Origin of the sequence: Corynebacterium axilliensis, assembly GCF_046097495.1 — a bacterium.
In the GTDB taxonomy this organism is placed as follows: Bacteria; Actinomycetota; Actinomycetes; order Mycobacteriales; family Mycobacteriaceae; genus Corynebacterium.
Genome location: NZ_CP175768.1, coordinates 747,920 through 804,643, shown reverse-complemented (window position 1 = coordinate 804,643; position 56,724 = coordinate 747,920). Strand labels below are relative to the sequence as shown.

General features: G+C 64.0%; 50 protein-coding genes and 2 pseudogenes (2 of these 52 only partly in view). 24 read left to right on the top strand and 28 right to left on the bottom strand.

Features of this window, described 5'->3' with window-relative positions; all coding sequences use genetic code 11:
* From recX to ACKFR8_RS03900, 4 genes and pseudogenes are all read left to right on the top strand, one after another.
* On the top strand, window positions 1-180 hold the 3' portion of the coding sequence (gene recX / locus ACKFR8_RS03915) for a recombination regulator RecX (protein WP_408930620.1). It extends 414 nt beyond the left edge of the window; 180 of the gene's 594 nt are visible here — the last part of the coding sequence; the start codon falls outside the window, past its left edge; it ends in the stop codon at window positions 178-180.
* An 81-nt stretch (window positions 181-261) separates the two neighbouring features.
* Window positions 262-1,797: a tRNA (N6-isopentenyl adenosine(37)-C2)-methylthiotransferase MiaB gene (miaB, locus tag ACKFR8_RS03910; protein ID WP_408930619.1), complete on the top strand. Its 1,536-nt coding sequence runs from the start codon at window positions 262-264 to the stop codon at window positions 1,795-1,797.
* 19 nt (window positions 1,798-1,816) lie between these two features.
* The gene (locus ACKFR8_RS03905; protein WP_408930618.1) at window positions 1,817-2,467 is read left to right on the top strand and encodes an Rv2732c family membrane protein; all 651 of its coding nucleotides are present in this window, start codon (window positions 1,817-1,819) and stop codon (window positions 2,465-2,467) included.
* Window positions 2,468-2,495: 28 nt separating this feature from the next.
* A pseudogene (locus ACKFR8_RS03900) lies at window positions 2,496-3,585 on the top strand (alkene reductase).
* Here ACKFR8_RS03900 and ACKFR8_RS03895 read toward each other — a convergent pair.
* Both ACKFR8_RS03895 and ACKFR8_RS03890 read right to left on the bottom strand, forming a co-directional pair.
* Window positions 3,558-4,649, bottom strand: a complete 1,092-nt coding sequence (locus tag ACKFR8_RS03895) for a GNAT family N-acetyltransferase (RefSeq protein WP_408930617.1) — start codon at window positions 4,647-4,649, stop codon at window positions 3,558-3,560. The pseudogene ACKFR8_RS03900 and the gene ACKFR8_RS03895 overlap by 28 nt on opposite strands.
* On the bottom strand, window positions 4,650-5,966 hold the full coding sequence (locus ACKFR8_RS03890) for a DUF349 domain-containing protein (protein WP_408930616.1): 1,317 nt from the start codon (window positions 5,964-5,966) through the stop codon (window positions 4,650-4,652). It abuts the gene before it with no gap.
* A 130-nt stretch (window positions 5,967-6,096) separates the two neighbouring features.
* Here ACKFR8_RS03890 and ACKFR8_RS03885 point away from each other — a divergent pair, with 130 nt between their 5' ends.
* The 3 genes from ACKFR8_RS03885 to dapF are packed head-to-tail and all read left to right on the top strand — an operon-like array spanning window position 6,097 to window position 8,503.
* Window positions 6,097-6,726, top strand: a complete 630-nt coding sequence (locus ACKFR8_RS03885) for a hypothetical protein (RefSeq protein WP_408930615.1) — start codon at window positions 6,097-6,099, stop codon at window positions 6,724-6,726.
* Window positions 6,723-7,661: a tRNA (adenosine(37)-N6)-dimethylallyltransferase MiaA gene (gene miaA / locus ACKFR8_RS03880; protein ID WP_408930614.1), complete on the top strand. Its 939-nt coding sequence runs from the start codon at window positions 6,723-6,725 to the stop codon at window positions 7,659-7,661. The genes ACKFR8_RS03885 and miaA overlap by 4 nt, the downstream gene beginning before the upstream one ends.
* Window positions 7,662-7,666: 5 nt before the next feature.
* Window positions 7,667-8,503 (top strand): diaminopimelate epimerase, encoded by an 837-nt coding sequence (gene dapF / locus ACKFR8_RS03875; protein WP_408930613.1) that lies wholly within the window; start codon window positions 7,667-7,669, stop codon window positions 8,501-8,503.
* Here dapF and ACKFR8_RS03870 read toward each other — a convergent pair.
* Window positions 8,494-9,012: a hypothetical protein gene (locus ACKFR8_RS03870; RefSeq protein WP_296130896.1), complete on the bottom strand. Its 519-nt coding sequence runs from the start codon at window positions 9,010-9,012 to the stop codon at window positions 8,494-8,496. The genes dapF and ACKFR8_RS03870 overlap by 10 nt on opposite strands.
* A 21-nt stretch (window positions 9,013-9,033) precedes the next feature.
* A complete protein-coding gene (locus ACKFR8_RS03865; protein ID WP_408930612.1) occupies window positions 9,034-9,798 on the bottom strand; it encodes a hypothetical protein in 765 nt (254 codons plus the stop codon).
* A 111-nt stretch (window positions 9,799-9,909) separates the two neighbouring features.
* Here ACKFR8_RS03865 and hflX point away from each other — a divergent pair, with 111 nt between their 5' ends.
* Both hflX and ACKFR8_RS03855 read left to right on the top strand, forming a co-directional pair.
* Window positions 9,910-11,385: a GTPase HflX gene (gene hflX, locus ACKFR8_RS03860; RefSeq protein ID WP_408930611.1), complete on the top strand. Its 1,476-nt coding sequence runs from the start codon at window positions 9,910-9,912 to the stop codon at window positions 11,383-11,385.
* A gap of 34 nt (window positions 11,386-11,419) precedes the next feature.
* Window positions 11,420-12,700 carry a uracil-xanthine permease family protein gene (locus ACKFR8_RS03855; protein WP_408930610.1) on the top strand — a complete coding sequence of 427 codons (1,281 nt, stop codon included), beginning with the start codon at window positions 11,420-11,422 and terminating at the stop codon, window positions 12,698-12,700.
* 135 nt (window positions 12,701-12,835) lie between these two features.
* Here the strand turns inward: ACKFR8_RS03855 and ACKFR8_RS03850 are convergent, their stop codons facing one another.
* From ACKFR8_RS03850 to ACKFR8_RS03835, 4 genes are all read right to left on the bottom strand, one after another.
* Window positions 12,836-13,405, bottom strand: coding sequence for a hypothetical protein (locus tag ACKFR8_RS03850; RefSeq protein ID WP_408930609.1), 570 nt, complete (start codon window positions 13,403-13,405; stop codon window positions 12,836-12,838).
* A 94-nt stretch (window positions 13,406-13,499) separates the two neighbouring features.
* Window positions 13,500-13,769, bottom strand: a complete 270-nt coding sequence (locus ACKFR8_RS03845) for an HPr family phosphocarrier protein (RefSeq protein ID WP_408930608.1) — start codon at window positions 13,767-13,769, stop codon at window positions 13,500-13,502.
* Between the two features lie 59 nt (window positions 13,770-13,828).
* The gene (locus ACKFR8_RS03840) at window positions 13,829-15,910 is read right to left on the bottom strand and encodes a PTS fructose transporter subunit IIABC (protein WP_408930607.1); all 2,082 of its coding nucleotides are present in this window, start codon (window positions 15,908-15,910) and stop codon (window positions 13,829-13,831) included.
* 24 nt (window positions 15,911-15,934) lie between these two features.
* A complete protein-coding gene (locus ACKFR8_RS03835; RefSeq protein ID WP_408930606.1) occupies window positions 15,935-16,906 on the bottom strand; it encodes a 1-phosphofructokinase family hexose kinase in 972 nt (323 codons plus the stop codon).
* Window positions 16,907-17,132: 226 nt separating this feature from the next.
* Here ACKFR8_RS03835 and ptsP point away from each other — a divergent pair, with 226 nt between their 5' ends.
* Window positions 17,133-18,824, top strand: coding sequence for a phosphoenolpyruvate--protein phosphotransferase (ptsP, locus tag ACKFR8_RS03830; RefSeq protein ID WP_408930605.1), 1,692 nt, complete (start codon window positions 17,133-17,135; stop codon window positions 18,822-18,824).
* A 133-nt stretch (window positions 18,825-18,957) separates the two neighbouring features.
* Here ptsP and ACKFR8_RS03825 read toward each other — a convergent pair whose 3' ends face one another.
* A complete protein-coding gene (locus tag ACKFR8_RS03825; protein ID WP_408930604.1) occupies window positions 18,958-19,740 on the bottom strand; it encodes a DeoR/GlpR family DNA-binding transcription regulator in 783 nt (260 codons plus the stop codon).
* A 363-nt stretch (window positions 19,741-20,103) separates the two neighbouring features.
* Complete coding sequence (lexA, locus tag ACKFR8_RS03820; RefSeq protein ID WP_296130926.1) at window positions 20,104-20,823, bottom strand: transcriptional repressor LexA; 720 nt, start codon at window positions 20,821-20,823, stop codon at window positions 20,104-20,106.
* Between the two features lie 818 nt (window positions 20,824-21,641).
* Here lexA and nrdR point away from each other — a divergent pair.
* Window positions 21,642-22,100, top strand: coding sequence for a transcriptional regulator NrdR (gene nrdR, locus ACKFR8_RS03815; protein ID WP_296130930.1), 459 nt, complete (start codon window positions 21,642-21,644; stop codon window positions 22,098-22,100).
* 6 nt (window positions 22,101-22,106) lie between these two features.
* Here the strand turns inward: nrdR and hrpA are convergent, their stop codons facing one another.
* The gene (gene hrpA, locus ACKFR8_RS03810; protein WP_408930603.1) at window positions 22,107-25,982 is read right to left on the bottom strand and encodes an ATP-dependent RNA helicase HrpA; all 3,876 of its coding nucleotides are present in this window, start codon (window positions 25,980-25,982) and stop codon (window positions 22,107-22,109) included.
* A gap of 93 nt (window positions 25,983-26,075) precedes the next feature.
* Here hrpA and ACKFR8_RS03805 point away from each other — a divergent pair, with 93 nt between their 5' ends.
* Entirely contained in the window at window positions 26,076-27,116 is a 1,041-nt protein-coding gene (locus tag ACKFR8_RS03805; RefSeq protein WP_408930602.1) for a hypothetical protein, read from the top strand.
* 98 nt (window positions 27,117-27,214) lie between these two features.
* On the opposite strand, the gene ACKFR8_RS03800 is transcribed toward ACKFR8_RS03805, so the two are convergent.
* Complete coding sequence (locus ACKFR8_RS03800; protein ID WP_408930601.1) at window positions 27,215-28,171, bottom strand: hydrogen peroxide-inducible genes activator; 957 nt, start codon at window positions 28,169-28,171, stop codon at window positions 27,215-27,217.
* A 158-nt stretch (window positions 28,172-28,329) separates the two neighbouring features.
* Here ACKFR8_RS03800 and ACKFR8_RS03795 point away from each other — a divergent pair.
* Together ACKFR8_RS03795 and ACKFR8_RS03790 are read left to right on the top strand one after the other, a co-directional pair.
* Window positions 28,330-28,924, top strand: a pseudogene (locus ACKFR8_RS03795) (peroxiredoxin).
* A gap of 52 nt (window positions 28,925-28,976) precedes the next feature.
* The gene (locus ACKFR8_RS03790) at window positions 28,977-29,501 is read left to right on the top strand and encodes a carboxymuconolactone decarboxylase family protein (protein WP_296130945.1); all 525 of its coding nucleotides are present in this window, start codon (window positions 28,977-28,979) and stop codon (window positions 29,499-29,501) included.
* 11 nt (window positions 29,502-29,512) lie between these two features.
* Here ACKFR8_RS03790 and ACKFR8_RS03785 read toward each other — a convergent pair whose 3' ends face one another.
* The 5 genes from ACKFR8_RS03785 to ACKFR8_RS03765 form a co-directional block, all read right to left on the bottom strand.
* Window positions 29,513-30,232 (bottom strand): VIT1/CCC1 transporter family protein, encoded by a 720-nt coding sequence (locus tag ACKFR8_RS03785; RefSeq protein WP_306506829.1) that lies wholly within the window; start codon window positions 30,230-30,232, stop codon window positions 29,513-29,515.
* 140 nt (window positions 30,233-30,372) lie between these two features.
* Window positions 30,373-30,750 (bottom strand): hypothetical protein, encoded by a 378-nt coding sequence (locus ACKFR8_RS03780; protein ID WP_306506830.1) that lies wholly within the window; start codon window positions 30,748-30,750, stop codon window positions 30,373-30,375.
* Window positions 30,751-30,773: 23 nt separating this feature from the next.
* Window positions 30,774-31,865, bottom strand: coding sequence for a PTS transporter subunit IIC (locus ACKFR8_RS03775; RefSeq protein ID WP_408930600.1), 1,092 nt, complete (start codon window positions 31,863-31,865; stop codon window positions 30,774-30,776).
* A gap of 58 nt (window positions 31,866-31,923) precedes the next feature.
* Window positions 31,924-34,479, bottom strand: coding sequence for a DEAD/DEAH box helicase (locus ACKFR8_RS03770; RefSeq protein WP_408930599.1), 2,556 nt, complete (start codon window positions 34,477-34,479; stop codon window positions 31,924-31,926).
* A 30-nt stretch (window positions 34,480-34,509) separates the two neighbouring features.
* Window positions 34,510-35,544 (bottom strand): PAC2 family protein, encoded by a 1,035-nt coding sequence (locus ACKFR8_RS03765; RefSeq protein WP_408930598.1) that lies wholly within the window; start codon window positions 35,542-35,544, stop codon window positions 34,510-34,512.
* Window positions 35,545-35,840: 296 nt separating this feature from the next.
* On the opposite strand from ACKFR8_RS03765, the gene ACKFR8_RS03760 reads away from it, so the two are divergent.
* Window positions 35,841-36,968, top strand: coding sequence for a DUF4192 domain-containing protein (locus tag ACKFR8_RS03760; RefSeq protein ID WP_408930597.1), 1,128 nt, complete (start codon window positions 35,841-35,843; stop codon window positions 36,966-36,968).
* On the opposite strand, the gene galE is transcribed toward ACKFR8_RS03760, so the two are convergent.
* The 6 genes from galE to ACKFR8_RS03730 form a co-directional block, all read right to left on the bottom strand.
* Window positions 36,925-37,908, bottom strand: coding sequence for a UDP-glucose 4-epimerase GalE (galE, locus tag ACKFR8_RS03755; RefSeq protein ID WP_408930596.1), 984 nt, complete (start codon window positions 37,906-37,908; stop codon window positions 36,925-36,927). The two genes, ACKFR8_RS03760 and galE, sit on opposite strands and share 44 nt — an antisense overlap.
* A gap of 4 nt (window positions 37,909-37,912) precedes the next feature.
* Window positions 37,913-38,593 carry a metal-dependent transcriptional regulator gene (locus tag ACKFR8_RS03750; RefSeq protein ID WP_296130965.1) on the bottom strand — a complete coding sequence of 227 codons (681 nt, stop codon included), beginning with the start codon at window positions 38,591-38,593 and terminating at the stop codon, window positions 37,913-37,915.
* Between the two features lie 310 nt (window positions 38,594-38,903).
* Complete coding sequence (locus ACKFR8_RS03745; RefSeq protein WP_296130967.1) at window positions 38,904-39,908, bottom strand: sigma-70 family RNA polymerase sigma factor; 1,005 nt, start codon at window positions 39,906-39,908, stop codon at window positions 38,904-38,906.
* A 122-nt stretch (window positions 39,909-40,030) separates the two neighbouring features.
* Window positions 40,031-40,486 carry a D-aminoacyl-tRNA deacylase gene (gene dtd / locus ACKFR8_RS03740; RefSeq protein WP_408930595.1) on the bottom strand — a complete coding sequence of 152 codons (456 nt, stop codon included), beginning with the start codon at window positions 40,484-40,486 and terminating at the stop codon, window positions 40,031-40,033.
* Between the two features lie 53 nt (window positions 40,487-40,539).
* Window positions 40,540-42,081 (bottom strand): DUF7782 domain-containing protein, encoded by a 1,542-nt coding sequence (locus ACKFR8_RS03735; RefSeq protein WP_408930981.1) that lies wholly within the window; start codon window positions 42,079-42,081, stop codon window positions 40,540-40,542.
* A 54-nt stretch (window positions 42,082-42,135) separates the two neighbouring features.
* The gene (locus ACKFR8_RS03730; protein ID WP_408930594.1) at window positions 42,136-42,585 is read right to left on the bottom strand and encodes a DUF3099 domain-containing protein; all 450 of its coding nucleotides are present in this window, start codon (window positions 42,583-42,585) and stop codon (window positions 42,136-42,138) included.
* Window positions 42,586-42,633: 48 nt separating this feature from the next.
* On the opposite strand from ACKFR8_RS03730, the gene ACKFR8_RS03725 reads away from it, so the two are divergent.
* Together ACKFR8_RS03725 and ACKFR8_RS03720 are read left to right on the top strand one after the other, a co-directional pair.
* On the top strand, window positions 42,634-42,885 hold the full coding sequence (locus ACKFR8_RS03725) for a DUF3039 domain-containing protein (RefSeq protein WP_296130973.1): 252 nt from the start codon (window positions 42,634-42,636) through the stop codon (window positions 42,883-42,885).
* A 183-nt stretch (window positions 42,886-43,068) separates the two neighbouring features.
* Window positions 43,069-44,823: a DEAD/DEAH box helicase gene (locus ACKFR8_RS03720; protein WP_408930593.1), complete on the top strand. Its 1,755-nt coding sequence runs from the start codon at window positions 43,069-43,071 to the stop codon at window positions 44,821-44,823.
* A 124-nt stretch (window positions 44,824-44,947) separates the two neighbouring features.
* On the opposite strand, the gene ACKFR8_RS03715 is transcribed toward ACKFR8_RS03720, so the two are convergent.
* Together ACKFR8_RS03715 and ppgK are read right to left on the bottom strand one after the other, a co-directional pair.
* A complete protein-coding gene (locus tag ACKFR8_RS03715; RefSeq protein WP_408930592.1) occupies window positions 44,948-46,441 on the bottom strand; it encodes an RNA polymerase sigma factor in 1,494 nt (497 codons plus the stop codon).
* A gap of 203 nt (window positions 46,442-46,644) precedes the next feature.
* Window positions 46,645-47,418, bottom strand: a complete 774-nt coding sequence (gene ppgK / locus ACKFR8_RS03710; RefSeq protein ID WP_408930591.1) for a polyphosphate--glucose phosphotransferase — start codon at window positions 47,416-47,418, stop codon at window positions 46,645-46,647.
* A gap of 389 nt (window positions 47,419-47,807) precedes the next feature.
* On the opposite strand from ppgK, the gene ACKFR8_RS03705 reads away from it, so the two are divergent.
* On the top strand, window positions 47,808-48,098 hold the full coding sequence (locus tag ACKFR8_RS03705; protein WP_296134595.1) for a DUF4193 domain-containing protein: 291 nt from the start codon (window positions 47,808-47,810) through the stop codon (window positions 48,096-48,098).
* A gap of 26 nt (window positions 48,099-48,124) precedes the next feature.
* Here the strand turns inward: ACKFR8_RS03705 and ACKFR8_RS03700 are convergent, their stop codons facing one another.
* Window positions 48,125-48,646: a DUF3093 domain-containing protein gene (locus tag ACKFR8_RS03700; RefSeq protein ID WP_296134598.1), complete on the bottom strand. Its 522-nt coding sequence runs from the start codon at window positions 48,644-48,646 to the stop codon at window positions 48,125-48,127.
* A 119-nt stretch (window positions 48,647-48,765) separates the two neighbouring features.
* Here ACKFR8_RS03700 and dut point away from each other — a divergent pair, with 119 nt between their 5' ends.
* From dut to dxs, 5 genes are all read left to right on the top strand, one after another.
* Complete coding sequence (gene dut, locus ACKFR8_RS03695) at window positions 48,766-49,242, top strand: dUTP diphosphatase (protein WP_408930590.1); 477 nt, start codon at window positions 48,766-48,768, stop codon at window positions 49,240-49,242.
* 109 nt (window positions 49,243-49,351) lie between these two features.
* On the top strand, window positions 49,352-50,245 hold the full coding sequence (locus ACKFR8_RS03690; RefSeq protein ID WP_408930589.1) for a DUF3710 domain-containing protein: 894 nt from the start codon (window positions 49,352-49,354) through the stop codon (window positions 50,243-50,245).
* 84 nt (window positions 50,246-50,329) lie between these two features.
* Window positions 50,330-50,959 (top strand): DUF3159 domain-containing protein, encoded by a 630-nt coding sequence (locus ACKFR8_RS03685; protein WP_408930980.1) that lies wholly within the window; start codon window positions 50,330-50,332, stop codon window positions 50,957-50,959.
* Window positions 50,952-52,235, top strand: coding sequence for a class I SAM-dependent RNA methyltransferase (locus ACKFR8_RS03680; RefSeq protein ID WP_408930588.1), 1,284 nt, complete (start codon window positions 50,952-50,954; stop codon window positions 52,233-52,235). The genes ACKFR8_RS03685 and ACKFR8_RS03680 overlap by 8 nt, the downstream gene beginning before the upstream one ends.
* Window positions 52,236-52,347: 112 nt before the next feature.
* On the top strand, window positions 52,348-54,288 hold the full coding sequence (dxs, locus tag ACKFR8_RS03675) for a 1-deoxy-D-xylulose-5-phosphate synthase (RefSeq protein ID WP_408930587.1): 1,941 nt from the start codon (window positions 52,348-52,350) through the stop codon (window positions 54,286-54,288).
* Here the strand turns inward: dxs and ACKFR8_RS03670 are convergent.
* Together ACKFR8_RS03670 and ACKFR8_RS03665 are read right to left on the bottom strand one after the other, a co-directional pair.
* Window positions 54,285-55,529, bottom strand: coding sequence for an HRDC domain-containing protein (locus ACKFR8_RS03670; protein WP_408930586.1), 1,245 nt, complete (start codon window positions 55,527-55,529; stop codon window positions 54,285-54,287). The genes dxs and ACKFR8_RS03670 overlap by 4 nt on opposite strands.
* A 15-nt stretch (window positions 55,530-55,544) precedes the next feature.
* Window positions 55,545-56,162: a DUF3000 domain-containing protein gene (locus ACKFR8_RS03665; protein WP_408930979.1), complete on the bottom strand. Its 618-nt coding sequence runs from the start codon at window positions 56,160-56,162 to the stop codon at window positions 55,545-55,547.
* A 189-nt stretch (window positions 56,163-56,351) separates the two neighbouring features.
* On the opposite strand from ACKFR8_RS03665, the gene hemQ reads away from it, so the two are divergent.
* Window positions 56,352-56,724, top strand: the 5' portion of a protein-coding gene (hemQ, locus tag ACKFR8_RS03660; RefSeq protein WP_408930585.1) for a hydrogen peroxide-dependent heme synthase. 329 nt of this gene lie beyond the right edge of the window; the window shows 373 of its 702 coding nt (coding positions 1-373); its start codon is at window positions 56,352-56,354; its stop codon lies off the right edge, out of view.

Sequence of the window (56,724 nt, the reverse complement as noted above, 5' to 3'; positions counted from 1 at the left end):
GCTCGCCAGATTGCGGCGAAGAAGGCCCGCACGCTGAAGAAGGTCCCCGCGGACCGCCACGAGCGGGATAAGTTCCTGCGGCGCATCGTGGGCACCCTGGCGCGCCGCGGTTACAACCAGGGCCTGACCATGCGGGTATCCATCGAGGCGCTCGATGCGCGCATAGCGGAGCTGTCCTAGGCAATCCCTGGGTTAAGCGCGCCTATCCAGGGCTGCTGACGCATTATGAGTAGCGGGAGTGGGCCGTTAAAATGACCCGACGTGAGCACCCCTGTAACTGAAAACCAGCCCCGCACCTACGAGGTGCGTACCTTCGGCTGCCAGATGAACGTGCACGATTCCGAGCGTATCTCCGGATTGCTCGAAGAAGCCGGCTACACCGCCGCCCCCGCAGACGTGGAGCCGGACCTCGTCGTCTTCAACACCTGCGCGGTGCGCGAGAACGCTGATAAGCGCCTCTACGGCACACTCGGCGCGCTCAAGAAGACCAAGGAAAATCACCCGGGCATGCAGATCGCGGTGGGCGGATGCCTGGCGCAGAAGGACAAGGACACCGTCCTCGATCACGCGCCGTGGGTCGATGCCGTCTTCGGTACCCACAACATGGCCGCGCTGCCGACTTTGCTCGAGCGTGCCCGCCACAACGACGAGGCACAAGTGGAGATCGTGGATGCTCTTGAGGCCTTCCCCTCCGTGCTGCCCGCCAAGCGCGAGTCCGCCTACGCCGGCTGGGTGTCGGTGTCCGTGGGCTGCAACAACACCTGCACGTTCTGCATTGTCCCGTCCCTGCGCGGCAAGGAGGAGGACCGCCGCCCGGGGGACATCCTGGCGGAGGTCCAGGCACTGGTGGACCAAGGCGTGACCGAGGTGACCCTGCTGGGCCAGAACGTCAACGCCTACGGCGTCAACTTTGCCGACCCCGACCTGCCGCGAGACCGTTTCGCCTTCTCCAAGCTTTTGCGCGAAGTAGGCAAGATCGAGGGACTTGAGCGCCTGCGCTTTACCTCCCCGCACCCGGCTGAGTTCACCTCTGACGTCATCGATGCGATGGCGGAAACCCCGTCGGTATGCCCGCAGCTGCACATGCCGCTGCAGTCAGGCTCGGACAAGGTACTCAAGGACATGCGCCGCTCCTACCGCACGAAGAAGTTCTTCGGCATCCTCGATGAGGTGCGCGAAAAGATGCCGCATGCGGCGATCACCACTGACATCATTGTGGGCTTCCCGGGGGAGACGGAGGAGGACTTCGAAGCCACCCTGGATGTGGTGCGCCGCGCCCGCTTCGCCTCCGCATTTACGTTCCAGTACTCGCCGCGCCCAGGCACGCCGGCGGCAGAGATGGAAAACCAGATCCCCAAGGAGGTCGTGCAGGAACGCTTCGAGCGACTTGTCGCGCTGCAGGATTCCATCCAGGCCGAGGAAAACGCCAAGCTGGTCGGCGCCGATGTTGAGCTGCTGGTGCAGGCTGAGGGCGGCCGCAAGAACGACGAGACGCACCGCATGTCCGGCCGTGCTCGCGACGGCCGCTTGGTGCACTTCGCGCCAGTCGATGCTGACGGCAAGGACATCTCCGGTGACATCCGCCCCGGCGACGTCGTCCACACCACGGTGACGGATTCCGGTTCCTTCTTCCTCGTGGCTGATTCAGGCGTGACCGAGCACCGTCGCACCAAGGCCGGTGATATGTCCGCTGCTGGCCAGGTTCCTACCACCGCACCGATTGGTGTGGGCTTGGGCCTGCCGGGCGTCGGCAAGCCCAGCGCTCCTGCGGCGTCCGCTGATGCCTGCGGGTGCTAGGGGAGTAGGCTCCGAGGATATGAGTGAGGATTTCCACGCCGCCCGTGATGCCCGTGCCGCCCGTGATGCCGTAGCAGCAGAGCGCCGCGCGGCCAAGCGCCTAGAGCTGGGCAACTTCCGGTACCTTCTGATCGCTTCCGTCGCTGCGTACGTGGCCTACCTGCTGCTCCCGTACGCGGGCGCGGCGCACGGCTGGGAAGCCCTTGCACTGACGGAGACTTCCGAAGGCGTGCGAATCTCCATCATGGAGACCGTGAGTGCGTGGTTCGCGTTGCTCGGTGTGGGCGTGCTGACCACGGCGACTATTTTCGTGCGGCGGACGTCCCTGGCGCTGGTTGCCTGGATGCTGGTGACTATTTCCTTCTTCATCAACCTGTGGGGCTTCTGGTTCCGTGGGAGCGCGGCTGATGGCGCGTCCATCGGGATGTATGTCGGCGCGCTGTCCACGTTGCTGGCGTTTGTGGCGTACTGCAACGTGGCCCTGCGCCGCAGCCCAGAGCAGCTCGCGGCCGCGGAGCGCGTGCGAGAGACCTCCGGCAAGCTCGATCACGTGGGTCTGCTGCAAACGGAAGCTGCTACGGACCTGCCGGCGGAGCAGAACCCGCTGCTGGTCGACGACCGCCGCTCCCAAGCCGCCGCCCGCTACCGCCGGCAGCACGGCGCGGAATAAGCGTCCGCTACGCCGTGTTGTGGTGGGCATGGCATCACTATTTGACTCACTTGAACTGGGACGACTGACCCTGCCGAACCGCGTGACGATGGCACCGTTGACGCGCTCACGCGCCGGCCGCGACGGTGTCCCCACGGACTTGCACACGACGTATTACACGCAGCGCGCCTCCTTGGGACTCATCGTGACCGAGGGCGTCTTCCCAGCAGTGACGAGCCGAGCCTTCCCGGGCCAGACCGGCATCGAAACCGCGGAACAGGTCGCCGGCTGGCGCCGCGTGGCCGACTCCGTTCATGCGGCAGGCGGGCGCATCTTCATGCAGGTGATGAACGGCGGGCGCTTGTCCCACGCCAGCCTGCTTGAGGGGGAGCAGCCGGTGGCTCCGTCGGCGCTAGCCTCCGGCACGGCGGTGCGTGATTTCGAGTCCCGCAAGGAGTGCCCGGTTCCCCGTGCCCTCGAGGCTGAGGAGCTGCCGCGCATCGTTGATGAGTTCCGCCAGGCGGCCCGCAACGCCGTCGACGCTGGCATGGACGGCGTGGAGATTCACGGCGCTAACGGCTACCTGCTCCACCAGTTCCTGTCCCCGAGCTCTAATCACCGCGAGGATGCCTATGGCGGATCCCCGGAGAACCGCTACCGCCTCGTGGAGGAGGTCGTGCTCGCAGCAGCCGAGGAGATCGGAGCTGACCGCGTAGCGCTGCGCCTGTCCCCGCAGAACAATATCCAAGGCATTGCGGAGACCGACGCCGCGGACGTGCTCGCCACTTACGGCGGCCTGCTCCGCGCCACCGCCGACCTTGGCCTGGCCTATGTGTCCTTCCTCAACGCGGAGCCTACCGGCGAGCTGATTTCTGAGCTGAGTGCTCACGCCCGCGCGAATGGGCGCACCCGGGTCATCCTTAACTCCGGCTTTGGCCAGATCACCCAGCGCGAGGAGGCCGAGCAATTGGTGCAGCACGGCGACGCCGTGGCTGTGGGCCGGTTGGCCATCTCTAACCCGGATTCTGGTCCGCCGCTGGCAGGAGGAGCTGCCGGTCACGGCCCCGGACGAGTCCACCTTCTACACGGGCGGGGAGCGCGGCTACACCGACTACCCGTCGTACACCGTCAGCTCGTAGGCGCTGCTTGCAGAAATAGCGTGGGCGCCGAGGCGCGCGTAGAGCGCGTTCATGGCGGGATCGGCGTCCGCGACGGAGCAATATGCGCGGCGCACGTCCGGCCAGTGGTGGCTCACCGCGTGCTGGGCGTGCTGCTTGGCGCGGGTAGCAAGCCCCCGTTGGCGGTGCGCACGGTCGGTGACGGTGAGTGTCCACTCGCAGACTTCCGGGTCGGCGTCGCTGTGGCGGGACAGTTCCGTGAGCGACACCACGCGGCCGCCCTCAATGATGGCGACGAGCAGCGTGTGAGCGTGACGGGAGCGCAGCCGGGCATGCGCCTCCTGGAGGCGCTGCCGGGTCCACACGATGGGCTCCACGCTGAGGTCGCCGAAGACGGCATCCGTGGAGGCCAAGGTCAAAAGCCGCAGGACATCGTCTAAAAACTCCTCCGGAATGTCATAGTCTGGCCACACGTGCGCGCCGAGGACCGGGGGAGTGTCGTTGATGTCCACGTACATCTGGTGCTCGGAGTGCTTGCGGGTGAACCCCAGCTCAGTGTAGGCCTGCGACATGGGGTCGTAGTGAAAGTCCGCGTCCGGCGGATAGAGCATTCCTACCTGGACGGTGCGGCGGCCGAGCTCGCGCGCCAGCCGCAGGGCTTCGCGGGCCAGTGCCCGCGTGACTTCCAGGGCCTCCGGGGCTAGCTCCTCCCCGGGCAGCGGCAACAAATCAGCGGCGAGGACGCATTCGACGTCTGCGTTGTCCGTCTCTTCCAACAGCGGGAGGGAGATGTGGATGAAGCCATCGAAGTCGATCTCGGGGCTGGGCTCCGCCGCGGAAATGACGGGGAGGCCTAGTTCGCCGGCCTCCCCGAGAGCGGAATCCGTCAGGCCGAAGAGCAGCGTGCGGGACTCGGTTGAGCCCTGCAGGCGCTGGAGGACGCGGCGCGGCGAGCTGCTGGCCGCGGGATCACCGCTGGCCTCCTGGGCCGCCAGGTTGGCGTCGAAGACGAAGCTGCGCAGGCAATCCGCTGGTTCGGCGGTGGCCGCAGCAGCGGGCGACGGCGCGACTATCTGGACGAACACCTACTTGTCGTTGACAGCGGCTGCGGCGGCGTCCGCGAACTCCTGCCACTGTGCTGCCTGAGCGCGTAGGTCTTCGGCCTTCTTGGTGTTGCCCTTGGCCTCGGCGGCCTCGGCCTGAGCGTTAAAGTCATCCACCTTGGCCTGGAACTGGGCCACGCGGGCCTGCGCCTCCGGGTCGGTGCGGCGCCACTCAGAGTCCTCGGCGTCGCTCACGCGCTTTTCCAGTGCGGAAATCTTAGCCTCATACTCGCGGACCTGGTTGCGCGGGACGAATCCGATCTCCTCCCACTTCTCCTGTAGCTCACGGAGCTTGGCCTTGGCCGTGTCGATGGACGTGGAGGGATCAATCTGCGAGTCGTATTCCGCGATGAGAGCATCCTTCGCCGCGGCGTTGTTCGCGTACTGCTTGTCGCGCTCTTCGTTGACAGCGTTGCGGGCGTTAAAGAAGTGATCCTGGGCAGCGCGGAACTTGGCCCACAGCTTGTCATCGATCTCGCGCGGCGCGCGGCCGGCGGCCTTCCACTCCGTCATGAGGTCGCGGTAGGCGCGGGCGGTCTCGCCCCACTCGGTGGACTCCTTGAGGGCCTCGGCGCGCTCCACCAGCTCTTCCTTCTTGGCGCGCGCGGCGGCGCGGTTACGGTCCAGCTCAGCAAAGTGGGAGCCGCGGCGGCGGTTGAAGGAATCACGGGCGCGGGAGTAGCGCTTCCACAGCGCGTCATCCGTCTTACGGTCGATGCCGCGGATCTGCTTCCACTCCTCCAGGATGGCGCGGATGCGATCGCCCGCGGCCTTCCACTCGGTGGAGTTGGCGGCAATGTCCTCCGCCTCGGCAGCCAGCTTTTCCTTCTTGGCAATAGCCTCCTCGCGGTGGCGGGCCTTGTCCGCCTGGGCCTGCTGTCCGGCTTCGACGGAGTGCTCGATGACGGCGCCCAGGCGGGTGTCGAGCGCTGCAATATCGCCGATCACAGCCTGGGTGGGCAGTGATTCACGCAGCTCCTGCGCGGTGGACTTGATGGACTCCGCCTCGCCCGGGTGTGCGGTGAGGCGGGATTCCAGCAGGGCGATCTCAGTGGAGAGGTCGTCGTAGCGAGCGCCGTAGTGCGCCAGGCCTTCCTCCGGGGTGCCGGCTTGCCACTCACCAATCTTGCGCTCGCCCTCCGGGCCGGTCACGAACACGGAACCGTCGGCGTCAACGCGGCCCCACTTGGCGGGGTCATTTTTCGGGGGCGTAGCGGGGCGTGCGGCCGGAGCGGCAGGCTTCGGGCCGGGACGGGCGCCCTTGCGGGGCATTGCTCCAGGAGTAGGAATGGGAGACATAGGAGGAAACCACCTTCAGTACACTCGCGCCGCGCGACACGGCTGCCAAAACTTATGCCACCTAACACTACCGTTTCCACCGCTTGGCCGCGTGCTAACCACCCAAATGCGACCTATAGGATGGGAATCGATGCTGAATCTTGTAATCATGCCCGCCTCCCCGGCGCTGGCGGAAGAACTCTCACCCAACGACGACGCCTCGCGGGCCCTCCTTGCTGCAGCCCGCGAGTTGATACGGGATTTCGCGCGCGGCCAGTCTGCCCCGGTGAACGTGGATATCGTGGGCTCGCAGGCCCAGCGCTGGTACACCGCGCACACCGGGAGCCTGCGCGCGTGGGGCGCGCCGCAGGTCGAGGTAGGCGGCGGCAACTATCTGCCGGAGCTCATGGCCCGCTATGCGCTCAGCCGCGAGCTGGGAGCGGAGGGCTTTCGGGTGGCGGATTCCCGCGCCGATATCGCTCAAGTGCACCCGGACCGGCTGACCATTGTCTGCGTCGACGGCAGCGCGGGCCTGACCCAGCGCGCGCCGCTGGCCCTGGTGGACGGTGCCCAGGACGCCCACCTGTGGTGCGAGGGTCTCGTCTCGGGGGCTGCCGGGGGACAGGAGCACTGCGACGAGGAGTTCCTGCGCTCCGCCGGGGTAGTAGAAACCGAGCTGTGGGCACAACTGGCTCGAGTGCACCCGCACCACGCGGAGCTGCGCGCGGCGGATTCCACGCTGGGTGTGGGCCGCTACGTCGCTGGGTGGGCGGTGTCATGAGCACTCCCGCTGCACCCACAGCCTCCACAGCTCCCATCGCTGTTGTAGGACCCACCGCGTCCGGAAAGTCCGCACTCGGCGTGGCGCTTGCGCACGAGCTCGACGGAGAGGTAGTCAACGTCGATTCCATGCAGCTCTACCGCGGCATGGACATCGGCACGGCCAAGCTCACCGTGGCCGAGCGCGAGGGCGTGCCACATCACCAGCTGGACGTGTGGGACGTGACCGAGACCGCCTCGGTGGCGCGCTATCAAGCCGCCGCCATCGCGGACGTGGAGGACATCCTGGCCCGTGGCAAGACCCCCATCCTGGTCGGTGGTTCCATGCTCTACGTGCAATCCTTGGTGGACAACTGGCAGTTCCCGCCCACGGACCCACAGGTGCGAGCGCGCTACGAGGCGCGCCGGCAGGAGATTGGCACGGATGCCCTGCATGCGGAGCTGGCGAGCATCGACCCTGCCGCCGCGGACATCATCGAGGACAAGGACCCACGCCGCACGGTGCGAGCCCTGGAGGTCATCGAGCTGACCGGACAGCCCTACAAGGCGAGCCAGCCGCCCAAGGATGCCCCGCCGCGCTGGGGAACGCGCATTCTGGGGCTGCGCACCCAGGCAGACTGGCTCAACCCACGCATCGAGCTGCGCAGCCGCCGTATGTTTGACCAGGGTCTGGTGGAGGAGGTCGAACGCCTGCAGGCCCAGGGGCTTGTCGCAGACTCCACCGCCGGGCGCGCAATTGGCTATGCACAGGTACTGCAAGCCCAGCGCGGGGAGTTGACGTGGGAGGAGGCCGTGGAGCGCACGATCACGGGAACGCGGCGCTACGTGCGCCGTCAGCGCGCGTGGTTCAACCGCGACAAGCGCATTGCGTGGCTCGACGCCGCCGGGGATACCCTCGGGCAGGCGCGCCGCGTTCTCGCCACCGACGTAGACTAGCGCCTATGAAATTTGCCAAGGGACACGGAACTGAAAATGACTTCGTCATCGTCGAGGGCACGCAGCCGCTGCCGCCAGGGCAAGTAGTCGCGCTGTGTGATCGCCGCGCCGGGCTGGGGGCTGACGGCGTCCTCCGCGTCATCCGCGCCGCAGAGCTAGTGAAGGCGGGGGAGATTGACGCGCTCGCGCCGGGTATTGATCCAGAGGACTGGTTCATGGACTACCGCAACGCCGATGGCTCCGTGGCGGAGATGTGCGGCAACGGCACGCGCGTCTTTGCCCACTGGGTACGCTCCCGCGGGCTGGTGGATAAAGATACCTTCACGGTGGGCACCCGCGCCGGGGCAAAGCAGGTGACAGTGCACTCCTGTAGCGACACCGATGCGGTGGTGAGCGTGGAGATGGGCCCGGCCACCGTGCTGGGTGTGTCCACCGCGTCGATGGCCGGGGAGAGCTTCGCCGGCCTGGGCGTCGATATGGGCAACCCCCACCTGGCAGCGGTCATCCCGGGCCTCAGCCCCCAGGCGCTGGCGGAGCGCACGCTGGAGCAGCCAGTCTTCGATACGGAGTTTTTCCCCGCGGGCGTCAACGTGGAGCTGGTGACCCCGTTGGAAGACGGGGTGGCGCACATGCGCGTCTTCGAGCGCGGCGTGGGGGAGACTCGCTCCTGCGGCACGGGGACGGTGGCGTCGGCACGCGCCGCGCTTGCCGACGCCGCACTGGGCACCGGCAACGTCCGTATCATCGTCCCCGGCGGCGAGGTGACCGTCGCGATTAGCGATGACGGCTCGACGCTGACCGGCCCCTCCCGCATCGTGGCCAGCGGCGAGGCCTACTTGTAGTCTGTGCCCAGGCTGAGCGCGGCACAGCGTGCCGCGAGCCAGGATTCCTTGAGCTCGGCGGCGCGTTCGTCGGCGACCTTGAGCAGCGATTCCAGCTCGCTCGTTTCCACGTCCGCGGCGTTGATGCGGGCGTTAAGCCGGCGCAGGAAGCGTTGGGCCCCGTGCATCTCGTAGTGGAAGGCCTGGATGGTGGGGTGGGCACAGTCAACGTCGGCAAGCGCGGGGCGGTGCAGCGTGCGATCCGCCAGGGACTCCGCGTCGTCGCTCGTGGCAAACGTGGCGTAATCCTGCAGCACATCGGTGATGTCCTCCACAGTCAGCGCGATGGACGCGCGCAGCGCCGCGTGTTCGGACGCATTGGGGCGCGCGCTAGCAAACAGCCACATGGCGCCGGCCACGAGCACCGCCAGCACGGCCCCTGGCATCTTCAGCGTCGAGATCAACACCGCAGCGGTGGCTACGGCGAGAAACACGGCGAGCTGCCGGCGCTGAGATGCGGAGAAACTCATGTATTCCACCCTACGATATGCCTAGTGGCCGCCGCAGCCGCAGCCTCCGGAGCCGCAACCGCAACCGCCGCCGGTAGGCAGCGCGATGGAGGCAGTGAGCATGGCGGTACCCGCGAGCACCGTGTCCTTCTCCGGGAGCTGACCGAAGGACTCCGGCAGGCACAGATCGAAGGGGAAGGCGCCGTCCATAACCATGTGCATGAAGCGCTGGCCGGTGAGCTGATTGTGGCGCCACTCGGACTCCATGACGCGGGCAGCAAAGGTGCAGCCCGGCGTCGGCGCCGCAGCCCCGGAGCCGGAGGCAACGATGGCGGCTCCCTCGGACTCGAAGGTAGCCGGGTACACGCCGTGCTGCGCCTCGTAGGCGTCGGAGTTGTCGTAGCGGGCAACGTCGAGCCCCATCGCCGTAAGTTCCACCTGCTGCCACTGCTGGGTATCTTCCTCCACCAACAGCGGGCCCTGTGCCAGGTTGGCGGTGGCCTGCGTGATGACGGTGCCGAACGGGTCAATGATGTCGAGATAGGCCAGCACATCATTGATCATCGATACGTGCGCAAAGCCCTGGGTCACCGACTCGAAGCCTATGAAGGTTGCGAAAGGTTCTACCGCCAGGATGTTGAGTTGGGCACCCGAGGCGTCAGTGAACTGGATGAGCTGACCGCCGCGGACCTCGCCGGTCACCGCCAACTGGTTGGTGGAAATGGCGGCCTCGACGGCGTCCTGCCAGCGCTCGTAGTTCAGGCCGATCGCCTGCATCTCGGGGTGGGTCGTTTCTTTCACGCTCATAGCCACTATTGTATCCGGCACCCGCCCCAGCCAAAAATGACTAAGTACGGCCCAAGTCGTAGAAACTGGATTCCCGTTTCTGCAGGCAGTCGTGCAAGAATGGGGAGCAGTATGACAGATAAGACGCATGAAGAACTCCTCGCGCAGGCCTTCGGGGAGCCCGCGCCCGCACCGGCCGAGCCGACCACCGGTGACTTAGACCTAGCAGAGCGCAACGCCTTCCGCCGCGTGACCCGGGAAACCACCATCCGTTCTGAGGACACCACCGACGGCTACGAGGTGGAGTACCGCAAGCTGCGCCTGGAGCAGGTGGTGCTCGTCGGCGTGTGGACCGAGGGAACCGTGGCTGAGGTAGAAGCCACCATGGCGGAGTTAGCGGCGCTGACGGAAACCGCCGGCGCGGAGGTCGTTGAGGCCATCTACCAGAAGCGCGAGAAGCCGGATTCCGGAACCTACATCGGCTCCGGCAAGGTCAAGGAGCTGCGAGAAATTGTGGAGGCCACCGGTGCCGACACCGTGGTGTGCGATGGCGAGCTCAACCCGGGCCAGCTCACTGCGCTTGAGCGCGCGCTCAACACCAAGGTTATTGACCGTACCATGCTCATCTTGGACATCTTTGCCCAGCACGCGAAGTCCAAGGAGGGTAAGGCACAGGTATCTCTGGCGCAGCTGGAGTATCTCTACACGCATACGCGTGGTTGGGGTGGCAACCTCTCGCGCCAGGCGGGTGGCCGCGCCGGCTCCAACGGTGGCGTGGGTCTGCGTGGTCCGGGTGAGACCAAGATCGAGACCGACCGCCGCCGTATCCGCACGCAGATGGCGCTGCTGCGCAAGGAGCTCAAGGCGATGAAGACGGCGCGTGAGGTCAAGCGCTCGAAGCGGCAGCGCTCCACCGTGTCCCAGATTGCCATCGCCGGCTACACCAACGCCGGCAAGTCCTCCCTGATTAACGCGATGACGGGCGCGGGCGTACTGGTGGAAGACGCCCTGTTCGCCACGCTGGATCCGACTACGCGCCGCGCCGAGCTTGCCGATGGCCGCCAGGTCGTCTTCACCGACACCGTCGGCTTCGTGCGCCACCTGCCCACGCAGCTGGTGGAGGCCTTCAAATCCACCCTCGAGGAGGTCTTGGCCGCGGATCTCATGCTGCACGTGGTCGACGGCTCCGACCCGTTCCCGCTCAAACAGATTGAGGCGGTGAACCAGGTCATCTATGACATCGTGAAAGACACTGGTGAGGAAGCCCCGCCGGAGATCATCGTCATCAACAAGATCGATGAGGCCGATCCCCTCGTCCTGGCGGAGCTGCGTCACGTCCTCGACCGTGACAACGTGGTCTACGTGTCCGCGAAAACCGGCGAGGGAGTAGACGAGCTCACCGCCCGGGTGGAGCTCTTCCTCAATTCCCGCGATGAGCACGTGCAGATGCTCATTCCGTTTACCCGCGGCGACGTTGTGGCACGCCTCCACGCTGAGGGCACCGTGCGCAGCGAGGAGTACTCCGGGGAAGGCACGCTTGTCGACGTTCGACTGCCCGCCTCCGTCGCCGCCGAGCTCGCCGAGTTCCGTGTGGAGGATTCCGCTTAGGATTCGGGGCGCGGGTGGGCCATAATTAAGACTCGTGAGTATTTTTGCCTGGGACGTCCATGGGGACGGAAAAACTATTAAGCCGGGTGCCGTCGTTGCGCCCGAAGAACGATTGAGCTGGGGCCGCACCATTGGCATCGGCATGCAGCACGTCGTGGCCATGTTCGGTGCCACGCTGCTCGTGCCCACCCTGACGGGTTTCCCGGTCAACACCACGCTGCTCTTCTCCGGTCTGGGAACCATGCTGTTCCTCACGATCACACGCAACCGCTTGCCCTCCTATCTGGGCTCCTCCTTTGCGTTTATTGCGCCGCTGACCGCCTCACAGCAGTACGGGATCGGCGCGCAGGCCGGCTCGGTCCTGGTAACAGGTCTGGTCCTCGTGCTCATTGGACTCGGAGTAAAGGCTGCCGGTAGGAAGGTCCTCGACGCGGTCATGCCGCCGGCGGTCACCGGTGCCATCGTGGCACTCATCGGCCTGAACCTAGCACCCAATGCGGCCTCCAACTTCTCCAGCCAACCGCTGGTTGCCACCGTCACCTTGGCGGCCATCATCCTGGCCACCGTGGCGGGACGCGGCATGGTCTCGCGTCTATCCATCCTCATCGGCGTTGTCGTGGGCTGGGCGTTTGCCGCGGCCACCGGCAACCTGGGGGAGGGCGCGGTGGAATCCATCCGGGAGGCCGCCTGGATTGGCTTCCCGCAGTTCCACGCACCCGAATTCCACATCTCCGCCATTCTGGCGGCGCTGCCGGTGCTCGTCGTCCTCATTGCGGAAAACGTCGGCCACGTCAAGGCCGTCTCCGAGATGACCAAGCGCAACCTCGATGACCTCGCTGGCGACGCCCTCATTGCCGACGGCCTGGCAACCTCCCTGGCTGGAGGCTTCGGCGGCTCCGGTACCACGACCTACGCGGAGAACATCGGCGTTATGGCCGCCACCCGCGTCTACTCCACGGCCGCGTACTGGGTTGCTGCCATCACCGCCATCGCTCTGGCCTTCATCCCGAAGTTCGGCGCGCTCATCTTCACCATCCCCACCGGCGTCCTGGGTGGCGCCTGCCTGGTGCTCTACGGCCTTATCGGCATGCTCGGCGTGCGCATTTGGATGGATAACAAGGTCAACTTCAACAACCCGGTGAACCTCACCGCGGCGGCGGTGGCGCTTATTGCCGGTATTGGCAACCTCACCCTGGACGTCTTTGGCGTGACCCTGGAGGGCATCGCCTGGGGTTCTTTAGGCATCATCGTCCTCTACCCGGTGATGAAGAAGCTCTACGAGACTGTCGGCGAGGGACACGGCGCGAAGTTCTAGCGCTCTCGCCGCATAAGTGCGGCGAGAGCGGGGCACAGTGGCGGGGGATAAGGGGCCGGAGTAAAGACACCATCTGGAGCAGTATTGAACTAAACCTCCCAGGTGGCTGCGTGCAGAAACCTGCATAAGGTGTGTTTACTCCGGTCCCTTCGAGTACTTCACTGCTTCCTCATCTCCGAAACCACGGTGCGGCATTAGGCCTGCGAAGAATTCGTCGTTCACCCACACTTCATCACTTCCGAGCCGCGTTTGAACGTAGTCAAGCAGCTCGTCCACCGTGTGTAGGTAGACCTCGTCATCGGTGTGAGTTGGCCACGTAATAGCTTCGGGATTGGTGAAATCAGCTTTTCCAATCGGGTAGTCTCCCGCGAGCTGATCCGCCCAAAGCACTGAAGCTATCCCGTGATAGAGGATTTCAGTACTGATGCCACGGCGGAAGCGGGTGTCTGCCCCCACTATTTCGTAACCTATAAACGCTAGGCCTTTTTCGCATTCAATCTCTATGGCCAGGACGGTATCGATAGCCAATGAGTGCCTTATGAGCGCGACAACGGTGAACTTCGGTTCCTTCCACTTTCCTTCGTGTGGGTAATGGTTCTCGGAAGCAGTAAAACTGTCCAAGCGCGGTGTTAAGGCTTTTTCAATCTTTGCTAGATCCAGGTCTTCGATACCTAAATCGCTGGGAGTGGTGGGCCGGTTCGTCATGGAATAACGCTAACAAAGCTGCACAATGAAAAAGCTCCCGCCTCCTTCACCAAGAGGGAAGCGGGAGCGTGCGCCTAGAACGGCGGGACGCTACTTAGGAAGCGTCGAGGTCCTGCTCAATCAAGCCGGCAATCTTCTCAACTGCAGCCTCGTTGTCAGAGGTGATGGTGACCTCATCGCCCTGCTCGGCGCCCAGCGCCATGATCATCAGGGAGGAGGCGGCATCGGTCTCGTCCTCGTCCTCGTCGCCGACGAGTGTCAGGAAGATGTCCTCATCGAACTCGGCGGCAGCATCAGCGATGATGGAGGCCGGACGTGCGTGCAGTCCGACGGAGGAACCAACCTTGACGGTCTTAGAAGCCATGATGACAGTCCTTTCGGCTTAAAGCTTTTTCGTGATTACAATTGTACGCCCGTTACGGGTTATGCCGCAGCCTTGGTCTTTTCTGCCTGCGCAGCGGCTTGCTCCGCAGCCTTGTTAGGCCAGAACTGCTTCATTGCGATGACCGCGAGGGCGGCCACCACAACGCCGGCCAGGATGGCTACGAAGTAGGCCCATGCTGGCTCGATGGCGAAGATGACGAAGATGCCGCCGTGCGGGGCACGGGACATAACGCCCAGGGCCATCGACAGTGCGCCGGTGACCGCGCCACCCAGCATCATGGAAGGAATAACGCGCAGCGGGTCGGCAGCGGCGAACGGGATTGCGCCCTCGGAAACGAAGGACAGGCCGAGCAGCCAGGCAGACTTACCATTCTCCTGCTCAGCCGGGGTGAACAGGTTCTTGCGCAGGAAGGTAGCGATGGACAGCGCAATCGGGGCGACCATACCGGAGGCCATGACGGCCGCCATGATCTTCATGGAAGCCTCGTCACCAGTGGACAGGCCAGCGGTGGCGAAGAGGTAGGCCGCCTTGTTCACCGGACCACCCAGGTCGGAGCACATCATGAGGCCGAGGATGATGCCCAGCAGCACGGCAGAGGAGCCGGACATGGAGGACAGCCAGTTCTGCAGGCCTTCCATGATGGCGGCTAGCGGAGCGCCCAGCAGTAGGTACATGAGCAGGCCAGTAATCATCGTGGCGAGCAGCGGGATGATAACGACAGGCATGAGGGAACCGATCCAGCGCGGGACCTTCCACTTGCCAATCCACATAGCGACCAGACCGGCGATAAGGCCGGTGACCAGACCACCGATGAAACCAGCGCCCAGGGTAACGGCGATGGCGCCGCCAGCGAAGCCCGGTGCAATACCCGGGCGGCCCGCGAAGGCGAAGGCGATGTAGCCGGACAGGGCAGCAACGATGAAGCCCATCGCCGCCTGACCGGTGGCGAAGAGGACCGCGCCCAAGTAGAGGCCAAGACCAGAGTGCTTGAACGTGGTCGTCACGCCGTCCACCACCACGTCGTGTCCCGGCAGGTTAGTCAGCGAGTAGTCGGTGGTGATGACCTGCCAGCCGTTGGCCACATCGTAGCCGCCCAGCAAGAAGCCCAAGGCCAGCAGGAGGCCGCCAGCGGCCACGAACGGCACCATGTAGGACACACCGGTCATGATGGCCTGCTGGATGCGCTTTCCCCAGCCCAGGCCTTCGCCTCCTTCCTCCGCAGCGGAGGAGGACGCACCGGCGGTGCCGGAGACCTTGTGTGCGTTCGGGTTCTTGGAGGCGGCGATGGCCTCGTCGATCATTACGCCCGGCTCGTTGATGGCGCGCTTTACACCGGACTCGATGACCGGCTTGCCTGCAAAGCGCTCGCGGTCGCGGACTCCGACGTCGGTGGCGAAAATGACGGCGTCGGCAGCCGCGATGGTCTCCGGCGAGACCGAGGTGTTGTTCGACGATCCCTGTGTCTCCACGGTGAGATCGACGTCGTTGCGCTCTTCTGCGGTCTGCGTCAACGCGTCGGCAGCCATGTAGGTGTGTGCGATACCCGTCGGGCAGGCCGTTACAGCCACGATGCGCGTCTTGTTGCTGGACTCGCTGGCAGCGCTCGCCGGTGCGGCGGCGGCGCCAGCGGGCGCAGCGTCAGCGGCAGGAGCCTTCTTCGGCTTCTCCGCGTTGACCACGCCGAGGACCAGCTTCACAATCTCTTCCTTGGTCTGCGCGTTGCGAAGAGCCTCGAGGAAGTCCTTTTTCACCAGCGCGCGGGCCAGCTTGGACAGGATCTTGAGGTGGGCCTTGCCGCCGCCCTCGGGGGCTGCGATGAGGAAGACCAAGTGTGCGTCGCCATCCGGGCCGGAGAAGTCTACACCCCGAGACAGACGAGCAAAGGCCAATGTCGGCTCCGTGACTGCGGCAGAACGGCAGTGCGGGATAGCCACTCCGCCAGGAACGCCGGTGCCGGCCTTGGCTTCGCGGGCAATGGCCGGTGCTGCGAGCTCGTCAACGGAGGTGGCGCGGCCGGTGTCGTGGACCAGCGTAGCCAGATTGGTGATGACTGATTCAATACTGTCACCAAAATCGGCGTCGAGCGCCACGAGATCGGTGGTAATGAGAGCGGATGCCATGGTGTTGGGCACTCCTAACGATGACTAGAGGTTGGGTACCGCCGAAACAGCGGTGTGATCGATATCGAGTTGTTGGGGGGTCGGTATCTGGGTCCCGGGCAGGGATGCCGCGGCCGAACCATAGGCCACCGCCTGGCGCAGGGAATCCGCGGAGGATGCCCCAGTACGCCGTGCCAGAATGTAGCCGGAAAGCGACGAATCGCCAGCGCCCACGGTGGACTTGACGACAATCGGCGGCGGGGTAGCCACCCACGCTTCATCCGCGGTCACCAGAACGGCACCTGCACCGCCGAGGGTGACGAGGACCTCGGGGATGCCGCGCTTGACCACAACACGGGCGGCCTCGACCACACCGCTGTAGTCGCCACCTTCGGCAGCCTTTTCCAGCTCCTTGCCGTCGACTCCTGCCAGCTGCCCCAACTCGAGCCCGTTCGGCTTGATGAGGTCAGGGGCGGCGGTGCCCAGGCCTTCGCCGAGGGCCACCATCGGAGCGTCGGAGGTATCGACGGCGATGTGCAGTTCTGGGTTCGCCGCGCGAGCAGCGGCTACGAGCTGGGTGTACCACTCGGTGGGCACACCCTTGGGCAGGGAACCCGCCATGACGAGCCACTCGGCCTTCGGCGCGTGTGCGGCCACTGCGTCTAGCACAGCGCGCTGGGTATCCGTGCTGAGCACGGGGCCAGGGCCGTTGAGCTTGGTGGTCCGGCCATCCGGCTCTGTCAACGTGGTGTTGATGCGGATGGTTCCGTCCATGGGGATCGCCTCCACTGGGATGGAATCCACGGCGGTAAGGGAGAGGAAGTGATCATCTTCACGGGCTGGCACGAGCGCCAGCGTATCGACGCCGGCAAGGGCTACCGCGTGGGTTACATTGACGCCCTTGCCTCCGGCAACCTGGGAGACCGACTCGGCGCGGTGAACGGCACCGAGCTCGATTTCCTCGTGCAGAGAGATCGTGGCGTCAATACTGGGATTCGGGGTTAAGGTGAGGATCATACTGGTGAATCGTCCCTTTCCGGTGTGCGTATAGTGGTGGCAAACTCGCCCGGCGGGGGCCGGCGCGGTCGAACTAGACATACATCAGCTCGAGGGTTCGTCGGTGTTGATTGTTGCCCGATTGTGTCCGATTGTCAATCGAATCACTGTGGTTTTCGTTGCATTTTCGGAAAATTTGTGATGATCTTGTAAAGAGAAAAAATTCGTCTCCGTAAGGAACTGTGTCATGGAAAACGTGTCCCAATCCACCGTTAAAGGAACTGGCGTTGTAGCCGGCGTTGCGTACGCCGAAGCCGTGTGGGTACGGCCTCGCCCGGAGCTGCCCACCGCCGGAAAGACCATCGCCGAGGATAAGCGCGATGCCGAGTACGACCGCTTCTTGGAAGCGGTGGACATCGTCGCAGCGCGTTTGGAACAGCGTGCTGCTGGAGCCGATGGCCAGGCCGCAGAAGTGCTGGGGGCGACCGCCGGCATGGTGAAGGACCGTGGCTGGCACAAGGCTGTCCGCAAGGGCATCCGTGGCGGCAAGAACGCCGAGTATGCCGTCGTCGGCGCTACTGACAAGTTTGTCACCATGTTTGAGGCCGCCGGCGGCGTCATGGCAGAGCGCACCACGGACCTGAAAGACGTGCGTGACCGTGTCATCGCGCAGTTGCGTGGCGAGCAGGAGCCTGGCCTGCCCATGGTCTCTGGTGAGGCCGTTCTCTTCGCGGACGACCTGGCACCGGCTGATACCGCCACCCTGGACACCGCGCACATTAAGGCGCTGGTTACTGAGCTAGGTGGTCCGACCAGCCACACCGCCATCATCGCCCGTCAGCTCGACATTCCGTGCATCGTGGCCGTGGGTGCTGACCTACGCTCCATTGAGGCCGGCACGCAGGTCTTCGTCGATGGTTCTATGGGCACCGTCTCCCTCGGCGCTGACCGCGCGGAGTCCCTGAAGGCAGTGGAGGAGTACCGCGAGAAGGCTGCCCGCGTGGCGCAGTGGCGCGGCCCCGCTCACACCAAGGACGGTCACCGAGTGCAACTGCTGGCCAATGTGGCCGACGGCAACGCTGCCCGCATCGCTTCGGACTCCCAGGCCGAAGGTATCGGCCTGTACCGCACAGAACTGTCCTTCCTTTCCGCTAGCGAGGAGCCCACTGTTGACGAGCAGGCGCGCATCTACAGCAAGGTGTTCAACGCCTTCCCGGAGTCCAAGGTCGTCGTCCGTACCCTGGACGCTGGCTCGGACAAGCCGATTTCTTATGCCACCCTGGATTCTGAGGAAAACCCGGCCCTCGGTGTCCGCGGCCTGCGCGTTGCCCGCGACAATGAGGCGCTGCTAACCCGTCAGCTCGACGCTATTGCTCAGGCAGCGGCTGAGCGCGACGAGAAGGCAACCACCTGGGTTATGGCACCGATGGTCGCCACCGCTGTCGAGGCCAAGTGGTTTGCGGGTCTGTGCCGCGAGCGCGGCCTGACCGCCGGTGCAATGATTGAGGTTCCGGCTGCTGTGCTGATGGCGGATACCATCATGCCGCACCTGGACTTCGTGTCCATCGGTACCAACGACCTGACCCAGTACACCATGGCGGCTGACCGCCTGTCCCCGCAGCTGGCATACCTTACCGACCCGTGGCAGCCGGCCGTACTGCGCCTCATCCAGCACACCTGCATGGTGGGCCGCGACAACGATGTCATGGTGGGCGTCTGCGGCGAGGCTGCGGCCGACCCGATGCTGGCCTGCGTGCTGACCGGCCTGGGCGTGAACTCGCTGTCGGCTGCGTCGACCGCCGTCGCCGGTGTCGGTGCCCAGCTGGCAGAGCTCACGCTAGAGCAGTGTCAGAAGATGGCAGACGCTGCCATCAATGCTGAGGGCCCGTCCGATGCCCGCACTGCAGTCATTGCCCTGCTTGAGGAGTTCCAAGGCTAAACGCTACAGAGAGGCGCCGCCCGAGCTTATGCAGCTGCTCTAGCGGCGCCTGGTAGCACACTAGCGGCCGCTGGAAAGAGTTCCGGCGGCCGCTATTGAGGTTCTAGGCTTCAGGTTGTGAGTGGGCGAGGAACTACTTTTCTCCGGCGACGACGACCTCAACGTCATTGGCGCGCAGAGTGTCGAGGAAAGACACGGGGGCGGCGGCGTCAGTAATAACCACATCGATGTCCGCTAGGGACGCGAAACTGACGAGGTAGTCGTTGCCCAGCTTGGAGGAGTCACACAGCACGACGACCTTGTGGGCGTTCGTGACAAAGGCAGCCTTGATGGCAGCTTCTTGCGAGTCAGCAGTGGACAAACCATGGTCGATGGTGAGTGCGTTGGTGCCGATGAACGCGACGTCGGCACGCATCAGCGCCATGGTGCGCAACGCAGTATCGCCAACGACCGCCTGAGTAATGGCACGCACTGTGCCGCCGAGCAGCTGCACGTCAGACACACCGTTGCTGGCAAGCGACAGTGCGATGGGGAGGCTGTTGGACACGATGTTGAACTGTCCGGCAGAGAAACGCTGTCCGATGAGATCTGCCAGTGCGTTGGTCGTGGTGCCGGCGTCGAGGAAGATGCTGCCGTCTTCGGGAAGCTGATCAAGGGCTGCTCGGGCGATGGCCATCTTGGCGCCGGTAGCCGAACGCTGGCGGGTGTCAAGAGTGAACTCGGCAGTCTGGAAAGACTGGGAGGCGACGGCGCCACCATGGACGCGGTGAACTACGCCTTCGCGGTCCAGTACCGCAAGATCGCGGCGGATGGTTTCTGCAGTGACATCGAAGCGCTCAGAGAGCTCGGTGACGTTGACACGGCCTTCGACGGCGGTCAGTGACGCGATCTGGCGACGGCGTTCTTCTGCGTACATTGTTTCTCCCTTGGGGGACTCCATTGTTCATCGCTAAGCCAGGGAAACATGGGGGATGAATTGATGGCTTAATGAAAATGTGCAACGGGTGTTGCTGTGATGTCCCCATTCTTTCATTGAGTGCGGGTAAAACGGAACAAAACAAAGAGATTCACACATCAAGAACGTTAAGGATTGGTGGAAAACAGCCATTGGCCTGCCCGTTTGGGAATGTGTGATTTAGGACGCTAATCGGGCGCAAATCGGGCATCTACACGCGCAAGGGGGTAAACAAACACAAAAGTCCCGCCCCGTCCTTCCGTTCTGAATGGGGAAAGGCGGTTGGGGCGGGAAGCGGTGGGCGACAAAAAAGGGGAGAAGGTGTTAGAGCTTGCGGAACACGGAGACAACCTTGCCCATAATCTCTGCCTCGTCGCCCTTGATCGGGGCGTACGCGTCATTGTGAGGGAGCAGCCAGACGCCGGAGGAATCTCGGTGGAACTCCTTCACCGTTGCTTCATCGTCTAGCAGGGCAGCAACGAACTCACCTTCCTCCGCGACCGACTGAGAGCGGATAATGACCCAGTCACCGTTGAGGATGCCGGCATCCTGCATGGAGTCCCCTACGACCTGAAGCATGTAGAGCTCACCGCTGCCCACGACTTCATCGGGCATGGGGAAGTAGGCGTCGACGTTCTCCTCTGCAGTGATAGGGGAGCCGGCGGCAATGCGGCCCACCACTGGGATGTAGGTCGGGCGAGCGGCGTCCTCGGGTACGTCCGAAGACGTGGGCTCAGGGGAGTCCTGGGCTGCGGAGGTTTTGCGGCCGGGCTTCTTGGAGTCTTCCGAGTTGGGGAAGTGGCGGACATCCACGGCGCGCGGCTTGTTCGGGTCGCGGCGCAAGAAGCCCTTCTCCTCCAACTGCTTGAGCTGATATGCCACCGACGACGTCGATTGCAGCCCAGTTGCATCACCGATCTCACGGATACTGGGTGGGTAGCCGCGCAGCATCACGGCGTCATGGATGACCTCCAGAATTCGGCGCTGGCGGGCAGAGAGAGAATCAAGAGTGGGCTGTTCGGTCTTCTTGGGTTTGCGGGGCATTGTGGCTCCTCAGGGTGGGGTAAAGCTTGCGTTCACAGTGGCGTTAAGTGAGCTTCTTAAAAAGATTATGAAGTGCGCGGCACTGTCTTCCTTTGTAGCACGGAAAGAAAAAATGTTCGAGAAATGGCGCGCAGATGTGGACAAATATTCGAGAGGGTGTTATAAATCGAACATACGAACAGGATCGAACGGTTTAGCGAGTGGAATGTTCGAGTGTGTCAACCGCGTTGCATACACTGCAGGCAACGTCATCCGCTAGATGAAAAGAACGCAAAGGAATAATCATGGCAATCGTACTGAATACCAGCTCACGCAACCGCATCCCGAATGAAGCCTCTGCTAGCCCGCGACCCGCAGTTGTGCCTCCGGCGGCGGTGTGGGATCCGGCGGGAGAGCGTGGTCGGGGTGCCGGCCGAGCGTTCGGACCTCGCAATGTTCGAACGTTGAGTCCCCTCGATAGAACACAGAGCCGCCTCTGTGCATCGCGCTCGCGCGGTGGTGGACATCCAAAAGGCGTGGTGGATTCCACTGTTAAGGGATCGAACGTAGGTAACTATGTTCTGGGTGCGGTCTTCGGGGCCGCGGTATTCGTTGGCACTGTCTGGGGCGGTTTGAGCATCGACACTGAGTCGCCGGCGGCACCATCCCCGGCCGTGCACTCGAGCTCAGATATCGAGGCGGCGTCTATCGCCCACTAACCTGTCGGAGAACGCGGTAGCGGTGTGCCTTTCAGTTCGGGGCGGCGGTAGGCTAACGGTCGGGGATGGAAAGCCTCCGCTTGGTTTCCAGGAGGCCTGAGTGAAAGGACGCCGCGTAACGTGTATTGCCCGTTTTGCCACAATGAACAGTCCCGAGTCATCGACTCGCGCGTGGTAGACAGCGGAACCTCTATCCGCCGTCGCCGCGAATGCGCGTCATGTAAGGGTCGATTTACCACCGTGGAGAAGGCTGTTCTTCTCGTCGTCAAGCGCAACGGCTTGGCGGAGCCTTTTAGCCGGGACAAGCTCATTCGCGGCGTGCAGCGCGCGTGTCAGGGGCGCGACGTGAGTGACGATTCGCTGAAGAAGCTGGCGCAGCAAGTAGAGGAAACCGTTCGCAGCCATGGCTCTTCTCAGGTCAATGCCAACGATATCGGCCTTGCCATCCTGGAACCGCTGCGCGACTTGGATGAGGTGGCCTACCTGCGCTTTGCCTCGGTGTACAAGTCCTTTGAGAGCGCTGACGATTTCGAATCAGAAATCCGCCTCATGCGCCGCCGGGACCGCGATAGCTTCTAACAGCGATTAGCGCAGCTTGTCTGCGGCCTTTTGAATGCGGCGCACCGACACTGCGTGCGCGGTGCCGAGGCGCTGAGCAAAGAGCGAGACACGCAGCTCCTCAATCATCCAGTAGATGTCCTTGACGTCGCGGGACTTTTCGCGGCCAGCAGGCAGAGAGCGGAGGCGGTTAGCAAGGTATGCCTTCGCCTCATCCACATCAGCCTGGCGGTCGGCATCGCGGTCCGGATCGAGGTTCATATCCTCCAAACGGATTCGCGCGGCCTGAATGTACCGCGGCAGGTGGCGCAGGTGCTGCATTCCGTGCACCGTAATGGCGTGTGGCGGCAGCAGGAAGTCCAGCTGCTTGCGGATGTCATCAATCGCCGGTCCCTCCCAGTGCTTGAGCTCTGCGGAAAGATTGGAATATTCCGCTAAGCCGGGGGCAATGGCGACGACGGCTTGGCGCACTCGCCCGGGTACTTCCGGCTTGACCTGATTCAGCAGGGCCTTAAAGTCCGCCGGGGTGCGGACGGGTCCGCCCTTTTCCATCATGATGTCCCGGACGGCGGCCACGCGGGCGTCGTTCACCAATCCTTCCGCCCCGCCGTGCGGGTATGCATCAACGGCGACACGCTGCTGCAAGGGCAGACCCTTGACCATCTGTTGGGTGCCGACGGTGATCTCGCGCAGGAGCAGCGTCAGCGTCGTGGTGATCATGGAGGCATCCGCTGCCGCCTTGGTGGGGTGCACCTTGAGCGCCACACCATTCTTCGTGGCGACCAGCGCCGGGTAGGCGGTGACCTCGTGGCCGTCGACGCTGGTGGTGACCTCCTCCTCGATGGTGCCCAAGGTATCGTCCGACCACTCCTTGACCGCCTTCGACTCCGCGGCGCGGCCCACACGGGAGACCGACGAAGAAATGTGCCCTGCCTGGCGCTGCACTAGTGCTTGGAGGTTCCGGTCAGAGTCGATAACCTTGCCGCGCTTGTCCACAGCGGCATAGTTCATGCGCAGGTGCGGGGCAAGCTGATCCGGGCGGAAGTCGTTGGCGTTAATGCCCTGGCCGCCCATTTCCCGCAGCACTGCCGCGAGCTGCTCTGTCAGCGTGCCTTCGTACGGCAACAGCTTCGGCAGCGCGCGCTCGGCGAACTCGGGTGCTGGGACCACGGTGCGGCGCAGCGCCTTGGGGAGGGAACGAATGAGTTCGGTGACGAGCTCTAGGCGCAGGCCCGGGACGAGCCAGTCAAAGCCCTCGGTGTCGAGACCCGCGAGCAGGGGGACCGGGACCATGAGGGTGACGCCGTCCAGGGGATCGCCCGGCTCGAACTTGTAGCTCAGGTCGTAGTCAACGGTGCCCTTGAGCCAACGGTCGGGGAAGGCCTCCTCGGTGACGTCGTGGTCGTCGTCGAGCAACTTGGTCGGATCGAAGTCCAAGGCGTGCTTGTTCTTCTGCTTCTTCCACCACGAGTCGAAGTGCTTGGCGGTGGTGACCTTTTCCGGGATGCGCTGGTCGTAGAAGTCGAACAACGTGTCCTCATCCACGACTAGGCCGCGGCGGCGGGCCTTCTCTTCGTACTCGGAGGCGTCGGCAAGCTTGCGCTTGTTGTCGTGGAAGAAGTGGTGGTGGGTGTTCCAGTCACCGTCGACAAGCGCGTGGCGGATGAACATGTCGCGCGCTGCTGCTGGATCCACGCGGTGATACGGCACGGTGCGGTCCGCCACGACGGTGACCCCGTAGAGCGTGGAGCGCTGGGTGACGACAGCGGAGCCGCGCTTTCGGGACCACGTGGGATCCGAATAGTTGTGTTTGAGCAGATTCTGCGCCAGCTTTTCTACCCAGGCGGGGTCGATGGCAGCCACGTCGCGTGCCCAGAGCCGCGAGGTTTCCACGAGCTCGGCGGCCATGAGGAACTCCGGTGGCTTCTTCGCCAGAGCCGAACCTGGGAAGACAAGGAACCGGGTATTTCGGGCACCAATGAACTCCTTGGAGTTGCCGTCTCGTGCACCGATATTGGACAGCAGGCCGGCCAGCAGGGACATGTGGATATCGTCGGGGCGGCGCTCGGTGGTCTCCTGGGTCTTCCAGCCGAGCTGCTTGGCCACGTCGCGCAGCTGACGCACTAGGTCGAACCACTCACGGATGCGCATGTAGTGGAGGAAGTCGGCCTTCATGCGCTTGCGGAAGGCATTGCCGCTCATCTCTTCGCGGGCTTCTTGGACGAAGTCCCACAGGTTGAGCATGGCCAAGAAATCGGAGGACTTGTCCTTGAAGCGCGCATGGGCCTGGTCGGCCTGCTCTTTCTTCTCCATGGGGCGCTCGCGCACGTCCTGGATGGTCATTGCGGCGACGATCACCATGACATCGCTCAAGCACCCAGAGGTGTGGGCCTCCACCAGCATGCGCGCCATGCGCGGATCCACGGGGATGCGCGCGAGGTCGCGGCCGACGCGGGTGAGCACGGGCAGGCCGTTCTTCTCCTTGCCCTCGAGGGCGCCGAGCTCATGGAGGAGCAGCAGGCCGTCGCGCACCGCTTTCGGCTCCGGCGGCTGGACGAAGGGGAAATCCGAAATATCTCCCAGGCGCAGCGAAATCATCTGGAGGATGACGCTGGCCAGGTTGGTGCGCAGGATTTCCGGATCCGTGAACTCGGGGCGGGAGAGAAAGTCTTGCTCGCTGTAGAGGCGGATGGCAATGCCATCGGCCACACGGCCGCAGCGGCCCGAGCGCTGGTTGGCGCTGGCCTGGGAAATCGGTTCGATGGGCAGGCGTTGAACCTTGGTGCGGGTGGAATAGCGGGAGATACGGGCGGTGCCTGTGTCCACGACGTAGCGAATACCCGGCACCGTCAGGGAGGTTTCGGCGATGTTGGTGGAGAGCACGATGCGGCGCCCGCGGTGCGCGCTAAAGACGCGGTGCTGCTCCTGGTTGGACAGGCGGCCAAAGAGCGGGGTGACCTCCACGCCGCGCCAATGCCGGCCTTCGATGGCCTCCATGGCGTCGCGGATGTCGCGTTCGCCGGGGAAGAAGCACAGGATGTCGCCCTCGCCTTCAGCCATGAGCTCTTCGATGGCCCCGCACAGGGCGTCGAGCGGATCGATGTCGACGAGTTTACCGCCCACCTCCTCTTCCAGCGGGCGGTAGCGGATCTCCACCGGGTAGGTGCGCCCGGAGACCTCAATAATCGGTGCCGGTTCGCCGTCGGCGTCAGCGAAGTGCTGGGCAAAGCGTTCGGGATCGATGGTGGCGGAGGTGATGATCACCTTGAGATCGGGGCGCTTGGGCAGCAGGCGCTTGAGGTAGCCCAGCAGAAAGTCGATGTTGAGGGAACGCTCGTGCGCCTCATCGATGATGATGGTGTCGTAGGCATTGAGGAAGCGGTCACGCTGCATCTCCGCGAGCAAAATTCCGTCCGTCATCAGCTTGACCGCGGTGGTGCGGGAAACCTTGTCGTCGAAGCGGATGGCATAGCCCACTGAGTCACCGATGGACTGATCCAATTCGTCCGCGATGCGCTCGGCCACCGTGCGCGCTGCGAGACGACGCGGCTGGGTGTGGCCGATGAGTCCGCGGCGCCCGCGACCAAGCTCGAGGCAGATCTTGGGGATCTGGGTGGTCTTGCCGGAACCGGTTTCGCCGGCAATGATGACCACCTGGTTGTTCGCAATGGCCTCAGCGATGTCATCGCGGCGTCCCGTGACAGGGAGCTGCTCCGGGTAGGTGATGTCCGGGACGGCGGCGTCGATGGCGGACACGCGCTCGGTAGCAGCGGCGATGTCCTGGCCAATGGCGGACAGGGCTTGAGGAGAGCGGGCTTTGCGGAGGCGGCGGCGGAATGCGCGCTCGTCGCTCAGGGAAACCTGGGAGAGTGCGTCTAGAAGTTCTTCGCGAGTGGCAGTCATAATCGCCCTGAAAGTCTACTCGTTCGGTGAGACTTATGACTATGTTGGTAGGCTCGTGGTGACTGTGTGACTAAAGAGTAAAGGACACAATCGATGACTAACCCTTTTGATCCAAAATCTGACAACAACTCCAACGGTGGGTTTGGCTCCGGCAACGGCGGCGACCTGCCGCGGTATGAGACCACCAGCCACCCGGAGGACCAGGAAGGCTTCGGCAAGGGTGCGAGCCCGGCCTTTGGTGCACATTCTTCCAGCGCGGGTGACCAGTACGCCGGTTACGGTGCCGCGAACTCCGGACAGCCGGGCTACGCGGGCGCCGGCTACGGCACGGATTCCAGCTACGCCGGACCTGGTCCGGGCGCGGGTCCGGCGTACACCGGCCCGGTCAGCGCTATGGAGGCCATCAAGTGGGGCTTCAAGGCAGCTCTAGGAAACGCCGTTGTGTGGCTCGTCGGCGCTGTGGTGTACTTCCTCGTCATGTTTGTTCCCCAATTCGCAGTGGGCTTCGCGGTATCAGACAATGAAGAAGCTATGGGTGTGGCGTCCCAAGGCATGTCGTGGCTGATGGGAATCCTGTCGCTCTTTGTCTGGATCGTGGTCTACCGCCTTGCCTACCGCGAGATTGACAAGCCCAGCCCCTCCTGGGGCGATCTGTTCCAGGGCGTGCGATGGGTACCACCGCTGGTGGTCAACATCGTCTTGGGAGTCCTGGGAACCATTGTTTTTGTCGCTGTGGTTGTGGGCCTCGTGGTAGTAGGTGTTGGCGGCGGCAGCAACATCAACTGGGAGAACCCGAGTGATGCCGAGATGGGCAAGATCATGGGCATTATCGGGGCGATCTTCGGCATCCTGGTGCTGGTGCTCTTGGCGTGGTTGTTTATCCAGCCCTTCTTCACGCTGATGCCATGGCTGGCCGCGGATACGTCCTCCATCGGCGAGTCCTTCTCCAAGGGCCTGTCTTTGGGCAAGGAGAACTATGGCCACATCCTGCTGTTCCTAGTCCTGCAGGGTCTGCTCTACATGGCGTCTATGCTCACGCTGGGCTTGGCGCTTATCATCATCGGGCCCGCAATGGCGCTGGCAACCGCGCACCTGTGCCGCCAGTGCCAGGGCCGCTTCGCCCCGGCTGCTTAGTAGGGCAGTAGGAGAGTAGAGCTCAGCGCACACAGCACACAGCGCCGCCTCCTTGGAATAGTCCAGGGAAGCGGCGCTTCGTTCTTTTGCGGGAGGGTTTAGGAGCCGCAGGCGGCGCGGGAGCGCTCCAGCGCGGTGTTGAACGCGCCGGTGACTAAGCGCCCGAAGGCGAGGAATTCTTCCGCACGGGAGGCCGAGGAGCGATAGGTAAGCCCCACTTGGCGCTCGGCGCTTACGTCTTCCGAGAAGCGGGCTACGGAGAGTGAGGGGCTGGTGCACTCTGTGGCTAAAGCGGATTCGGGGGCCAGGGTGGTGCCGAGTCCGCCCATGACTAGCTGCAAGATCGTCGTCAGGGAGGAAGCGCGCGTGACGGCATTGGTGGCCTCGGAGGGATTGATCTTGGCGCGGCGGCACAGGTCGAGGGCCTGATCGCGCAAACAGTGGCCGTCGTCAAGCAGCAGCAGATCCAAGTCTTCCAGCTGGCTGAGCGTGAGATCCGTGCGCCCGGCCAAGGGGTGCTCCGAGTTGGTGACCACGGTGAACTTTTCGGTGTAGAGAGGCACCTCGACCATCCCGGAAGCCTCGGTGGGCAGGGCGGTGATGGCGATGTCAATGGCCCCTTCGCGCAGCTTGTCCAGTAGGTGGTGGGTCTGTTCCTCGACGAAGCGCGGCTCCAGCTCGGGATAGTTCTGGGTGATGGACTGGAGGAGCTCGGGCAGGACGTAGGGCGCGATGGTGGGGATGATGCCGATGGTCAGTGGCCCGGTGAGGGTGCCGTGGGCGCCGCGTGCGTGGGCGAGGAAGGCGTCGGCAGCCTCTAGCGTGGCCTTAGCGTAGGGGAGAAGCTCCTCGCCGAGGGAGGTGACGATGACCTTGCGGGTGGAGCGCTCGATGAGCTGGATGCCCAGGCCCTGTTCCAAGGCGACGAGCGCCTGGGACAGGGAGGGCTGGGAGATCTCGAGCTTGGAGGCGGCCGTGCCGAAATGCTTGTTCTCCGCGATGGTGACGAAGGTGCGAAGCTGGGCTAGCGTCGGGCGATACTCCTTATTGTGCATGCCTATAACTCTAACACTGATAAATAAGCTGAAACGTTGACGTGTGAAGCTCTCGTTGGCATACTTGGCAGGTGTGCGGCCACGGCCCAGTAAGAGGGCGGTAACGAGGTCCGCGATAGAGATTTGCATCACAATTTACTAAGGAGATGACGCAGATAATGTCCATTCTGACCGTCGGTGAAAAGTTCCCGGAGTTCGAGCTGACCGCGCTGAAGGGCGGCGACCTGCACGACGTTAACGCTAACCAGCCGGAGGACTACTTCGAGCAGGTGTCCCTGGACAAGTACCGCGGCATGTGGAAGGTCGTGTTCTTCTACCCGAAGGACTTCACCTTCGTCTGCCCGACGGAGATCGCGGCATTCGGCAAGCTGGATGAGGAGTTCCAGGACCGCGACACCCAGATCCTGGGTGGCTCCACCGATAACGAGTACGCGCACTTCAACTGGCGCGCTACCCACCCGGACCTCAAGGACGTTCCGTTCCCGATGTTCTCCGATGTCCGCCACGATTCTGATCCGCGCCCTCGGCGTGGAGAACGCGGACGGCGTGGCTGACCGCGCCACCTTCATCATCGACCCGGACGGTGTTATCCAGTTCGTGTCCGTCACCCCGGATGCCGTGGGCCGCAACGTGGACGAGGTCCTGCGCGTGCTCGACGCTCTGCAGTCTGAAGAGGTCTGTGCCTGCAACTGGGAGGCCAACGACCCGACGAAGAACATCAACAAGCTCGACGTCGTCCAGTCCGCGCTCTAAGCACTCCTAGACATACCTACCGAAGACATTCCTGCTGAAAGGAGATTCCTTCATGTCTATCGATAACCTGAAGTCCGCACTGCCGGCCTACGCGAAGGACCAGAAGCTCAACCTGGGCACCCTGACGCGTTCTACGGAGCTCAACGAGGAGCAGCTGTGGGGCAGCTTCGTGGCTGCGGCTGCCGCCACCCGCAACGACTCCGTGCTCAAGGAGATCCTGGAAGAGGCCAGCGAGCACCTGTCCGAGGAGGCAGTCGATGCCGCCCTGGGTGCCGCCACCGTCATGGCCATGAACAACGTGGCCTACCGCGCCAAGGGCTGGCTGGGTGATGACTTCGCACAAGTCAAGTTCGGCCTGCGCATGAACATCATCTCCAAGCCGGGCGTGGACAAGGCCACCTTCGAGCTGTGGAACACCGTGGTCTCGGCCGTCAACGGCTGCGAGCACTGCCTGACCGCTCACTCCAAGACCCTCCTGGAGGAGGGCCTGACCAAGGAGCAAATCTGGGAGAGCATCAAGGTCGCCGGCGTGGTCCAGGCCGTGGCGCAGGCCCTGCAGGCAGAAGCCGCCCGCTAAGAGCGCTCGCTTTAGGCAATCACTCCGCCGAAGGCCACACCGATTCCGAAGGTGATGGCGAGGCCGAGTGCGCCGCCGGCGACCAGCCGGACCACGGAGCGAGCGGCGTTGGTGCCCGCCAGCCGCGCGGACACGAAGCCGGTGACGGCTAGTGCGATAAGCGTGACGATGGCGACGGTGGCACCCGCCGCCGATTCCGGCGCGACAAGCACCGCGAGCAACGGAAGCGCGGCACCGGCAAGGAAGGATACCGCCGACCAGAAGGCTGCGTGCCAGGGGTTGGTGAGGTCCTCGCCGTCGATGCCCATTTCTAGCCGCAGGTGTGCCTCGAGCAGGCGCTCCTCGGCCGCAATTTCCTGGGCCGCGGTGTCGGCGGTCTGCGCTCCCATGCCGTAGCTCGACAACATGGATACCAGCTCCTCGTGCTCCTGCGCGGGGAGCTCTTTCAGTTCCCGGGTTTCCTTGGCGATGAGCATGCGCTCGGAATCTCGCTGTGCAGACACCGACACGTATTCACCTAATGCCATGGAGGCCGCGCCCGATACGGTGGCAGCGAGACCGGCTGTGGCAATCGCGCTTGCCGACGCCCCAGAGCCCACCACTCCGAGTAGCAGCGCAGCGACTGAGACAATGCCGTCGTTGGCGCCGAGAACCCCCGCGCGCAGCGAATTCAGCCGCGCGTTATTCGATACGAGGTGGGGCTCGTTAGCGTGTTGAGCGGTGGCGGTCATGGTGCAAGCTCCTGGGGGACTGGGTAAGTACCTTCAGTATTGCCGCTGGTCAGAAGCTTGTAAAGGGTGCGTAGGCTTAGCTCACTGAAGCTTAGTGAGGCTCACTGAGGAAAGCTTTGGCTTCGCTGTGACGATTGGTACTAGTTAACTGTGCCCGTCCACTCGCCGCAGGGCTGACCGTCCACGTGCAGGGCCATAGTAAAGACCCGGTCATCGAGGTCGAAGTGTGCCTCGGGGACATGGATGGCCAACTCGTCGCTGGTGTACGTGTACGCATAGTCGACGGGATAGGAGTCACCCCGGGCGTTCTCGCCGAAGCCGGACATCTCCATGCTGGTGAGGTTCTCGCCCTCAAAGGAAGCGGTGAGCTCACGTTCGACGGTGTGCAGGGTAAAGACCGCATTGCGGTGATGGGGAAGGCCTCCGAGGAGCCAGTGGACGGTGACACCATCTGCCCGAACATCGAAGCTCACGCCCGCAAGACGGATTCCGGTGGAAGAAGAGCCTGGTTGAGTCATAACACCACCCACCCTACGCTCACTTACTCGAAGTTGAGGGCGTAATACTCGGGCTTAGTGAGGCGGAAAACACGTTCAAAGAGCCAACTAAAGAAGAGACCGAGGGCTAGCGGAACGGCGATGTAGACGATGGCGATAATCGTCACGTTGCCGGCGGTCCACCCCCACCCCTCGTAGTTCAACGCTGCGAGCGGGCCCATCAGGCCGGAAATACCAAAGCCCGCAGAAAGAGCGGTTCCGGAGATACCCAGCGCGCCGCCGATGCCGCCCACGATGGCCGCGGAGCACACTACGGGGAGGAAGGTAACCGGCCTGGAGAGCATATTTGCCATCTGCACCTTCGGGGAGCCCAAGACGTGCAGGATGGCCCCGGCGAAACCGTTGGCCCGCCAGCCGGCGCACAGAAGCGTGAAGCTTGCGGCCACAATCCCGAGGTTGGCCGTGCCGGATGCTATGCCTTCCATGAAGATGGCGGTGGCGATGCCGACGGTGGAAATGGGAGAGACAATCATGACGGCGAAGAGCGTGGCCAATACCACGCCCATGACGATGGGCTGCAGACTGGTCGCGCCGTTGACTAGGTCGCCCAACCAAATGGTTAGCATCTTGACCACGGGGAACGTGACGACCCAGCCGATGGAACCAGCCACTAGAGTGACGATGGTGGAGAGCAGCAAGATGGAGTAGCTCTTGAGGCGATCACCAATGACCAACAGGAGGGCGACGGCTATCGCTGCCGTTAGCCCGGAGTTGATGACCAGGCCCGTGCCTTTGAGGAAGAACCCGCCCTCCGGATTGACGGTGGCCACGCCAGATCCACAAAACGAGGCAATGCCCACGGCGGCGGTCTGGATGGGCGTCATCTTGAACTCGATGCCGACTAGGACGCCAATCATGACCGGCAGCAGGCTCGAGGCCAGCCCGGTGAGCGCGAGGACTGTGGACGCCCCAGACCAATAGGGAAGTAGCGCCTTGGCAAGCTCACCGAGCAGAGCCTGCGGGACCAAGGACACTACCACGGCGATGGAAATGCCGTTGAGCACCTTCATGGTAAAGCTGCCGGGCGTGAGGGCAGGGCGAGGGGCGATGTGCGGGTCGGAGACGGGCGTACTCATTCCCTCAGCATACGAATACTATGCGTAGAACGGAAAGTATTAGCTCGGAATGGTGGGCTTAATATTCAACGCGCAGGGCGGAAAGCCGAACCTCGCCGGCGGCATCCGAGGCATCCAAATCCACGGTGCCCACCAGCTGATAAGAGTTATCGTCCTGCGGGTCCTTAAGGATCTGGCGCACCGTCCACGAGCGGGAGCGCGCGCCCTCTGAGCCCTTGTCGACGAGGAAGTACTCGGGACCGCGCGCAGCCGGGCCGACGTCGATATCGTCGTAGTCCTCGAAGTAGGCGTCGAGAGCTTCGCCAAAGTCCGGAACCTCGTCGAGGTAGTCCAGCAACTCGGCCAAACGGTCCTCCTTCTCCAAAGCGAACAATTGGGCCAAGCGGAAGAAGTAGTTGCGGACCATGATGCCGAAGGCGCGTTGGTTGGCGGTGAGCGCGGTCGGGTCTTCCACGCCAAAGGCCAGCTCGCGGTCCAAGTCCTTCTGGGAGATGGGGGAGTCCTCACCGGCCATCTCCGCCCATTCGTCGACCAGCGACGAATCCACCTGACGGATAAGCTCGCCGAGCCACACGATGATGTCCTCGAGCTCATCAGTCAGGTACTCGGCAGGAATGGACTGCTTCAGGGTGCGCCAGGCGTCCGTGAGGTAGCGCAGGATAACGCCCTCGGAGCGCGCTAGGCCGTAGGTAGCCACGAGGTCCGAAAACGTCATGGCGCTCTCCAGCATGTCGCGCACCACCGACTTAGGCCGCAGCTCGAAGTCCTTGGCCCATGGGTTGGTTTCGCAGAACGTGTCGTAGGCCTGGTCTAAAAGCTCCTCCAGCGGCTTGGGCCACGTGATGTCCTCCACGATGGCCATGCGCTCCGTGTAGTCCACGCCCTCGGCCTTGAGAGCTGCGATCTCCTCACCGCGGCGCTGCTTCTGCTGGGCGGTGAGTACCTGGCGCGGGTCATCGAGCACGGACTCGAAGACGGAGATGACGTCAAGAGCGTAGGTCTCGGACTCGGGATCGAGCAGCGTGAGGGCCGCCAACGCGAAGGGGCCGAGAGGCTGGTTGAGCGCGAAGTCACGCGGCATCTCGCGAACCACGTGGTAGGGGCGCCCGTAGATGTCGAGCCCCTTGGTGGATTTCTGCACCACGCCGGAGTTGAGCAGACCGCGGAACAGGCTCAGGGCGGTGAGGATGTCCTGATTCTGGCGGCTGCGGGTGTTGTGGCTGGTGCGCAGCAGGTGCTTCAAGTGCTCGTAGCCATTGCCGTGGCGGGCAAGCACGTTCAGCAGCATCGAGTTCGATACCCGGAACTGGGAGGTGAGCTGCTCCGGTTCGGCGTCGATAAGCCGGGCGTACGTCTTCTCCGACCACGACACCTCGCCCTCGCGCGCGGACTTCTTCTTCAGCTTCTTCAGGCGCGCCGGGTCATCGCCCACGCGGCGGCGGGCCTTGGCGTTCTCAATCTCGTGCTCCGGCGCCTCGACGACGACCGTGCCTTCCGTGTCGTAGCCGGCGCGCCCGGCGCGGCCCGCGATCTGGTGGAATTCGCGGGACTTGAGGATGCGCTGGCGGGTGCCGTCGTATTTGGCCAGGCCCGTCATAAGCACCGTGCGGATGGGCACGTTGATGCCCACGCCCAGGGTGTCCGTGCCGCAGATGATTTTGAGCAAACCCTTCTGCGCCAAGCGCTCCACCAAGCGGCGGTATTTAGGCAGCATGCCGGCGTGGTGCACGCCGATGCCCTTGCGCAGCAGCTTGGACAAGTCCTTGCCAAAGGTGGTGGTGAAGCGGAAGGGGCCGAGCTCGGCGGCGATAGCCTCTTTCTCCTCCGGGGTGATGATCTTCGACAGCGAGGTCAGCGCCTGGGCGCGCTCGGAGGCCTCGCGCTGGGAGAAGTGCACCACGTAGATGGGTGCCTTACCAGATTCGAGGAGCTCTTCGATGGTCTCGTGGACCGCGGAGAACACATAAGAGAAGTCCAGCGGCACCGGGCGCGTGGTGCCGGCGACAAGAGTTGTGGTGCGGCCGGTGCGCTCCGTGAAATCCTTCTCCAGCCACGCGGTATCACCCAGCGTGGCCGACATGAGGAGGAACTGCGCCTTGGGCAGCTCCAACAGCGGTACCTGCCAGGCCCAGCCGCGGTCCGGTTCCGAGTAGTAGTGGAATTCATCCATGACGACTTGGTCGATGGCGGCCTCAGCGCCATCGCGCAGCGCAATATTGGCCACAATCTCCGCCGTGGCGGCGATGATGGGGGCGGAGCCGTTGACAGTGGCATCTCCGGTCATCATGCCCACGTTTTCGGGGCCAAAAATCTCACACAGGGAGAAGAACTTCTCACTCACCAAAGCCTTGATGGGCGCGGTGTAGAAGCTGCGCTGCCCGCGGGCGAGCGCGATGAAGTGCGCGGCGTTGGCTACCATGGACTTACCGGAGCCGGTGGGCGTGGCAAGAATGACATTATCGCCAGCCAGGATGCCAAGGGAGGCCTCTTCTTGGGCCGGGTACAGAGAAATTCCGCGGCCGGAAGCCCACGATTGAAAGGTGTCCCAAATGGCCTCATCAACCATCGACTCGGGGACTTCGGCGAGATCGGGCAACATCTGAGAAAGGTTCACTCGTCCCACCTTAGGCGAAGACCCTACCGGCTAGACGTCATCCCCCATATCCTTGCCGGAATCCTCATCGTCCGAGTCGCCGTCCTTGCCAAAGTTGTCCTCGCGGTCATCGATGTCCTCAGAGAGGATCTCCGGATTCTCATCCAGCCCCGCGAGGAAGGCCTCGAAATCGGCGCCGATCTCCTCACCGGTGGGCATGTGCTCCTCACCCGGCATGATGGCCTGTGGGTGGCGCTTGCGGTAGCGCTCCATGTAGGCGTCGTACTGCTCTTCCAGCTGGTGGACCACACCGGCAATCTCGTCGGAGTCAGTAACCTGCTCCTCCAACTGCTGGTTGACCCGGTCAACGTCAGCTTCCAAGCTGCCCAGCGGGATGTTGAGGTCTACCGCGGAGGCCACCGAGTCCAAGAGATGCAGCGTGGCGGAGGGGTAGGGCGAGGATGCCAGGTAATGCGGCACATGTGCGGTGTAGCCGGCGACCTGGCGGCCCTTCTTGTCCAAGGCGCGCTCGAGGTACAGCGCGGCGGCGCCGGGGACCATCATCGTGGATTCGATGCGGACCATGGAGTTCAGCAGCTCAGGAGAGTTGCCGTGCGCGGTCACAACCGTGGGGCGGGTGTGCGGAACGGGCATGGGGGCGGCGTAGAGCATGATGGTGTTCTGAATATCGAACTTCTCCACCAAGTTGACCACGGCATCCGTGAACGCCTCCCAACGTAGGTCCGGTTCTGGGCCGGAAAGCAGCAGGAAGGGCTTGCCGGAGTTATCCCGCAGCACCTTGATGCCCAGATCCACGTTCTCAATCTCCACTGTGCGGTCATGATCAATGGTCACAGCAGGGCGGCGGGAGCGGTAGTCCACCAACTCATCATTGTTAAAGGATGCGAGCTGACGGTTCTCTAGTGCGGCCTTGAGATGATCGGCGCTGGCCTCCACTGCCTGTCCGGCGTCGGCGTAGCCGTTCATGGCGACGATCATGGTGGGGCCGCTGCCTTGGGTGGAATCGTCCTTGACCACTGGTGCGGGGTACTCCAGCTCATACATGCGGCGCTGTTCTTCCTGCATGGTGTGTGACTCCTCCTTATGTCCGGCTCTAGAATCGAGCGTACGGACTAAATCAATGTTCTGTGGCGTGCAACGCCTTGCGACGGCGCCGTATTCCCCTCCTACAGCCAATCGGGGCATGCTCACTGTTAATCGGTCAAGCATGCCACAATCCGGACAATTCCGCCATGCTTCTGCACACTGCGGTGTGGATAACACCGACAAAAGACGGGCCTCAGGGGAAGTTATCCACAGAAATCTCGTGCGCGCAGGTTTGACCCTAGCGCGCCGAATGGGCCCTGATTCAGGCTAGGGCCATGAACACAACCACACCGCACACTGAGTACACCCCGCCCATTACGACCCCCGGCCACCTGCTGGCCAACATCCCCGGCCTGCTGGGCTTCTATCCCAGCGAGTCCGTCCTCTTCCTCGCCATCGACACCACCCCGCGCGGTCCGGCTATGGGCCCGCTTGCCCGAGTCGACATTGACCAAGCTCAAGACGCCCTGCCCGATATTGCGGCGACGCTGACGGAACACGCCCGGGAAGGTGTCTTCGCCTTCGTGGTCTCCCACCGCCCACTGACTGAGTTGCGAGAGGTGGCCACGTGGCTCTACGGCCTCAATTACAGCCGCGACGGTGTGGACGTCGATGCCGCATGGCACGTTAACGAGATTTCCCAGGGCGAGCCCTATATCCTCCTCCACGGGGCCGTCAGTACGGATGGCAGCGGCCCCATGAAGAAATGGGTAGAGGGGGAAGTTCCGCCGCTGACTAGCGCGCCGACGATGCGCTCCTGCGTGGACCACAACGTTGTCCCAGAGCTCAGCAGAGAAGACTTCTTCGCGGTGTTTACGCGACGCAACCCGCACATAGACCAGCTGGAAGCGGAGGTCATGGCGCGCCAAGCCCGACACCATGCCACGGCGCTGCGCGCACGTGTGGCCGCTGCTGACCCACAGGAGCGCACAGTGTTGGTTGATGATTTTCTGGCAGACGCCCGCTGGCAGCTCACACGCGCCGCCAGCCCGGAAGAAGCGGAAGCGGATGCAGACCTGCTCGCCGCCTGCGCGGTGTGGTTGTCCACGACGTGGACCCGGGATCTGGTCGTAGCGGAATGCGCGGCGGCAGGGGATAAGGCGGCACACCTGTTGCTAGCCGCGGCCCGTACCTTTAGTGGAGAAATTCGGGCGAACGCGCTGACCCTCTTCGCGGTAGCGCAGCTGGAGCTGGACTGGGAGATCCTGGCCGGTCCAGCGCTCATGCTGGTGACTGAGGAGTTTCCCAGCCACCGTTTAGGCTCTTTGCTCTGCCAAGCCTATAGGCACGGGCTGCACGAGAGGATCCGGGATACCGTAGCCACCGGTGCCCGGGCCGCCTACGAGACCGCAGTAGGCGCTAACGATGTGCCGAATGAGCCCTCTCGCCGAGCTGCCGGGTGAAGTTCCACGCATCGGTGACGATGGTGGTGAGATCGGTGCGGCTGGGGGACCAGCCCAGCTCCTCCTTGATCCTTTCGGAGGATGCCACCAAGGTGGCGGGATCGCCGGCGCGCCGGGGAGCCAGTTCTGCCGGGATGGGGTGGCCGGTGACCTCACGGCACGTCTCGATGACCTGCTTGACGGAATAGCCGTCCCCGGAACCCAAGTTGTAGATGCGGTGTGTGCCCTCGGTGTTCGTGGTGAGCGCCAGAACGTGGGCGTCAGCGAGGTCCCGAATATGGATGTAGTCGCGCACCGCGGTGCCGTCGGCCGTGTCGTAATCGTCACCAAAGATGAAGATTTTGTCGCGGTGGCCAAGTGCTACCTGCAGCACCAGCGGGATGAGGTGGGTTTCGACTTCGCGGTTCTCACCAATGGTTCCGTAAGCACCCGCCACGTTGAAGTAGCGCAAAGACGTAGCCCCCAGGCCGTAGGCGGTGGCGTAAGAGGTGATCATGTAATCGATGGCCAGCTTCGACGCGCCGTAGGGGTTGGTGGGCTGGGTGGGCATCGCTTCCGTGATGGGTACCTCGGTGGGCTCACCGTAGGTGGCAGCAGTGGAGGAGAAGACGAGGTTCTTCACGCCGTGCTCGCGCATGGCTTCTAGCAGCGTCAGGGTCGTAACGACATTGTGCTGCCAGTAGTCAGCGGGGGATTCGACGGACTCACCCACCAGAGACCGGGCAGCGAAGTGCACCACGCCCTCGAAGCCGCCTTCGGACAAGACGGTGTGGGCGACATCCGCCACGTCGCCTTCGACCAGACGCGCCTCTTCCGGCACGGCTTCCCGGTTGCCCGTGGAAAAGTTATCAATAATCGTCACGTCGTGGCCGGCCTCAACGAGGACCGCGGCGCAGACGCTGCCGACATACCCGGCACCGCCGGTAACCAAAAGCTTCATTGTCTTACTTCACCTCTACTCGGATGGCGTGTGCCAGATCGTCGACGAGCTCCACTTTCTCGCCGCCGGGCGCACTGAGCGTAATTGAGCCATTATTGTTCACCACGGTGACCTCGGCGCCGACGTAGATGCCGGAGGAATGCAGAGCGTGGAACGTGGAGCTATCTGCCTGCAGCACCTCATTGATCTGAATGATGGTGGCAGGGGTCTCCTCTCCCTTAGGCAGATCGATGGCGCGGGTGCCCAGATCGACCTCGGACGGGGTGGCGCCGAGCTGCGCAAGGCCTGGGATGGGGTTGCCAAAGGGCGAGCGGGTGGAATCCTCCAAGACTGCCACGAGGCGCTTTTCCACCTCTTCGCTCATGACGTGCTCCCACCGGCAGGCCTCATCATGAACCTGGTGAATGTCCAACCCGAGCACGTCGGTAAGCAGGCGCTCCGCCAGTCGGTGCTTGCGCATGACGCTGGTGGCTAGCTCCCGGCCGTGCGGGGTGAGATCCAGGCTGCGGTCCGTGCGCACGTGGAGCAGGCCATCGCGCTCCATGCGGGCGACGGTCTGGGAGACCGTGGGGCCTGACTGCTCGAGACGCTCGGCAATACGGGCGCGCAGCGGCGTGATGCCCTCTTCTTCTAGCTCATAAATAGTTCGCAGATACATCTCGGTGGTATCGACTAGATCCCTCACGTGGGCATACCTTTCTGCGTCATCATGGCCCGGTGCGGCTGGGCGGGCATCGGCCCGACCTCGGAGCACTGCCGGCCGGGCCAGTATAGGTTCAAGCGCGGTAATGGCGTTTTATTAAGAGAATAACTTAAACAATAGCGTACTCGGCTGAGTTCGGACGGCAGGTTGAGCGCCCGAGCCGGGACGAGTGCAGCGAGCGCGCAAAAGCAAAGCCACCAAGAATCAACCTCCTGTGCCCGGCGGCTCAGTGACTCACGGGGCGGAAGGACTCTTGGTGGCAAGACCTGTGGCGTAACGCGCCAGTAGCGAACTACAGGGCGTATTCGCGCAGACGGTCCGCGCGGTTGCCGTCACGCAACTTGGCCATAACCTCGCGCTCGATCTGGCGCACGCGCTCGCGGGAGAGGCCGAACTTGCGGCCAATCTGGTCCAGAGTGCGCGGAACGCCATCGTCCAAGCCATAACGCAGGCGGATAACGTCCTGCTCTCGCTCCTCCAGGGAATCAATAACGGAGCGGATATCGGAGTGGCGCATGGAGGCGACTACTGCCGTTTCGGCGTCGGTAGCCTCGGCGTCCTCGATGAAGTCACCCAGCGGCGCTTCCTCATCGGTGCCCACCGGCATGTCCAGGGATACCGGGTCACGGGACTGGCGCAGCAGCATCTCAATCTTGGATTCCTCGATGCCGGACTCCTCCGAGAGCTCCTCATTCGTCGCCTCACGGCCCAGGGACTGGTACATCTCACGCTTGATGCGGGAGAGCTTGTTGACCTGCTCCACCAGGTGCACAGGCAGGCGGATGGTGCGGGACTGGTCAGCCATGCCGCGCGTGATGGCCTGGCGAATCCACCAGGTGGCGTAGGTGGAGAACTTAAAGCCCTTGGCGTAATCGAACTTCTCCATCGCGCGAATCAGACCCAGGTTGCCCTCCTGGATGAGATCCAGCAGAGGCATGCCGCGGCCGGTGTAGCGCTTGGCCAGGGACACCACGAGGCGGAGGTTGGCCTCCAGTAGGTGGGAGCGGGCCTTCTTGCCCTCGCGGGCCAGAATCTTCAGGTCGCGCTTCTCGGCGCGGGTCAGCTTAGCGGCGTTCGCCAGCTTGTACTCGGCATAGAGACCGACCTCGATGGCCTGCGCCAGCTCGACCTCGTCCTCGGCGCTCAACAGCGCCGTCTTGCCAATTCCGTTGAGGTATACGCGGACCAAATCCGCCGAAGGGTTGTCGTTGGTCTGGTTACGGCGTGAGCCGCGGTCAACTTCCTGTCCGTCCTCGTCCTGGGCGGTAGCAGCGCTAGCAGCGGATGATGTGGCCATCTCATGCCTCCTAAGTTGCGGCTTGGTACACCCCTTCTAACGGCATGCGGCGCCGCGAAGTTCCCGCCGCGGGAAAAGTGGCGGGTACCGGCCGTGTACTCGGCCCCTTTTGGGGGTATACGTCACACCTCAACGAGCACGGTAAAGGGACCTTCATTGACTGAAGCGACGCGCATCATCGCGCCGAAGCGCCCTTCCTCCACGTGAATGCCGCGCTCCCGCAGGCGCTGTGCCACGCCCTGGATGACAGGCTCGGCCGCCTCGCCGGGCGCTGCGTCCGACCACGAGGGGCGCCGGCCCTTGGCCGTGCGTCCATATAGTGTGAACTGGCTGACCAGGAGAACGGGCGCGCCTGTGTCCACAACGCTGACTTCGCCGTCGAGGATGCGCAGCTCCGCGATCTTGCGCGCCATCGTGTCCATGCGCTGTGCATGCTCACGCTCTGGGGCTTCGGCGTCCTCGCGGGAGACTCCCACCAAGGCAAGGATGCCACCGGTGTCCGGGCACGTAATCGAGCCAACTACGGAATCATCAACACTCACGGAGGCTTCTGATACGCGGGTCAATACAGCACGCATAGGGGTGGAGGTCACGTCCTTTCGCGGAGAGGGGATTAAAGGGGAGAAGAATCCTATTCGGTTGAGCTAAATGCCAGCAGCTGCTCCGGAATGAGTAAACCGTGGCGGATGAGGTCCACAATTGCCGGGAGCGCAGCGCTGACCAGCTCGGCCTCGTCGAATCCTTGGGCGGTGGCGTAGAGCTCGATGGTTTCCCTGATGCTCAAGCCGTGAGGGTTGAGCCCGGCCACGATGGCGGCGAGGTGTTCGTCCACGTCGTGCTGCCAGCGCGGGCCGTCGGTGCGCGTAAGGCGTAGTGCCGCGCGCTCAAAGCCCATGCCCACTTCGGTATCGGCCAGCCCGACATCCTCGCGGGCCACGCCGGGGCGCACTTGCACGTGTGTGCTCTCCAGCTCGCCGGGGACAAGGCCACGCAACCAGGCCACGCGGGCGAAGTATTCCTCCACCTCGGGGCCCAGCGGTTCGATGTGGGGCTGCGCCATGGTTTCGGCCAGGATGTCGGACGGTTCGTCGTCGCCAATGTGCTGAATGGCCACAAATCCGAAGCCGATTCCGGTGACACCATGGTCCCGGAAGTGCTCGAGCCACTGGCGGGAGCGCTGGATGCCTTCGGGGCTGCGCACGTCGATGGATTCGTCCTCCAACCACGTGGACACATAGTGCGCGGGGTCGACCACGTCGCGCTCGATAACCCACGCCGCCACGCCAGTATCCGGCAACCATGACGCCACGCGCTGCTGCCAGGTTTCCTCGCCGCGGTGCACCCAGGCCGCCAGCAGGTGCGCCGTGCCGCCCGGGTTCAGGTGCTCTGCTGCCTGCGAGATGACCAACTCGCTCGCCGCATCCAAGTTGAGCCCGGAGTCGCGGTAGACGTGGCCGACTTCCGGCAGGCCCACGACGAACGGCGGGTTGGCTACGATCCGGTCAAAGCGCTCGCCTGCTACCGGCTCGAACCAGGAGCCCTGGCGCAACTCCACGGTGTCGTCGGCACCTGCGGCAGCCACGGTGGCGCGGGCCAGCTCCAAGGCGCGATCGTGCACGTCGGTGGCTACGATGCGCTCTGCGGAATCGAGCTGCCCCAAAAGCTGCACGCCAGAACCAGTGCCCAGATCTAGCACGGAGGACACCGGCGTCGTCGGGGTCGCGTGCAGCAACGACAGGCTGGCAGAGCCCACCCCCAGCACGTGGTCGGGGCCCGGGACGTGGTCCACCAGGGACGCATCGACATCGGAAAACACCAGACGGTTGCGGCCCACGATGACGTGCGGGCGGATGTCGTAGGCCACGTAGACGGTGCCGTGGGAATCGGTCTGCACCACGCCGGCGTCGATAAGCTTTGCGGTCAGGCGCGCGCCCACGACGTCGGACAGCAGCGTGGCCGGCACATGCTCATGTAGCAAAAAGAGGCGGATGAGGTGATCGCGCGGCGTATCGCCGCTTGCCCCCAGCGCCACGGCTGCAGGCTCGCCGCGGTGGAGCGCGTCGGTGCATTCCGGGCCGAGGTGTCCGGCGATTCCGTCGGCGCTAAACCCAGCGGCGTCAAAGACCTGTGCCAACTCCGCAGCGAGTTCAGCGATGGGGTGCGCCGGGTCCATGGGCGGGCCGAAAGGAGAGTGGTGGGTGCTCACAGTGGTGAATGCTCCTTAGTCTTAGTCCTCGTGATCGATAGTGGTGGGTTCGGTGGGGCCGGCTCCACCGGGCAGTTGGCTGCGAGCGGGGTGCTCCAAGGATTCGCGCTGCGCCTGCGCCATCTGGCGAGCCAACGCTGGCTTATATACGGACTTCTCGCGCTTATCGCGCTTTTGGCCGCGACTGTTTCCAATCACGACCGCGATCCACGGAAGAGGGAAGGTCACGGCGACTACCGCCGCGGCGGCGATCCACCAGTGCCACACGGAGATGAGAACGCCGGCGATGATGAGCGACGGTATGCGCACAAACTGCAGGATGGAGTAGATGACCTCGCGGCGGTGCCGGTCCTGTCCGGGTGCGAGCTTGGCGGAGGTAATCAGGTGCGTCTCGCGGCCGAACACGCGCCTGCGCCGCCGCCCCGATTGCGGGGTGTCGGCTGCTGAATCGCGCGGGTTGGAAGGGGTCATGCACACCAGATTAGCGGGGAGAGTCGCCAACTTCGATACCGATGCGGCATGATAGGGGGCGTGAGTACGACGACTAAGACTATTGAACGCCCCGATGTCCGCGAGGATACGTCGACCAACGACGACACCCCGAAGTTCTTCCACTACGTCAAGAAGAACCAGATCCTGGATTCCGCGGTCAACGGCAAGTACGTCGTGGCCCTGTGCGGAGAGACCTTCCCGGTGACCAAGCAGGCCAAGCCGGGCTCCCCGGTGTGCCCGGACTGCGAGCGCGTCTACAAGAGCCTGCGCCGCCGCTAATAAGCATCGCTCCACGCCGCCCGCTCGGCGGCGTAGCTCAACACCCCCCGTGCGCACCAGTACACGGGAAACACATACTTGTCGTCACTTGTCGGGACAGTGGGAAAATTGTGAGGGGGATAGTCGCTGACCGTGTCTACACAGTCATCAACTCAAAGATTTGCAAACAACGGTTCGCTGCGTGTGTGGCAGCGTGCCGCGCTGGATAAGTTCTTGGCCGCCAAGCCGAAGGACTTCATGGCCGTGGCTACGCCGGGTGCGGGTAAGACCACCTTCGCCCTGCGCGTGGCCACCGAACTCATGGCGGACCGCACCGTCGAGCGCGTCATCGTCGTGGTGCCGACGGAGCACCTCAAGGTGCAGTGGTCAGAATCCGCCTCCCGCGTGGGGCTCGCGCTGGATCCGAAGTTCACCAATTCTTCTGGCGTGAACCCGGCCATGGACGGCGTGGTGGTGACCTACGCCCAGGTGGGCATGCACCCCTTCAAGCACCGCGCGGTGGCCTCCGCACGGCGCACCTTGGTGATCCTCGATGAGATTCACCATGCCGGCGACGCTAAGAGCTGGGGCGACGGCGTGCGCGAGGCCTACGATGACGTCGAGCACCGCCTAGCGCTGACTGGTACGCCCTTCCGCTCGGATGACTCCCAGATTCCCTTCGTGCGCTACGAAGAGGACGGGGAGGGCCACCTGGTCTCCCGCTCCGATCACACGTACGGCTATGGCGATGCGCTTGCTGACGGCGTCGTGCGCCCCGTCGTCTTCCTTAGCTATTCCGGCGAATCCCGGTGGCGCGATAGCGCCGGCGAGGAGCATGCCGCGCGCTTAGGAGACATTCTCAACCCGGAGCAGACCGCGCGCGCCTGGCGCACCGCCTTGGACCCGAAGGGCGAGTGGATCCCCACGGTCCTGCAGGCGGCGCACACCCGCCTGATGCAGATGCGTCGCAACATGCCGGATGCCGGCGGCCTCGTGCTGGCTACCGATACGACAACCGCACGCGCGTACGCCAAGATCCTCAAGCAGATCTCCAACACCCCGGTCTCTGTCATCCTGTCCGATGACCCGGGTTCGTCCGCGCGCATTGCCGAGTTCTCCGAATCGACCGACGAGTGGATGGTTGCCGTGCGCATGGTGTCCGAGGGCGTCGACGTGCCCCGCCTCGCCGTAGGCGTCTACGCGACCTCTGCTTCGACCCCGCTCTTTTTTGCCCAGGCCATCGGGCGCTTCGTCCGCTCCCGCATGCCGGGAGAGACCGCTTCGGTATTCCTGCCCTCTGTACCGGTTCTGCTGGGCCTTGCGGAGAACATGGAAAAGCAGCGCGACCACGTCCTCGGAGGCGAGAAGGACCCCGATAAGGAGGGCTGGGACGACGAGCTGCTGGAGGATGCTAATAAGAAGAAGTCCGAGCCCGACATGCTCGAGCCTTCTTATGAGTCCCTCGGCGCGGAGGCAGAGTTTTCCGGCCTGCTGTACAACGGCTCCCAATTTAACACCGGAGCTATTACTGACGAGGACGAGGACTTTCTGGGTATTCCGGGGCTTCTCGACGCCGACCAGGTCAAGGACCTGTTGCGCAAGAAGCAGTCGGAGGAGATGGACCGCCGTGAGGCCGAGGAGAAGGCGCGCCGGGCCGCAGAGGCAGCCGAAGAGCAGCGACGCAAGCTCTACGGCACCCCGCACGCGCCGAAGCGTGGGGGACAGGCGGGTGCCGCGGGGGCGTCATCAAGCTCTGCCGGCTCCGATGCCGGAACGGTGGATGAAATCTCGGCGCTGCGCAAGGAGCTCAACACCGTCGTGTCTATCACCGCACAGCGCACCGGGCGCCCGCACGGCGCCATTCACACCGAAGCGCGCAAGGCCTGCGGCGGGCCGCCCACCGCGCTGTGCGACGCCGAGCAGCTGCGCGAGCGCATCGACTACCTGCGTAAGTGGTAGGACATTCGCTTTCGCGCGGTAGGGGCCTGCGCGCCGCGGCGTTGCCGTTTCGCTCCGGAAAACCACAAATGGCCCCCGTAGGGGCCATTTTTCGGTGGGTACTTAGCCGGTACGGCTCGAATGTCTAGTCCAAGTAGTCACGCAGGACCTGCGAGCGCGACGGGTGGCGCAGCTTCGACATCGTCTTGGACTCGATTTGTCGGATACGCTCGCGGGTAACGCCGTAGACCTGACCAATCTCGTCTAAAGTGCGCGGCATGCCGTCCGTGAGGCCGAAGCGTAGGCGCACCACGCCGGCTTCGCGCTCCGACAGGGTGGTGAGCACGTCCTGGAGCTGGTCCTGCAGCAGGGTGAAGGACACGGCGTCGACAGCAATGACTGCCTCGGAGTCCTCGATGAAGTCACCCAGCTGGCTGTCGCCTTCATCACCAATGGTCTGGTCCAGAGAGATGGGCTCACGGGCGTACTGCTGGATCTCCAGCACCTTCTCCTCGGTGATGTCCATCTCCTTCGCCAGCTCCTGCGGGGTGGGCTCGCGGCCCAAGTCCTGCAGCAGCTCGCGCTGGATGCGGCCCAGCTTGTTGATGACCTCCACCATGTGCACCGGGATACGAATGGTGCGGGCCTGGTCCGCCATGGCGCGGGTAATCGCCTGGCGAATCCACCACGTGGCGTAGGTGGAGAACTTGTAGCCCTTGGTGTAGTCGAACTTCTCCACGGCGCGGATAAGGCCGAGGTTGCCTTCCTGGATGAGATCCAAGAACGCCATGCCGCGGCCGGTGTAGCGCTTGGCCAGGGACACCACGAGACGCAGATTCGCCTCCAGCAGGTGGTTCTTAGCCTTGCGGCCGTCACGCGCGATAGCGCGCATGTCGCGCTTTTCCATGGGGGAGAGCTTGGCCGCCTTATCACCCTCGGCGCGGGCCTTTTCCATCTGCTCCATGCGGTATTGCGCGTAGAGGCCGGCCTCAATGCGCTTGGCCAAGGAGACCTCCTGCTCGGCGTTGAGCAGGGCAACCTTACCGATCTGCTTGAGGTAAGCGCGCACGGAATCCGCAGATGCGGTCAGCTCGGCGTCCTTGCGGGCCTGGCGCAGGGCGGCGGACTCGTCCTCGTCCCAGACGGAGGAACCGTCGTCCTCTTCCTCGTCCGCAGCGTCGTCGCCGTCGTCCTCGTCGCCGAACTCGTCGTCCTCGTCCATATCGGCGCTATCCGGATCGAAGTCCATATCGTCATCGGCGGCGTCGACTTCGTCGGCGTGGTCGTCGGTGAGGCCCTCAGCGTCCTCGAGTTCGTCAGCGTCGAGCTCCGCATTCTTCGCCGGGGAGGTTGCCTTCTTCGCGGCCGACGTGCGCACGGTCTTCTTCGCCGACTTCTTGGCGGAGGTGCGGGTGGTCTTCTTAGCAGCCTTCTTCGCCGTCTTCTTGGTCGCCTTCTTAGCGGTCTTTTTGGCCGTCTTCTTGGCGGTTTTCTTAGCTGTCTTCTTCGCCGTCTTTTTAGCGGTCTTTTTGGCTGTTTTCTTCGCCGTCTTCTTGGCGGTCTTTTGTGCAGGTGCAGATGCCTCGGAGGAGCCCTCGCCCGCGCCGAGTACCTGGTCTGAAGAATCAGTGGCTGCCACGTACGCCCTTTCGACTTGCTCTGATGAGTGTAAATGCGGGGAACAGTGGAAGTTCTCGCAACTATTCCCCGATGCTAGCCCGCCTCAGAAGAGAGCATGTGAGGCGCGCCGCTGGGTATTTAATGGTCGGCAGCCCAGTATAGAACATTTCGGCTGGGTGCCGGTCACTGGGGCCTGTCTGGGAAGTAGGTACAGGCTTCCAGTTACGGGCGCACGCCTTCCTTCGCCGCCATCGCAGCGCCGACAATTCCTGCGCGATTGCGCAGCTGAGCGGGCACAACCGGGGTGTCGATGTCTAGGTATTCGCCCCACTTGTCGAACTTGCGGGAAATGCCGCCGCCGATGACAAACGCTGACGGGTTCAACAGTGCTTCGTACTCGTGCAGCACGCGGTTGACGCGCTTGGCCCACTGCTTGGTCTTGAGTTCCTCGCGGTCTTTGACGGCGGAAGAAGCCTGCTTCTCCGCTTCCTTTTTGTTTACAGTGAGGTGGCCGAGCTCGGTGTTGGGGAACAGTTGACCGTTGAGAAGCAGGGCAGAGCCAATGCCCGTGCCCAGGGTGAGGAACAAGACCGAGCCGGTGCGTGCGATCTCATCGCCGTAGGCAACCTCCGCTAGGCCCGCCGCGTCGGCGTCGTTCAGCACGGTGAAGGGGACATCGAGGTGCTGGTTAAACAGCTCCTGGGCGTCGACGCCGATCCAGGACTTATCGATGTTCGCCGCGCTGAGCATGACCTGGTCCTTGACTACGGACGGCATCGTGATGCCAACCGGGCCATCCCAGCCCTTCTCAGCAACGATCTGCGCCACGACCTCTGCTACTGCCTCCGGAGTGGCCGGTTGGGGAGTGGCAATCTTCAGGCGGTCACCCACAAACTCGCCGGTGGCAAGGTCAACCTCGGCGCCCTTGATGCCGGAGCCGCCGACGTCGATACCGAAGGAGTGGCCAGAGTGGTGGGCTGAATGTTGAGCAGTCATATCACTATTGTAAGCGAGGGTGGTGCCGTGCCACGTAGTGTGTCGAACACTTCGCATCCACAGCAGTCGTACGGGCAGCACGCATCCTGCGCGCCCGTGTGCGACCGTTACGTTTGTCGTTGCGTCCATTGTGGTGCAGGAGGCGAGAGGCCTTGTTCATGCGAATGGCCACGTGGCGAGTTCCGGAGTTACTAGCCTAGAATTTTTTAAACGGCGAACGAGCGCTTAAAAGCCCTGTCAGAGGGGTATCTCCTCCGAGAAATTCGGCGGCGGGGGTGATCACTTTCTCGCCCCCACGGCGGGCCGAGTGTGACAGGGCGGCCCGAGTGGTTTAGGATGCCGTCGATAAATACACGTACCTATCGATCTGAATCACAGGGGCAAACACTATGGCCACCGATTACGACGCACCGCGTCGCCGCGTTGAAGATGAGCTTGAGGCCGATTCTCTCGAGGGCCTGAAGGCGGCAGAAAATGACAACAACGGCATGGATGATGACGGCGAAATCGTCGAGTCCTTCGAGCCGCCGTCAGTAGACCTGACCGGCGAGGAACTCAATGTCACCGTGGTTCCCCGCAAGGACGACGAATTCACCTGCTCCGTCTGCTACCTGGTGCAGTCCAACAAGCGCCTGGACCACGAGGAAGACGGCGAGCCGGTGTGCATGGACTGCGCCTAGCTCCCCTGCTGGAGCGTAGTTGCGGATTAGCTGACCTGGTCGGGGACGAAAGCAGCCAGCAGCTGTTCGGGGTTCTTTGACCCGATGAGCCAGTAGGGGGTGGGGTCCTCGGGGTCATCGAGCACTAGCATCACGTGCTCCGGCACCCAGCCATGGGTGACGATAAACGCCGCCGGGTCCAGCTGCGGGCCCAGCGCGTTGCGCCGCGCCGTGGCGGGGACGGCAGTGCTGCGGGAGACGACGTCATGCGGCAATTGCGCGTCCTTGACGGTAAGCCAGCGGGTGCCGTCCGCATCCTGCTCCACCTGCACCACAGTGTTGGACCACGTGAGCAGCACCCACACGGCGATGATGCTGAGCAGGATGGCGGGAACGATAACCCACACAATGCTGCGGTTAAGGCTGACCGTTGCGGTGGTCAAGGCCACGATGAAGGCCGCCATAATCCACCAGTACCACGGCACCCACTGGCGCTCGCGGTAGAGAATGTCCGGGGTGGCCGCGGCCGGCTGCGGCGAAGAGGGCGAAGCTGGCGAGGTGGAAGTCATGGCCACCCAGTCTAGTCGCCGCAGGTGCTTTCGTTCCAACGCATCCTTTGTCACAGCGCCGAGTTCTCGCTTCGGTACCAGGCTGAGTCCGGATATCGTGACAAGGTAGGCTGGGCCGGGTGAATGAGCAACACCCTCTCGTAGACCCTACAAGCCCGTTCGGAGACATCCAGGTCAAGCGCTTGGACAAGGAGCTACCGCTCCCGCACCGCGCACACCGCGGTGACGCGGGCGCTGATCTCTATGCCGCGCACGCGGTGACCCTGCGCCCGGGGGAGCGCGCGCTGGTGGGTACCGGCATCGCGATTGCCCTGCCGCTGGGGACCGTTGGATTGGTTCACCCGCGCTCCGGGCTAGCGGCCAAGCACGGCATTTCAGTGGTCAATACTCCCGGCACCATTGACGCGGATTACCGCGGGGAGATCAAGGTGTGCCTCATCAATCACGACCCCACCGAGACCTTTGAGGTCGAGCGCGGGATGCGCATTGCACAGTTGCTGGTCCAACGCGTGGAATTGGTGGGCTGGCGCGAAGTGGAGGATTTGGACGCGACCGAGCGCGGTGCCGGCGGCTACGGCTCCACCGGCGTCAACTAATTTCTTAATTTTACCCCGTGCCCTTTAATCCCACGACGACGCAAGAGTGACTCGCGCCCTAGACGCAACTTCGACTCACAAGACTCGACGCACGAGAAAGGAATCAACCATGGCACTGTGGCCCTTTGGCAAGAAGAACAAGGACGAGCAGACGGAGGCGGCTACACCCGCCGCAGAGAACCCGGCCGGTACCTCCACGGACAAGGAACCAGCCGCTGCGGCTAGCGCACCTGAAACCGCAGCGAAGTCAGCAGATGCCGCTGAAGCCAACGCTAGCGCTGGACCAGCCGGGGCGGTCCATGCTGTGGAGCACGACGCCATCAACGGCGACATGGGCCCCTTCGACGGCGATTCCGTGGATATTTCCCAGTTCAACTTTGAGGACTTCTCCGTGGGCTTGCTGGACCTAGGCTCCGTGCGCATCCCGCTGCCCAAGGGCTCGCAGGTCCAGGTGGAAATGGGGGAGACCGGCCCGCGCATGCTCCACATTCTTACCCCGCACGGGCGGATGACGCCCGTAGCCTTCGCTGCGCCGCGTACCTCGGGGCAGTGGGCGGAGTCTGCCGCGGACATCCTCAACGGCCTCGAATCCGATGGCTTTTCCGCCCAGCTGGAGGACGGCCCGTGGGGCTCGGAAATCGTGGGCAGCAATGACAGGGGCGGCATCCGCATCATCGGTGTGGAGGGCCCGCGGTGGATGTATCGTCTGACCCTGGCCGCCCCGGCGGGCAAGGAAGCGGAGCTGGCGCAGCTGGGCCGTGAAGTAGTCGCGCGCACCTTTGTCTACCGCGGCGAGGACCCGATTCTGGCCGGGAACCCGTTGCCGGTGGTTCTGCCGCAGCAGCTGGCGGAGCAGGTGCAGCAGGCCCTGCAGCAGCGCCAGCAGCAGGCGGAGGCTAACGGCTCCGCGGCACCGAGCACCGAGGGACAGGAAGAAGCGGATGCCCCGCGCACCGACGCCGAGGCACAGGCCCGTCAGCAGCTCAAGGATCTCGAGGACTAGGCTTAACGCGTGACGAAACCAACCACGACACCTGATTCCGGAACCTCTGATGCCGCAGCAGAAGAACCTACTCTGCTGGAGCAGATGGGCGGGCTTACCGGCTTAGTCTCGGCCACCCTGCCTGTCCTCGTGCTCATCCCCGTCAACAACGTGTGGGGCTTGGGGCCAGCGCTGTGCGCCGCGCTCGGCGTGGCATTACTTATCAGTGTCTGGCGCCTCGTGCGCAAGGAGACGCTGCAGCCGGCTCTGTCGGGTCTGCTCGGCGTTGCCATCTGCGCGGGCATTGCGTGGTTTACCGGGGATGCCAAGGGCTACTTCCTGTACGGCATCTGGATGTCGCTCGTTCTGTGCATCGTGGCCGTGGTCTCCATCATCGTGCGCTGGCCGCTGGTGGGCGTCGTGTGGAAGGGGCTTAACGGGGACGGCATGGACTGGCGTGCCGTGCCCGTGGCGCGCCGTGCGTACGCGTGGGCCACGGCGGGCTGGGCCGCAGTTTTCCTCGCCCGCTTCGTGGTGCAGCGTGCGCTATACGACGCCGATGCGACCACCACCTTAGGCATCGTCCGCATCATCATGGGCTGGCCCTTGACCGGTGTGGTGACCCTGCTGACCATCTGGATGGTGCGCCGCGCCAATGCGGCCATGGAGACCGAAGAAGCCGCGGACACCGAAGTTCCGAAGGCTGCCGAGACGAAGGAGAACGCCAATGAGTGAAGCCGACGAGCACCGCGAACCCACTGTGAATAAGGGCGATTCCTTTGACACCACCGTGGAGCGCATGGCACACGGCGGCGTCGGTATCGCCACGGCACCCGACGGCCGCGTGTGCTTCGTCGCGGGAGGATTCCCCGGGGACCGCGTGCACGTGACGGCCCGCAAGGTGAAGAAGAACTTTGTGGAGGCAGAACTGGAGCGCGTGGTGGAGGCCGGAAGCCTGCGCGTTGACTCCGCGTGCCCAGCCGCGGCACGCGGGGCCGGCTGCTGTGACTTCGCAACGCTGGATCCGGGCGCGGAGCCGGGAATCAAGGTAGATGTGCTCACGGATCAGTTGCGCCGCGTGGCGCACGTGGAGAATATCCCGGAGATTGAGACCGTGGAGCTCGCCCCGCGCCGCGGGTGGCGCACGCGGGTGCGCTGGGGAGTGGACGAGCAGGGACGCGCGGGCACCCGCAAGCGTGGTTCGACCGAGCTCGTCACGGACGTGGCCTGCTCGCAGTTGGTGCCGGGGCTGGCCGACGGCCTCGTGGGCCCCGGGGCGCGCCGGTTCACACCGGGCGCCGAGGTCATCGCCGTCATGGATAGCGATGGCAACCGGCACGTAGTCGAATCCCGCAAGGCACCTCGCGGCCGCCGCGTGGAGACTGTCCGGGAGGTCATTGAGGCGCCCACGCAGGATGTGGTGCAACGCGCCGACGGGATCGAATTTCGCTTTCCGCCCACGGCCTTCTGGCAGGCACACAGCGCCGCCCCCGATACCTACACGCGGATTGCGCGCGACTGGCTTAGTGCGGTCGGCTCCGATTCCGACGCTGAGCAGCAATCCCAGCACGTCGCGTGGGACCTCTATGGCGGCGTGGGGCTCTTCGCACCCGCGTTGGCAGAATCAACTGCACCGCAGGGCGAGGCGACCGTGTATTCCGTGGACTACTCGCCGGCCGCTGCACGCGCGACGTCCGGCCTCGAGGCTGTCGAGGGATTGGACGTGAAGTTCCGCACCGCGAAGGTGGAACAGGTGGCAGCGCAGCTGCCGCACCCGGATGCGGTCATCTTGGACCCACCGCGCACCGGCGCCGGGCGCGACGTCGTCGCTGCTATCGCGCAAGCACACCCGCTCCGCGTCATGCACGTGGGCTGCGACCCTGCCACGTTTGCCCGGGATCTGTCCTCTTGGGCCGAGCACGGATACTGCCTCGAGAGGCTGGCCATGGTCAACGCCTTCCCGGGAACCCATCACTTCGAGACCCTCGCTCTGCTGGTTCCTTCCACCTAGCCGGCCGGGCACTGTGGATGTGGACAGATAAACAAGAATTGCCGTGTCGGGCTCAGAAGCGGGTACGGTGGTAAGGAACAACACTATCGATGAAGGGGTTGAAGGCAGCTCTATGAGCATTCTGGATTCCATCGAATCGCCGGGCAATCTCAAGGCCCTGAGCAAGACGCAGCTAGTGGAACTAGCAGGAGAGATTCGCCAACGGCTGATTGAGAAGGTCTCCGCCACCGGCGGCCACCTGGGGCCGAACCTGGGCGTAGTCGAGCTCACGGTGGCGCTGCACCGCGTGTTCAATTCCCCGCGTGACCCCATCGTTTTCGACACGTCCCATCAGTCTTACGTGCACAAGATGCTCACCGGTCGCGCGGACCAGTTCGACACGCTGCGCCAGAAGGACGGCCTTTCCGGGTACACCGACCGCGCCGAGTCCGAGCACGATTGGACGGAATCCTCGCACGCCTCCGCGGCGCTGTCCACGGCGGATGGACTTTCCAAGGCCTTCAAGATCCGCGGCGAGTCTCACCGCAACGCCATTGCCATCGTGGGCGATGGCGCGCTGACGGGCGGTATGTGCTGGGAGGCGCTCAATAACATTTCGGCGGACCAGGACCGCAACGTCGTCATCGTGGTCAACGATAATGGCCGTTCCTATTCGCCCACCATCGGCGGCCTGTCCGAAAATTTGGGCCGGATTCGCGCCCAGCACGGCTACGACGAGTTCATGGAGCTGGGAAAGAAGCGCCTGAAGTCCATGGGCTGGGTGGGCGAGCGCACCTTCGACGCACTGCATGCCATGAAGGAGGGCGTAAAGTCCACCGTCATGCCGACGGAAATGTTCCCCGAACTCGGCATCAAGTACATCGGGCCCATCAACGGCCATGACGTGGATTCCCTGGTCCGGGCGCTGAGCTATGCCCGGGATTACGACGGGCCCATCATCGTGCACACCGTGACTGAAAAGGGCCACGGTTTTGCCCCGGCCGTCAACGAGCCGAAGGACCAGATGCACTCCACCGGTGCCATCGACCCGGTCACCGGCGTGTCCAAGGGCGAAAAGCAGCCGGGCTGGACCGCGGCATTTTCGGAGGAACTTATCAAGGCCGGCGGTGAGCGCGAGGACATCGTGGCCATTACCGCGGCGATGGCGGGGCCGACTGGCCTGGCGCCGTTCCAGGAGAAGTTCCCGGAGCGGTTCTTTGACGTTGGCATTGCTGAGCAGCACGCTATGACCTCGGCATCCGGCCTCGCCTTGGCCGGCATGCACCCGGTGGTCGCCATCTACTCGACGTTCCTCAACCGCGCCGTCGACCAGGTGATCATGGACATCGCGCTCCTCAAGCTGCCGGTGACCATCGTGCTGGATCGCGCGGGTGTCACTGGCTCCGACGGCCCCTCCCACAACGGCGTGTGGGACATGGCTCTGATGAGCATCGTCCCGGGCATCCGCATTGCCGCGCCGCGCGACGGGGCTCGCCTGCGCGAGCTCTTCAACGAAGCCATCGCCATCGAGGACGGCCCCACCGTGGTGCGCTTCCCCAAGGGCAACCTGCTGGAGGACACAGAGGCGCTAACCCGGTTGGACGATGGCGTGGATATCCTCCACTACTCCGATTCCTCCGCGGAGGAGTCCGATGGGGCGGAGGCTGCGAACGCTACAAACACTGTTGACGACGCTACCGATGTCCTGATCGTCGCCGTAGGCGCAATGAGCACCCGCTCGCTGGGTGCCGCGGAGCTGCTGGAGGCCCAGGGCTTCAACGTCACCGTGGTGGACCCGCGGTGGCCGGTGCCGGTGCCGCAGTCCCTCGTGGCGCTGGCCGCGGACCACGACCTGGTGGTCACGGTAGAGGATGGACTACTGCGCGGAGGTGTGGGCTCCATGGTGGCGGAGGCACTGGATGCTGCCGACGTCGATACGCCGGTGCACCGCCTCGGCGTTCCGGGCTGCTTCCCGAAGCACGCCAGCCGCGGCGAGGTGCTCGAGGAATTCGGGCTTACCCCGCAGGGCATTGCGCAGTCCGTAGAGGAGTGGGTGGCCGCCCGCGAGGCTTAGCGGTGGCGGGCCGAGAGGGCGCTGGCAAGCAACGGCGTTGCCAGCTCTATCTGCCACTCGCGCGCGCCCTGGGCGGCTAGGAAATTCGGAATGTCTGCCGTCGTGGCGATGTGACCGGCGACGTCGGCGCCGTGCCGCATCGGGGTGCCTAATGCCGCCCACATGGTGAGGCGGATGAGGCTGGGCTTGAGAATGAGCTCATCGTTGATGCCCAGTTCCTCGCTGAGCTCCGTAAAGTCCGCGCGCACGTCCTGGTAGAGCTCCCACACCTGCGGGTGTTCCTTCGCCACTACTGACTTGGAGGGCATCGGCCGCGGGGTGTGCTGCGGCTTGGGCCAACTAGCGGCGGGAGATTCGGTGGCGTGCGTGACCGCGTCGAGCCACTGCAGTGTCGCACCCGCGCGACGCCGGGGAAAGCCCTTGATCTTGTTGATCTCGTGCGGCGTGCGGGGCAGGCGGCGGGCAATCTCCACCAGCACTCGGTGGGGAAGGATGCGGTTAGGCGCGATATCGCGGGACCGCGCGATGGATTCCCGGCGCTGCCACAACTCGCGGGCAACCGCGAGCTGTTCGCGCGAGCGCAGCGACGACACGCCCTTGACATCGCGCCACGACCGCTGCGCGGGCGCGGTGATGTCGGCGTGCTCAGCCATGATGTGGTCGAACTCCTCGAGCGCCCAGTCCAGCTTCTCTTCCTCCGCGAGGATATCCCGCAGGGTCATGGCGAGCTCGTTGAGCAGTTCTACATCGAGCGCGGCGTAGTTGCGCCACTGGCGGGGCAGAGGGATCTGGGACCAGTCGGAATCGCCATAGCCCTTTTCCAATTCGACGTCGAAAAGCTCCAGCACCATCGCGCCCAGGTTCGGGTGGGGGTAGCCGGCGAAGCGGGCCGCGAGCTCCGTATCGAAAAGCGCGCCAGGGTAAAGACCCAGCCAGGCCAGACAAGGAAGATCCGACGGCGCGGCGTGGACAACCCACTCCTGGCCATTGAGCACAGGGGCGAGGGCGGCGCGAAACTCCGCGCGGTGGTGCTCTGGAGCAAGAAGCACCGTTCCGGCCTCAGCCCGACGGATCTGCACGAGGAAAGCACGGTCGTCGTAGCGGTAGGCGGAGGCGCGCTCGGTGTCGATGGCGAACGGGCCCGACCCGGCGGCGAGCCGCTGCGCCGCAGCGTGGAACTCGCGCGGGGTGGACAGGACCTTCGGGGTGCCTTCGAGAGGAACCTGACGCAACTCGGTCATGGCAGCCGCGTGTCCTTAGCGGCCGAGCTCGGCCACGCCCTCCGGCGGGAGACCGGCGACGTGGGCCAGAACCTGCGCAAAGGCCTCGACGTGCGGGGCCAGGTCAAGGCCCTCGGCGGTCCAGGAAGCGCGCATTTCCAGCTGATAGGCGCGCGGCGGTCCGCCAATCTCGCCGTAGCGCACAGACGCCGTGGAGGTGACGGTGCCGCCCAGGTTGGTGTGGGTAGCCTCGCGCAGGTCGAGGGACTCAGTAAGCCACTCCCAGGCAACGTCCGGAAGCAGCGGGTCGCCCGCCACGGCGTCGTCCAAGTCTGCCTGAATGTAGGCCACCAAGCGCATGGCGCCCTCCCAGGCTTCTTCTGCGCCCGGGTCGTGCAGGAGGATGAGGCGGCCGAAGGCGTCGCCCTCAGAATCGGTAGGGATGGAGTCGGCGTCCGAGTCGTTGCCGCGGGCGACCTCGAGGCCGACGGCGTGGCTAAACGGGGCCAGGCGCTGCGGCGGGCGGATGGTGCCCAGCGTGATTTCCGGGCGCAGCTGCGCGGCGTGGAGGGTGTCGACCGCTTCATTGAAGGCGGCCGGCGTGGTCTGCTCCGTGGTTTCGGTCGAAGCGTCGGCGGCGGCGCGGGCGTGCAGGGGAGTCGGTGCCCCTGCCTGGCTGCGCGAAGATACGTCGGAATTGCTCACGGGGATCAACGTATTAGTTTCGCGGGCGCGGCGGGCGAAGGCGCGCCGTGTCCGGCAGGGGTTGAGGCAGTAGCGCACCCGGCGGTGTACAACTTATGATGGATAAGTCATTTGATGGAATCACATGAGGAGAAATGCATGTCGAAGGTCAACTTCACTGAGCTCAACCAGAAGCAGCAGTACTCGCAGCACGCGGTGTTCAAAGTCGTCCCGGGCGCACTGGGCACGGAACGCGCAGAGACCATCGCCCAGGCGCAGAAGTTCTTCGCCGATTTAGCTGAGGCCGGCACCGTGACCGTGCGCGGCATCTATGACCTCTCCGGCATGCGGGACTCCGCGGATTTCATGATCTGGTGGCACGCGGAGGAGTTTGCTGACATTCAGAAGGCCTTCGCGGACTTCCGCCGCGAAACGGTGCTGGGGCAAGTCTCCGAGGTGACGTGGGTGGGCAACGCCCTCCACCGCCCGGCGGAGTTTAACAAGTCCCACCTGCCATCCTTCATCATGGGAG

Coding starts and splice junctions, on each gene's coding strand:
- galE (WP_408930596.1), bottom strand. CDS start 37,908: ATGAAGCTTTTGGTTACCGGCGGTGCCGGGTATGTCGGCAGCGTCTGC.
- ACKFR8_RS03890 (WP_408930616.1), bottom strand. CDS start 5,966: ATGTCTCCCATTCCTACTCCTGGAGCAATGCCCCGCAAGGGCGCCCGT.
- miaA (WP_408930614.1), top strand. CDS start 6,723: ATGAGCACTCCCGCTGCACCCACAGCCTCCACAGCTCCCATCGCTGTT.
- ACKFR8_RS03745 (WP_296130967.1), bottom strand. CDS start 39,908: ATGGCCACATCATCCGCTGCTAGCGCTGCTACCGCCCAGGACGAGGAC.
- ACKFR8_RS03870 (WP_296130896.1), bottom strand. CDS start 9,012: ATGAGTTTCTCCGCATCTCAGCGCCGGCAGCTCGCCGTGTTTCTCGCC.
- ACKFR8_RS03725 (WP_296130973.1), top strand. CDS start 42,634: ATGATAGGGGGCGTGAGTACGACGACTAAGACTATTGAACGCCCCGAT.
- ACKFR8_RS03805 (WP_408930602.1), top strand. CDS start 26,076: ATGACTAACCCTTTTGATCCAAAATCTGACAACAACTCCAACGGTGGG.
- ACKFR8_RS03790 (WP_296130945.1), top strand. CDS start 28,977: ATGTCTATCGATAACCTGAAGTCCGCACTGCCGGCCTACGCGAAGGAC.
- ACKFR8_RS03735 (WP_408930981.1), bottom strand. CDS start 42,081: ATGGACCCGGCGCACCCCATCGCTGAACTCGCTGCGGAGTTGGCACAG.
- ACKFR8_RS03765 (WP_408930598.1), bottom strand. CDS start 35,544: ATGCAGGAAGAACAGCGCCGCATGTATGAGCTGGAGTACCCCGCACCA.
- ACKFR8_RS03885 (WP_408930615.1), top strand. CDS start 6,097: ATGCTGAATCTTGTAATCATGCCCGCCTCCCCGGCGCTGGCGGAAGAA.
- hrpA (WP_408930603.1), bottom strand. CDS start 25,982: ATGACTGCCACTCGCGAAGAACTTCTAGACGCACTCTCCCAGGTTTCC.
- ptsP (WP_408930605.1), top strand. CDS start 17,133: ATGGAAAACGTGTCCCAATCCACCGTTAAAGGAACTGGCGTTGTAGCC.
- ACKFR8_RS03730 (WP_408930594.1), bottom strand. CDS start 42,585: ATGACCCCTTCCAACCCGCGCGATTCAGCAGCCGACACCCCGCAATCG.
- ACKFR8_RS03705 (WP_296134595.1), top strand. CDS start 47,808: ATGGCCACCGATTACGACGCACCGCGTCGCCGCGTTGAAGATGAGCTT.
- dxs (WP_408930587.1), top strand. CDS start 52,348: ATGAGCATTCTGGATTCCATCGAATCGCCGGGCAATCTCAAGGCCCTG.
- ACKFR8_RS03670 (WP_408930586.1), bottom strand. CDS start 55,529: ATGACCGAGTTGCGTCAGGTTCCTCTCGAAGGCACCCCGAAGGTCCTG.
- ACKFR8_RS03840 (WP_408930607.1), bottom strand. CDS start 15,910: ATGGCATCCGCTCTCATTACCACCGATCTCGTGGCGCTCGACGCCGAT.
- ACKFR8_RS03760 (WP_408930597.1), top strand. CDS start 35,841: ATGAACACAACCACACCGCACACTGAGTACACCCCGCCCATTACGACC.
- ACKFR8_RS03800 (WP_408930601.1), bottom strand. CDS start 28,171: ATGCACAATAAGGAGTATCGCCCGACGCTAGCCCAGCTTCGCACCTTC.
- dapF (WP_408930613.1), top strand. CDS start 7,667: ATGAAATTTGCCAAGGGACACGGAACTGAAAATGACTTCGTCATCGTC.
- dtd (WP_408930595.1), bottom strand. CDS start 40,486: ATGCGTGCTGTATTGACCCGCGTATCAGAAGCCTCCGTGAGTGTTGAT.
- ACKFR8_RS03865 (WP_408930612.1), bottom strand. CDS start 9,798: ATGAGCGTGAAAGAAACGACCCACCCCGAGATGCAGGCGATCGGCCTG.
- lexA (WP_296130926.1), bottom strand. CDS start 20,823: ATGCCCCGCAAACCCAAGAAGACCGAACAGCCCACTCTTGATTCTCTC.
- ACKFR8_RS03905 (WP_408930618.1), top strand. CDS start 1,817: ATGAGTGAGGATTTCCACGCCGCCCGTGATGCCCGTGCCGCCCGTGAT.
- ACKFR8_RS03690 (WP_408930589.1), top strand. CDS start 49,352: ATGGCACTGTGGCCCTTTGGCAAGAAGAACAAGGACGAGCAGACGGAG.
- ACKFR8_RS03775 (WP_408930600.1), bottom strand. CDS start 31,865: ATGAGTACGCCCGTCTCCGACCCGCACATCGCCCCTCGCCCTGCCCTC.
- ACKFR8_RS03680 (WP_408930588.1), top strand. CDS start 50,952: ATGAGTGAAGCCGACGAGCACCGCGAACCCACTGTGAATAAGGGCGAT.
- ACKFR8_RS03825 (WP_408930604.1), bottom strand. CDS start 19,740: ATGTACGCAGAAGAACGCCGTCGCCAGATCGCGTCACTGACCGCCGTC.
- ACKFR8_RS03845 (WP_408930608.1), bottom strand. CDS start 13,769: ATGGCTTCTAAGACCGTCAAGGTTGGTTCCTCCGTCGGACTGCACGCA.
- ACKFR8_RS03685 (WP_408930980.1), top strand. CDS start 50,330: ATGGGCGGGCTTACCGGCTTAGTCTCGGCCACCCTGCCTGTCCTCGTG.
- ACKFR8_RS03785 (WP_306506829.1), bottom strand. CDS start 30,232: ATGACCGCCACCGCTCAACACGCTAACGAGCCCCACCTCGTATCGAAT.
- ACKFR8_RS03700 (WP_296134598.1), bottom strand. CDS start 48,646: ATGACTTCCACCTCGCCAGCTTCGCCCTCTTCGCCGCAGCCGGCCGCG.
- ppgK (WP_408930591.1), bottom strand. CDS start 47,418: ATGACTGCTCAACATTCAGCCCACCACTCTGGCCACTCCTTCGGTATC.
- ACKFR8_RS03850 (WP_408930609.1), bottom strand. CDS start 13,405: ATGACGAACCGGCCCACCACTCCCAGCGATTTAGGTATCGAAGACCTG.
- ACKFR8_RS03780 (WP_306506830.1), bottom strand. CDS start 30,750: ATGACTCAACCAGGCTCTTCTTCCACCGGAATCCGTCTTGCGGGCGTG.
- ACKFR8_RS03835 (WP_408930606.1), bottom strand. CDS start 16,906: ATGATCCTCACCTTAACCCCGAATCCCAGTATTGACGCCACGATCTCT.
- hflX (WP_408930611.1), top strand. CDS start 9,910: ATGACAGATAAGACGCATGAAGAACTCCTCGCGCAGGCCTTCGGGGAG.